Annotated in this window: 55 protein-coding genes, 1 tRNA gene and 1 pseudogene (2 of these 57 only partly in view); 29 read left to right on the top strand and 28 right to left on the bottom strand. The window is 71.4% G+C overall.

Translation table 11 applies throughout. From position 1 onward, the window contains the following. Positions 1 to 287, top strand: partial view of an SCO2400 family protein gene (locus AC07FT_RS02065; protein ID WP_479173217.1) — the final stretch only. The gene continues 460 nt to the left of window position 1, outside the view; 287 of the gene's 747 nt are visible here — the last part of the coding sequence; the start codon falls outside the window, past its left edge; its stop codon occupies positions 285 to 287. Positions 288 to 902: 615 nt separating this feature from the next. On the opposite strand, the gene AC07FT_RS02060 is transcribed toward AC07FT_RS02065, so the two are convergent. Further along, complete coding sequence (locus AC07FT_RS02060; protein WP_479173216.1) at positions 903 to 1,331, bottom strand: MarR family winged helix-turn-helix transcriptional regulator; 429 nt, start codon at positions 1,329 to 1,331, stop codon at positions 903 to 905. A 101-nt stretch (positions 1,332 to 1,432) separates the two neighbouring features. Between AC07FT_RS02060 and AC07FT_RS02055 the strand changes: the two genes are divergently transcribed. After that, entirely contained in the window at positions 1,433 to 2,452 is a 1,020-nt protein-coding gene (locus AC07FT_RS02055) for an NADP-dependent oxidoreductase (RefSeq protein WP_479173214.1), read from the top strand. Between the two features lie 290 nt (positions 2,453 to 2,742). Beyond that, the gene (locus tag AC07FT_RS02050; RefSeq protein WP_479173212.1) at positions 2,743 to 3,291 is read left to right on the top strand and encodes an IPT/TIG domain-containing protein; all 549 of its coding nucleotides are present in this window, start codon (positions 2,743 to 2,745) and stop codon (positions 3,289 to 3,291) included. A gap of 116 nt (positions 3,292 to 3,407) precedes the next feature. Here the strand turns inward: AC07FT_RS02050 and AC07FT_RS02045 are convergent, their stop codons facing one another. Then, positions 3,408 to 4,148, bottom strand: a complete 741-nt coding sequence (locus AC07FT_RS02045) for a hypothetical protein (RefSeq protein WP_479173210.1) — start codon at positions 4,146 to 4,148, stop codon at positions 3,408 to 3,410. 151 nt (positions 4,149 to 4,299) lie between these two features. Between AC07FT_RS02045 and AC07FT_RS02040 the strand changes: the two genes are divergently transcribed. Both AC07FT_RS02040 and AC07FT_RS02035 read left to right on the top strand, forming a co-directional pair. Next, the gene (locus tag AC07FT_RS02040) at positions 4,300 to 5,208 is read left to right on the top strand and encodes a Vgb family protein (RefSeq protein WP_479173208.1); all 909 of its coding nucleotides are present in this window, start codon (positions 4,300 to 4,302) and stop codon (positions 5,206 to 5,208) included. A gap of 69 nt (positions 5,209 to 5,277) precedes the next feature. Beyond that, on the top strand, positions 5,278 to 6,093 hold the full coding sequence (locus tag AC07FT_RS02035) for an EI24 domain-containing protein (protein WP_471194745.1): 816 nt from the start codon (positions 5,278 to 5,280) through the stop codon (positions 6,091 to 6,093). Between the two features lie 86 nt (positions 6,094 to 6,179). Here AC07FT_RS02035 and AC07FT_RS02030 read toward each other — a convergent pair whose 3' ends face one another. Beyond that, a complete protein-coding gene (locus tag AC07FT_RS02030) occupies positions 6,180 to 7,442 on the bottom strand; it encodes a pyroglutamyl-peptidase I (RefSeq protein WP_479173206.1) in 1,263 nt (420 codons plus the stop codon). Between the two features lie 195 nt (positions 7,443 to 7,637). Here AC07FT_RS02030 and AC07FT_RS02025 point away from each other — a divergent pair, with 195 nt between their 5' ends. From AC07FT_RS02025 to AC07FT_RS02010, 4 genes are all read left to right on the top strand, one after another. Then, on the top strand, positions 7,638 to 7,883 hold the full coding sequence (locus AC07FT_RS02025) for a hypothetical protein (RefSeq protein WP_479173204.1): 246 nt from the start codon (positions 7,638 to 7,640) through the stop codon (positions 7,881 to 7,883). A gap of 94 nt (positions 7,884 to 7,977) precedes the next feature. Then, positions 7,978 to 8,433 carry a hypothetical protein gene (locus AC07FT_RS02020; RefSeq protein WP_479173202.1) on the top strand — a complete coding sequence of 152 codons (456 nt, stop codon included), beginning with the start codon at positions 7,978 to 7,980 and terminating at the stop codon, positions 8,431 to 8,433. Positions 8,434 to 8,497: 64 nt separating this feature from the next. Beyond that, positions 8,498 to 9,814, top strand: a complete 1,317-nt coding sequence (locus AC07FT_RS02015) for an alpha/beta hydrolase family protein (RefSeq protein WP_479173201.1) — start codon at positions 8,498 to 8,500, stop codon at positions 9,812 to 9,814. 157 nt (positions 9,815 to 9,971) lie between these two features. Beyond that, entirely contained in the window at positions 9,972 to 10,469 is a 498-nt protein-coding gene (locus tag AC07FT_RS02010) for a DUF6299 family protein (protein WP_479173199.1), read from the top strand. Between the two features lie 72 nt (positions 10,470 to 10,541). Here AC07FT_RS02010 and AC07FT_RS02005 read toward each other — a convergent pair whose 3' ends face one another. After that, positions 10,542 to 11,480, bottom strand: a complete 939-nt coding sequence (locus AC07FT_RS02005) for an SGNH/GDSL hydrolase family protein (RefSeq protein WP_479173197.1) — start codon at positions 11,478 to 11,480, stop codon at positions 10,542 to 10,544. A 326-nt stretch (positions 11,481 to 11,806) separates the two neighbouring features. On the opposite strand from AC07FT_RS02005, the gene AC07FT_RS02000 reads away from it, so the two are divergent. Then, positions 11,807 to 12,301: a DUF3145 domain-containing protein gene (locus AC07FT_RS02000; RefSeq protein WP_432588410.1), complete on the top strand. Its 495-nt coding sequence runs from the start codon at positions 11,807 to 11,809 to the stop codon at positions 12,299 to 12,301. Between the two features lie 100 nt (positions 12,302 to 12,401). Then, entirely contained in the window at positions 12,402 to 13,298 is an 897-nt protein-coding gene (locus AC07FT_RS01995; protein WP_479173195.1) for an NAD(P)-dependent oxidoreductase, read from the top strand. Between the two features lie 79 nt (positions 13,299 to 13,377). Here AC07FT_RS01995 and fabF read toward each other — a convergent pair whose 3' ends face one another. The 5 genes from fabF to AC07FT_RS01970 all read right to left on the bottom strand — a co-directional run bounded on the left by fabF (position 13,378) and on the right by AC07FT_RS01970 (position 18,316). After that, entirely contained in the window at positions 13,378 to 14,640 is a 1,263-nt protein-coding gene (fabF, locus tag AC07FT_RS01990) for a beta-ketoacyl-ACP synthase II (RefSeq protein WP_479173194.1), read from the bottom strand. A 68-nt stretch (positions 14,641 to 14,708) separates the two neighbouring features. Then, positions 14,709 to 14,957 (bottom strand): acyl carrier protein, encoded by a 249-nt coding sequence (locus tag AC07FT_RS01985; RefSeq protein ID WP_020871568.1) that lies wholly within the window; start codon positions 14,955 to 14,957, stop codon positions 14,709 to 14,711. 82 nt (positions 14,958 to 15,039) lie between these two features. After that, on the bottom strand, positions 15,040 to 16,050 hold the full coding sequence (locus AC07FT_RS01980) for a beta-ketoacyl-ACP synthase 3 (protein WP_471194770.1): 1,011 nt from the start codon (positions 16,048 to 16,050) through the stop codon (positions 15,040 to 15,042). Next, the gene (locus AC07FT_RS01975) at positions 16,047 to 17,042 is read right to left on the bottom strand and encodes an ACP S-malonyltransferase (RefSeq protein WP_479173191.1); all 996 of its coding nucleotides are present in this window, start codon (positions 17,040 to 17,042) and stop codon (positions 16,047 to 16,049) included. The genes AC07FT_RS01980 and AC07FT_RS01975 overlap by 4 nt, the downstream gene beginning before the upstream one ends. A gap of 89 nt (positions 17,043 to 17,131) precedes the next feature. Beyond that, positions 17,132 to 18,316, bottom strand: a complete 1,185-nt coding sequence (locus AC07FT_RS01970) for a PucR family transcriptional regulator (protein ID WP_471194774.1) — start codon at positions 18,314 to 18,316, stop codon at positions 17,132 to 17,134. A gap of 98 nt (positions 18,317 to 18,414) precedes the next feature. Here AC07FT_RS01970 and AC07FT_RS01965 point away from each other — a divergent pair, with 98 nt between their 5' ends. After that, the gene (locus AC07FT_RS01965) at positions 18,415 to 19,095 is read left to right on the top strand and encodes a pirin family protein (RefSeq protein ID WP_479173189.1); all 681 of its coding nucleotides are present in this window, start codon (positions 18,415 to 18,417) and stop codon (positions 19,093 to 19,095) included. Positions 19,096 to 19,150: 55 nt separating this feature from the next. Here the strand turns inward: AC07FT_RS01965 and AC07FT_RS01960 are convergent, their stop codons facing one another. Next, entirely contained in the window at positions 19,151 to 19,969 is an 819-nt protein-coding gene (locus AC07FT_RS01960) for a serine hydrolase domain-containing protein (RefSeq protein ID WP_479173187.1), read from the bottom strand. 128 nt (positions 19,970 to 20,097) lie between these two features. On the opposite strand from AC07FT_RS01960, the gene AC07FT_RS01955 reads away from it, so the two are divergent. Beyond that, positions 20,098 to 20,556, top strand: coding sequence for a MerR family transcriptional regulator (locus tag AC07FT_RS01955; RefSeq protein ID WP_479173185.1), 459 nt, complete (start codon positions 20,098 to 20,100; stop codon positions 20,554 to 20,556). Between the two features lie 56 nt (positions 20,557 to 20,612). On the opposite strand, the gene AC07FT_RS01950 is transcribed toward AC07FT_RS01955, so the two are convergent. The 7 genes from AC07FT_RS01950 to AC07FT_RS01920 form a co-directional block, all read right to left on the bottom strand. Next, positions 20,613 to 20,801, bottom strand: a complete 189-nt coding sequence (locus AC07FT_RS01950; protein WP_471194786.1) for a hypothetical protein — start codon at positions 20,799 to 20,801, stop codon at positions 20,613 to 20,615. Further along, positions 20,788 to 21,987, bottom strand: coding sequence for an alpha/beta hydrolase (locus AC07FT_RS01945; protein ID WP_479173183.1), 1,200 nt, complete (start codon positions 21,985 to 21,987; stop codon positions 20,788 to 20,790). The genes AC07FT_RS01950 and AC07FT_RS01945 overlap by 14 nt, the downstream gene beginning before the upstream one ends. 370 nt (positions 21,988 to 22,357) lie before the next feature. Continuing rightward, on the bottom strand, positions 22,358 to 23,041 hold the full coding sequence (locus AC07FT_RS01940) for a response regulator (protein WP_479173181.1): 684 nt from the start codon (positions 23,039 to 23,041) through the stop codon (positions 22,358 to 22,360). Then, a complete protein-coding gene (locus tag AC07FT_RS01935; RefSeq protein WP_479173179.1) occupies positions 23,038 to 24,402 on the bottom strand; it encodes a sensor histidine kinase in 1,365 nt (454 codons plus the stop codon). The genes AC07FT_RS01940 and AC07FT_RS01935 overlap by 4 nt, the downstream gene beginning before the upstream one ends. Positions 24,403 to 24,550: 148 nt before the next feature. Further along, entirely contained in the window at positions 24,551 to 25,474 is a 924-nt protein-coding gene (locus AC07FT_RS01930) for a DUF4429 domain-containing protein (protein WP_479173177.1), read from the bottom strand. Positions 25,475 to 25,548: 74 nt separating this feature from the next. Then, positions 25,549 to 26,754: an alpha/beta hydrolase gene (locus AC07FT_RS01925; protein ID WP_479173175.1), complete on the bottom strand. Its 1,206-nt coding sequence runs from the start codon at positions 26,752 to 26,754 to the stop codon at positions 25,549 to 25,551. Positions 26,755 to 26,848: 94 nt separating this feature from the next. Further along, positions 26,849 to 27,520 carry a TetR family transcriptional regulator gene (locus AC07FT_RS01920; RefSeq protein WP_479173173.1) on the bottom strand — a complete coding sequence of 224 codons (672 nt, stop codon included), beginning with the start codon at positions 27,518 to 27,520 and terminating at the stop codon, positions 26,849 to 26,851. A gap of 150 nt (positions 27,521 to 27,670) precedes the next feature. Here AC07FT_RS01920 and AC07FT_RS01915 point away from each other — a divergent pair, with 150 nt between their 5' ends. Together AC07FT_RS01915 and AC07FT_RS01910 are read left to right on the top strand one after the other, a co-directional pair. Next, positions 27,671 to 29,275, top strand: coding sequence for an MFS transporter (locus AC07FT_RS01915; protein ID WP_471194809.1), 1,605 nt, complete (start codon positions 27,671 to 27,673; stop codon positions 29,273 to 29,275). Positions 29,276 to 29,450: 175 nt separating this feature from the next. Continuing rightward, the gene (locus AC07FT_RS01910; RefSeq protein WP_479173171.1) at positions 29,451 to 29,828 is read left to right on the top strand and encodes a peptidase inhibitor family I36 protein; all 378 of its coding nucleotides are present in this window, start codon (positions 29,451 to 29,453) and stop codon (positions 29,826 to 29,828) included. A gap of 86 nt (positions 29,829 to 29,914) precedes the next feature. On the opposite strand, the gene aceE is transcribed toward AC07FT_RS01910, so the two are convergent. Then, entirely contained in the window at positions 29,915 to 32,644 is a 2,730-nt protein-coding gene (aceE, locus tag AC07FT_RS01905) for a pyruvate dehydrogenase (acetyl-transferring), homodimeric type (protein ID WP_479173170.1), read from the bottom strand. Between the two features lie 468 nt (positions 32,645 to 33,112). On the opposite strand from aceE, the gene AC07FT_RS01900 reads away from it, so the two are divergent. From AC07FT_RS01900 to AC07FT_RS01875, 6 genes are all read left to right on the top strand, one after another. After that, positions 33,113 to 33,553, top strand: a complete 441-nt coding sequence (locus AC07FT_RS01900; RefSeq protein WP_432035350.1) for a DUF3052 domain-containing protein — start codon at positions 33,113 to 33,115, stop codon at positions 33,551 to 33,553. Positions 33,554 to 33,668: 115 nt separating this feature from the next. Next, positions 33,669 to 34,127 carry a peroxiredoxin gene (locus AC07FT_RS01895; protein ID WP_254752214.1) on the top strand — a complete coding sequence of 153 codons (459 nt, stop codon included), beginning with the start codon at positions 33,669 to 33,671 and terminating at the stop codon, positions 34,125 to 34,127. Between the two features lie 163 nt (positions 34,128 to 34,290). Further along, positions 34,291 to 34,866 carry a TerD family protein gene (locus AC07FT_RS01890; protein ID WP_254752212.1) on the top strand — a complete coding sequence of 192 codons (576 nt, stop codon included), beginning with the start codon at positions 34,291 to 34,293 and terminating at the stop codon, positions 34,864 to 34,866. 162 nt (positions 34,867 to 35,028) lie between these two features. Then, complete coding sequence (locus AC07FT_RS01885) at positions 35,029 to 35,604, top strand: TerD family protein (RefSeq protein ID WP_479173167.1); 576 nt, start codon at positions 35,029 to 35,031, stop codon at positions 35,602 to 35,604. 51 nt (positions 35,605 to 35,655) lie between these two features. Further along, entirely contained in the window at positions 35,656 to 36,807 is a 1,152-nt protein-coding gene (locus AC07FT_RS01880) for a DUF475 domain-containing protein (protein ID WP_471194820.1), read from the top strand. 110 nt (positions 36,808 to 36,917) lie between these two features. Further along, positions 36,918 to 37,643 carry a TerD family protein gene (locus AC07FT_RS01875; RefSeq protein WP_471194822.1) on the top strand — a complete coding sequence of 242 codons (726 nt, stop codon included), beginning with the start codon at positions 36,918 to 36,920 and terminating at the stop codon, positions 37,641 to 37,643. 45 nt (positions 37,644 to 37,688) lie between these two features. On the opposite strand, the gene AC07FT_RS01870 is transcribed toward AC07FT_RS01875, so the two are convergent. Next, the gene (locus AC07FT_RS01870; protein ID WP_479173164.1) at positions 37,689 to 38,759 is read right to left on the bottom strand and encodes a TerD family protein; all 1,071 of its coding nucleotides are present in this window, start codon (positions 38,757 to 38,759) and stop codon (positions 37,689 to 37,691) included. 244 nt (positions 38,760 to 39,003) lie between these two features. Here AC07FT_RS01870 and AC07FT_RS01865 point away from each other — a divergent pair, with 244 nt between their 5' ends. From AC07FT_RS01865 to AC07FT_RS01850, 4 genes are all read left to right on the top strand, one after another. Then, positions 39,004 to 40,191 (top strand): HpcH/HpaI aldolase/citrate lyase family protein, encoded by a 1,188-nt coding sequence (locus AC07FT_RS01865; RefSeq protein ID WP_432588424.1) that lies wholly within the window; start codon positions 39,004 to 39,006, stop codon positions 40,189 to 40,191. 21 nt (positions 40,192 to 40,212) lie between these two features. After that, entirely contained in the window at positions 40,213 to 42,867 is a 2,655-nt protein-coding gene (locus AC07FT_RS01860; RefSeq protein WP_479173162.1) for a phosphoribosyltransferase, read from the top strand. Next, complete coding sequence (locus AC07FT_RS01855; protein ID WP_479173160.1) at positions 42,864 to 43,724, top strand: HAD family hydrolase; 861 nt, start codon at positions 42,864 to 42,866, stop codon at positions 43,722 to 43,724. Before AC07FT_RS01860 ends, AC07FT_RS01855 begins: the two co-directional genes overlap by 4 nt. A 259-nt stretch (positions 43,725 to 43,983) precedes the next feature. Continuing rightward, positions 43,984 to 44,598 carry an O-methyltransferase gene (locus tag AC07FT_RS01850; protein ID WP_479173377.1) on the top strand — a complete coding sequence of 205 codons (615 nt, stop codon included), beginning with the start codon at positions 43,984 to 43,986 and terminating at the stop codon, positions 44,596 to 44,598. Between the two features lie 217 nt (positions 44,599 to 44,815). On the opposite strand, the pseudogene AC07FT_RS01845 reads toward AC07FT_RS01850, so the two are convergent. The 3 genes and pseudogenes from AC07FT_RS01845 to AC07FT_RS01835 form a co-directional block, all read right to left on the bottom strand. Next, positions 44,816 to 45,481 (bottom strand): annotated as a pseudogene (locus AC07FT_RS01845) (DUF4383 domain-containing protein); the annotation flags it as partial. Between the two features lie 132 nt (positions 45,482 to 45,613). Continuing rightward, on the bottom strand, positions 45,614 to 45,847 hold the full coding sequence (locus tag AC07FT_RS01840) for an FmdB family zinc ribbon protein (RefSeq protein ID WP_479173158.1): 234 nt from the start codon (positions 45,845 to 45,847) through the stop codon (positions 45,614 to 45,616). 51 nt (positions 45,848 to 45,898) lie between these two features. Then, complete coding sequence (locus AC07FT_RS01835; protein ID WP_479173156.1) at positions 45,899 to 47,158, bottom strand: hypothetical protein; 1,260 nt, start codon at positions 47,156 to 47,158, stop codon at positions 45,899 to 45,901. A 198-nt stretch (positions 47,159 to 47,356) separates the two neighbouring features. Here AC07FT_RS01835 and AC07FT_RS01830 point away from each other — a divergent pair. The 4 genes from AC07FT_RS01830 to AC07FT_RS01815 all read left to right on the top strand — a co-directional run bounded on the left by AC07FT_RS01830 (position 47,357) and on the right by AC07FT_RS01815 (position 50,632). After that, positions 47,357 to 47,431: transfer RNA gene (locus AC07FT_RS01830), tRNA-Val, on the top strand. 92 nt (positions 47,432 to 47,523) lie between these two features. Further along, complete coding sequence (locus tag AC07FT_RS01825; RefSeq protein ID WP_479173154.1) at positions 47,524 to 48,246, top strand: maleylpyruvate isomerase family mycothiol-dependent enzyme; 723 nt, start codon at positions 47,524 to 47,526, stop codon at positions 48,244 to 48,246. 258 nt (positions 48,247 to 48,504) lie between these two features. Continuing rightward, on the top strand, positions 48,505 to 49,647 hold the full coding sequence (locus tag AC07FT_RS01820) for an acyltransferase family protein (protein ID WP_479173153.1): 1,143 nt from the start codon (positions 48,505 to 48,507) through the stop codon (positions 49,645 to 49,647). Positions 49,648 to 49,819: 172 nt separating this feature from the next. Then, positions 49,820 to 50,632 (top strand): VWA domain-containing protein, encoded by an 813-nt coding sequence (locus AC07FT_RS01815; protein ID WP_479173151.1) that lies wholly within the window; start codon positions 49,820 to 49,822, stop codon positions 50,630 to 50,632. Positions 50,633 to 50,657: 25 nt separating this feature from the next. Here AC07FT_RS01815 and AC07FT_RS01810 read toward each other — a convergent pair whose 3' ends face one another. The 6 genes from AC07FT_RS01810 to AC07FT_RS01785 all read right to left on the bottom strand — a co-directional run. Next, entirely contained in the window at positions 50,658 to 51,449 is a 792-nt protein-coding gene (locus AC07FT_RS01810; protein ID WP_479173149.1) for an ABC transporter permease, read from the bottom strand. Then, positions 51,446 to 52,435, bottom strand: a complete 990-nt coding sequence (locus AC07FT_RS01805) for an ATP-binding cassette domain-containing protein (protein WP_479173147.1) — start codon at positions 52,433 to 52,435, stop codon at positions 51,446 to 51,448. The genes AC07FT_RS01810 and AC07FT_RS01805 overlap by 4 nt, the downstream gene beginning before the upstream one ends. Positions 52,436 to 52,520: 85 nt before the next feature. After that, a complete protein-coding gene (locus AC07FT_RS01800) occupies positions 52,521 to 53,357 on the bottom strand; it encodes a DUF4097 family beta strand repeat-containing protein (protein ID WP_479173145.1) in 837 nt (278 codons plus the stop codon). A 95-nt stretch (positions 53,358 to 53,452) separates the two neighbouring features. Then, the gene (locus AC07FT_RS01795; protein ID WP_432010618.1) at positions 53,453 to 53,971 is read right to left on the bottom strand and encodes a toxin-antitoxin system HicB family antitoxin; all 519 of its coding nucleotides are present in this window, start codon (positions 53,969 to 53,971) and stop codon (positions 53,453 to 53,455) included. Positions 53,972 to 54,238: 267 nt separating this feature from the next. After that, positions 54,239 to 54,874, bottom strand: a complete 636-nt coding sequence (locus AC07FT_RS01790) for a histidine phosphatase family protein (protein ID WP_479173143.1) — start codon at positions 54,872 to 54,874, stop codon at positions 54,239 to 54,241. A 201-nt stretch (positions 54,875 to 55,075) separates the two neighbouring features. Continuing rightward, positions 55,076 to 55,759, bottom strand: partial view of an MASE1 domain-containing protein gene (locus AC07FT_RS01785; RefSeq protein ID WP_479173141.1) — the 3' portion only. It continues 282 nt past the right edge of the window; the window shows 684 of its 966 coding nt (coding positions 283-966); the start codon falls outside the window, past its right edge; its stop codon occupies positions 55,076 to 55,078.

Here is a 55,759-nt window from a genome sequence, read left to right as displayed (position 1 = left end):
CGGGCCCGGCCACCGGCAGCGGCCGTCCGGACGACGACGGCGGCGACCGCGAGGACAAGAAGGGCGGGGGCGCGAAGAAGGCGAAGGCCACCCCCTCGCCGGACCCCGAGACCCCGGCCTCCGACGCACCGGAACCCTCCGCCCCGGCCACCGGTGGCCCCGGCCCCTCCCGGCCGTCCACCCCGGCGACGTCGAAGCCGCGTCCGACCGCGCCGGGCCCGTCCGAGCCGGCCCCGACCCCGACTCCGTCCGAGACCTGCGACCGCTTCCTGTGGTGGTGCACCTAGGCCCGGTCCTGCCGGACTTCATGGGCCCGCGACGCCTGGTACCGCACCTCGCCGCGTTGTCGGGGTCGTCCGAGTACGCCACCGTGCGATGCAACGCACCGGACGCCGCGGGCTGATCCACGAAGACCGGCAGGACAGGGCCTGGCGCCTGCCCCGAGCCTTGTCCGGCGGACCCCTGCGGATCAGTGCGGAGCGGTCGCGGCTCGGGCCGACCCCGACGGCGTCGCGCGGCGCCGGACACCGCCGGCCCGCCGTGGTCCGCCGGACGGGCCGACGGGCGCGACCGGCCGGACCGGCCTGACGGGGTCGGCGGACCGACCCGCCGGACTGGTCGGGCCGCGCCGACAGGTCAGGCCGGCTCCGCCCGCGATCCGCGGCGACCGCAAGGCCGCCGAGACCTGCCGGATCGCGTTCCGCTGCTGCGTTCCGGTCCTTCGGCCGGCCGCGACGTTCGACGAAGCCCGCGGGCGGACATCAGCGCCGGAGTGAAGGGCATCCTCGACATCGGACCGACCCCGGAGCTCCAGGAAACTCTGGGGCGGCGACCGGCCCGGACCAGGGCGCCAGGTCCGACGCCCGCATGGGCCCGTCCCTGCCGAACCGGCCCGACAGGGCCTACGGCTCGACGCCGAGCATCCGCCGCAGCAGATCCCGCAGCGCCGTGCGCTCGTCGGCCGAGAGCCCGGCCAGCGGCTCACGGGCGAAGTCGAGCGAGCCGCGCAGCCGCTCGGACGTCTCCTTGCCCGACTCCGTGGCCGCGGCCAGCTTGACCCGGCGGTCGGCCGGGTCGAGACGGCGCTCGACCAGCCCCCGGGACTCCAGCCGGTCCACGATCCCCGTGACGTTCGACGGCTCGCACTTCAGCTGCTGGGCTATCCGCCGCATCGGCGTGGGCCCCCGGGACAGCAGTCCCAGGACACGGGCCTGCGCTCCGGTCAGCGCGTGCTTGGCCGCCGCCTCCTCGTATTCCTCGTGGTAGCGGGCCACGACGGTACCGATGAGCTCGACGACCTCGAGGGTCAGCGGGTCGATGCGGGGTGTCATGGACACCAGGGTACTCATTTACTTGACAACATGAAATATCCAGGCGCATGATTGTTTCACCTACTGAAGTATTCCTACCGCTTTGAGGGAGGCTTCTCCTCATGTCCGTCATCCCCGCCACCGGCCGTGAATGGCATCTCGTCGCCCGCCCGGAGGGCTGGCCGAAGCCGGAGGACTTCGCCCTGCGCGAGGCCCCCGTCGCCGAGCCCGGCCCCGGCCAGGTCCTGATCCGCAATCTCTACATGTCGGTGGACCCGTACATGCGCGGCCGGATGAACGACGTGAAGTCGTACGTGCCGCCGTTCCAGCTCGACCAGCCCATGGAGGGCGGCGCGGTCGGCAAGGTCCTCGCCTCCGACGCGGACGGCATCGCGGCCGGTGACCACGTCCTGCACATGGGCGGCTGGCGCGAGTACGCCGTGGTCGAGGGCAAGAGCGTGGTCAAGGTCGACCCGGAGATCGCCCCGCTCCCCGCCTACCTCGGTGTGCTCGGCATGCCCGGTCTCACCGCGTACGCGGGTCTGCTGGAGGTGGCGTCCTTCGAGGAGGGCGACGCGGTCTTCGTCTCCGGTGCCGCGGGCGCCGTCGGCAGTGAGGTCGGCCAGATCGCCAAGCTCAAGGGCGCCTCCCGGGTGATCGGCAGCGCGGGCACGGATGAGAAGGTCCGGCTGCTGGTCGAGGAGTACGGCTTCGACGCCGCGTTCAACTACAAGAACGGTTCGGTCACCGAGCAGTTGAAGGAGGCCGCGCCCGACGGGATCGACGTCTACTTCGACAACGTCGGCGGGGACCACCTCGAGGCCGCCATCGACCGCCTCAAGCTGCACGGCCGGATCACCGTCTGCGGCATGATCGCCCAGTACAACGAGACCGAGCCGCCCGCCGCCCCGCGCAACCTCGCGCTGATCATCGGCAAGCGGCTGCGGATGCAGGGCATGCTCGTCTACGACCACCAGGACCTCCAGCAGCAGTTCTTCGAGGAGGTCGGCGCCTGGATCCGCGAGGGCAAGCTGCACTACCGCGAGACCGTCGTGAAGGGCGTGGAGAACGCGGTGGACGCGTTCCTCGGCATGCTGCGCGGCGACAACATCGGCAAGATGATCGTCTCCTTCGAGGACTGAGCGGCAGCGGACACGGTGGCCCCGGGGCGTTCCCCGGGGCCACCGGCGTATTCCGGCGCGCTGCGCTTTCCGGGCGAACCGGCGTCAACTTCCTTGTGGCGTAGGCACACGAATGAGGTACTGGAAACAACCAAACGGTGGGCCGCCCATCCCTCCCGGGGAGCGCGGCCCGCGGATTCCTCCGCTCCTTGCGTGCGGACCGGTCGGGCAGTGTCGCCGTCCCGCTGATAATGAGGGCCTCCCCGAGGGACCGCGGTGTCCACTCCCGATCCTCAATGAGGAGACACCTCATGTCCTCACCCGTGTCCCACCAGGACGTCGCGCTCGCGGTCGGCGCGCCGACGATCCTCCTCGTCGTGCCGAGCTCCGGGCCCATCGGCGGCGGCAACCCCGTCGTGCTGATCGGAACCAACCTGGACACCGTCACCTCGGTGACCTTCGGTGGTACCGCCGCCCCGATCGTCGCGCAGACCGCGAGCGTGCTCGTCACCACGGCCCCCGCGCACGCGGCGGGCGCGGTCCCGGTCGTCGCCACCAACCCGTCGGGCTCCAGCGCCCCGGCCGCCTACACCTACCTGGCGCCGCTGCCCCCGGCCGCCATCCTCATCACCCCGGTCAGCGGTCCGTCGGCGGGCGGTACGCCGTTCACCATCATCGGCGCCAACCTCACCGGTGCCTCCGTCACCTTCAACGGCGTGGCCGCGACCGGTGTCACGGTGACCGCGGGCGGCGCGGTGCTGACCGGTGTCACCCCCGCGGGTACGGCGGGCCCCGCCACCGTGGTCGTCACGACCCCCGGCGGAACCGCCACCGTGCCGGGCGGATTCCTGTACGTCTGAGTGTCCCCCGCGTGCCCCCGGAGGTCGCACACCTCCGCGGACACACCGGGCCGTTCGCACCGGCCCGCCGTTCCCCGTCCGGCTCGTCCGGGCGGGGAACGGCCGTGTCCGGCCCCTCACACCGCGGGGCGGCCGGATCCCCGGGGGGTGCGGGGCCGGGGCGCACCGGGCACGGCGCCCGCGCGGCGGGCGGTCTGCACGGCGGCGGACACCTCCAGCGCGTCCCGCAGACGCGCGCCGACGCTCTCCGCGAGCAGCGGTCCGGTGAGGGTGCGGGAGCGGACATGGCGGACGACGGTCTCGGCGATCGTGCGGAAGTGTGCCGCCAGCGCCTCCTGGTCGTCCTCCTCCCCGTCCCCGTGGGCGTCCTCCGGCCACGCGGAGTCGCACAGCGTTCCGGTGAGGTCGTCCAGGACCCGGTCCAGGTCCGCCGACAGCAGGGCGGTGGTGGCCAGTCCGTCGTCCTTCAGATCCTCCGGGTACGGCGCGCGGGCCCAGCCGAGGTGCTCCTCCCACCAGTAGACGAAGCCGAGTTCACAGCCGCTCTCCAGGTCGAGCAGGGTGTCCCAGGGCAGCCAGTCGGGGCCGCCGCGCAGGAAATCCACCGGCGGGGTGTGCCACTTCCCCTTGCTGGCCTCGCTGTCCTCGCCGTAGAGCACGGCGGGCCCGCCCTCGACGAGGGCCAGCCGCCACCAGTTGCCGCCGCCGTCGTCGACGCGTACGCCCCGGTGGCCGACGGTGTTCGCGTCGAGGCCGCCGACGAGGTCGGCGCACACCACCCGTGCGGTTCCGGCCGCCCAGAGCAGCTCGGGGTGCGGCAGATCCTCGGGGCGGCCGGGGCGGTGTCCTGCGCTCATGTGGTCCCGTACTCCGTGCTGTTGGTGCGGTGTGTGTCGCGACTGAGGACGCGGCGCGCGCCGCGCGCGGTTGCGAAAAGACCTTGCACACCGGGGTCGGCCGGATGAAGGGTGTGCAGCGATCCGCACCCGGCTCCCAGGAGGTACCCCCATGCCAGACCGCGACCAGCCGGCGGTCCATGAGTTCACCGTCGGCCGCCCGGGGGCCGGGCCGTACGGCATCACGGCGGGTCCGGACGGCGCCCTGTGGCTCACCCTGGTGCACTCCGGGGAGATCGCCCGGCTGTCCGTCACCGGCGACGGAACGGCGGAGACCACCGTCCGGCCGCTGGACTCGGGGGAGTGCGGTCCGATGGTCATCACCCCCGGGCCGGACGGCGCGCTGTGGTTCACCCGCTCCCGCGACGGCCGGATCGGCCGGATCACCACGGACGGCGAGATCACCTCGTTCGCCCTGCCCACCGCCGACAGCGCCCCGTACGGCATCACGGCGGGGCCCGACGGTGCCCTGTGGTGCACCCTGATGAACCGCGACGCCCTCGCGCGGATCACCACCGAGGGCGAGGTCACCGAGTTCCCGCTGCCGGTCGAGGGGGGTTTCCCGTCGGCCGTCGTGGCGGGTGGCGACGGGGCGCTGTGGTGCACCCTGAACCAGGGCAACGCCATCGGACGCCTCGCCCCCGACGGCGACACCACCCTGTACGAGCTGCCCACACCGGCTGCCGGACCGGTCGGGATGACGCTCGGCGGCGACGGCGCGGTGTGGTTCGTGGAGATCATCGCGGGTCAGATCGGGCGGATCACACCCGATGGCCGGATCCAGGAGTTCCCGCTGCCGGACCGCACCGCCAAACCCCATGCCATCGCCCCCGACCCGGCCGGGGGCTGCTGGTTCACCGCATGGGGCACCGGACGCGTCGGCCATGTCGACGCCACCGGCGAGGTCCGCGAACACCCGCTGCCCACACCCTCCTCGGAGCCCCACGGCATCGCGGTGACCGCGGACGGCACGGTGTGGGCGGCGCTGGAGTCGGGCAGTGTGGCGCGGCTGATCCCGTAGGCGTCCCGGCGGACCGGGGGACGCCACCGCCGTCGTTTTCGCGCCACATCCGCCGAGTAGGCTTCGCCCATGCGTGATCTTGCGACCGGTTTCGGTTACCTGATGAAGGGGCAGCGCTGGGTGGCCCGGCACGGGCGGTGGTGGGGGATAGGGATGCTGCCCGCCCTCATCACCCTCGTCGGCTACGCGGCGGCGCTCGTCGCACTCTTCTTCTGGACCGACGATGTCATCGCGTGGGCCACTCCGTTCGCCGACGACTGGTCCTCACCGTGGCTTGCCGTCTTCCGCGGCTCCCTCGCGATCCTCTTCGCCGCCGCCTGTCTGTTCCTGGCGATCATCACCTTCACGGCGGTGACCCTGCTGGTCGGGCAGCCCTTCTACGAGTCGCTCTCCGAGGCGGTGGACCGCTCCGAGGACGGCCACGCACCCGAGTCGGGACTGCCGCTCTGGCGTGAGCTGTGGATCGGGCTGCGCGAGGCCATCGTCCTGGTGATCCGCGTGACGCTGTGGAGCGTGCTGTTCTTCGCGCTCGGCTTCATCCCGGTGATCGGCCAGACCGCGATCCCCGCGCTCGCGTTCTGTGTGACCGGTTTCTTTCTCGCCGAGGAGCTGACCTCGATCGCGCTGCTGCGCCGCGGGGTGCTGCTGAAGGAGCGGCGGCGGATGCTGCGCGGCCGCCGTCTGCTCACCCTCGGCTTCGGTGTGCCGCTCGCCCTTGCCTTCCTGCTGCCGCTGGTGGCGGTGGTCCTGATGCCGGGCGCGGTCGCGGGTGCGACCCTGCTGGTTCGCGATCTGACGGGCGAGGCCGCGGCGTCGGACGGCGGGGACGCGGGTCACCCGGCGGACATGGTGGCGGGCGACCCGCCACCGCCCCCGGTCGGCTAGGCCCTGTTCCGCCGGTCGTCGCGGGCCCACGAGGACCGGCAGGACAGGGCCTGGGCCCGGGTGGGCGCGGGGCCGGACGACACGCCTCAGCCCGCCGCCACGGTCAGTACGGACCGCACCTGTTCCGTGATGGCGAGACGCTCGCGGACGAACTCCGGGTCGGTCACCTCACCGGTCGCCGGATCGGTGTTCCCGGGGCCGAACCGCAGCACCGGTGTGTGCAGATGGCCACCGGGTGCCTTCAGTCCGACCGCGTCGCGCAGCAGCGTGGCGCGGTAGGCGATCTCGTTGGACAGATAGTCCCCGCCACCTCCCGCACGCGCCGTCGAACCGGGTGTCGGCCCGTCGGGACGGACCACCGGGCCGCCGCCGCCCGCCGGGATCTCGGTGACCTCGGTGTGGTCGTACACCGGGAACGGCCCGGTGTCCGCCGCCACGATCCGTCCGTACGGAAGGGTGGTGGTCGTCCACTGCGGCTGCGGCGCCGGGGCGGGCACCCCGGGGACGAGGGGCACGGTCCCGGTCTCCGACGCGTTGGCGTTGTCGGGATAGCCGCCCCGCCAGGCGCCGTTGGTGCGCTCCACGTCGAACCGGCCGACCCGGCCCTGGCTCACGGTCATGAAGACATCCGCCCGCCGCGGCCCGGACCGGAACGACGGCAGCAGTGTCTTCTCGACGGTCCCGTCCGCGAAGTCCGCCCAGCGCACGGGGAACACCGCGGTCTCGATCCGCGCCGGACCCCGCCCGGTGCTGATCGTGGTCCCGTCCAGCGCGAGCGCCGCGGCCCCCGAGGGATTGGACCGGCGCGGATCCGCGTCCAGCTGGAACGGGTCGAAGCCGGTCACCACGATCCGCCTGACTTCCGGGCCGGCGGGCAGATCGATGGAGTCCTCACCGCGCGACCGGCGTTCCAGCGTGCCGAGCAGCGCGGCCCGCCGCGCGTCGGACAGCGGGAACCCGGGCCGCCACTCGCCCAGCGCCCGGGTCATCCCCAACCGCGCCCAGTACAACGGCCGGTCGTCATCCCGGCTGAGGTCACCACCCGCGGGTCCGCGCCCCTGCGCCCGGTCCACCGCCCGCCGCCACAGCCGTTCCCCCTGGCGCGCCACCACGGTCTCCGCCTCCGCGACGGACCGCACCCCCGCCAGCGCCCGCGCGAACTCCGGCGCCACGGTGTCGAACCCGCTGCGCCGCAGGATCTCCCGTGGCGCCTCCAGCCCCAGCCGCCCCTCCTCCACGGTCGGCCCCCCGACCCGGGCCTCCGCCACCCCCGGCCCGGCGAACACCAACGGCACGGCAGTGAGCAACGCGGCCCCGAAGAGGGCCAGACGGGCACGAGTGGGTCTCATACGGAGTCCTTTCTCCCGGCCCGGCAGTCTAGGACGCACACGCCCCGAAAACAGGAGGGCGTCATGGCCGGGCGATGGCGTGATGGCAGCGGCCCCGCCCGGATGACACGATGACCGTCCAAGGACGGTCAAGCCGCTCTGCCGGTCCATGCCCTGCGCCTGATCACGGACCGCTGTCCGCACGCCCTCGGTGCCGTGCTCGGGGGATTCGCCGCCACCGGCCGGGTGACCCCGGCCGGCGACCTGGACCTGGTGGTCCTCCTGCCCGACTCCGGCGCGCCGACCCCGGCCCGGTCCAGCACAGTTGACCGCCACCCGCCGTGCCGGAGCGATCCGGCGGGTGCGTGGCAGGAGCCCGACGGTGTGATCATCAGGCGCATCGGGCAGGCCGTGGCGGGTCTGTCTGCCAAATGGCTCGAACCGCCGCGCCCGCACCCCTGATCGGTCTAAGCGGCCGTGTCGGAGCCGCCGCCCGTCCACGCGCCCCGGAAGTCTGCACGCAGACATTCGTGTACGAGTGAGGGAAAGGTGACCGATGAGACGAGCGATGCGAGCGGTGGCCGTGGGCGCCTCGGCGTTCTGTGCCGTGGCCTTCGGCGGAGTCAGCGTGGCCCAGGCGCAGTCGGGGCCCTCGGGTGAGGCGCTGCTCGCCTCCGCCCTGGGCGGGACGTTCCAGGAGAACCACTGCGGCACCTCCTTCGGCGGGGTCGAGCTGGAGGCCGCCGTCGCCGGTGCGACCGGGGACACCAACGTCGGCGGCAAGTGCTCCAACGTGAGGGTCCGCAACAACCCGGAGAAGAAGCGCGAGCGGACCGACTCGTCACCTGCGGGAATGTCCGGGATGAACCGTCCGGCCATGCAGCAGGGCCCGGCCACGCAGGGCCGCGCGGCCATGCCGCAGATCTCGGTGCCGCAGATCTCCATGCCGCAGACCTCGGTGCCGCAGGCGTCGGTGCCGCAGGCGTCGACCATGCCCGCGCAAGCCGGCTAGGTCATGTCACAGGCCTGACTTTCGGCAGTGTTCCCGTGCCCCGGTCCTCCGAGAGGGTCGGGGCATGCGAATGTCACGACGTCAACTCCTGGGCGGCCTGGCCGCCACCGGTGCCACGGTCACCCTCACCTCCGTCGCCATCGCCCACGGGGGCGAGGACACCTCCCGGCCCCGTGCCGGGCGGAGCCGGCCGGCCGCGGAGCCCGTACGGCTGCAACTGCCCCGGCCCACCGGGCCGCACCCGGTCGGTGTCACCGAACTGCACCTGGTGGACCGGACCCGGCGCCAGCCGAGCTGGACCGGGGCGGGGAAGCGGTTCCGGGAGCTGATGGCCGGGGTGTGGTACCCGGCCGCCCGGGACGGTGACGCACCGGCCGCGCCCTATATGGCGCCCCGCGCCGCCGCCGTGTTCGGGGCGGGCGCGGCGAAGATACTCGAGCTGGAGCGGGGGGACATCGACTGGGCCGGGTTCACCACCCACGCCCGCACCGGCGCGGACGTGGCGCCCGGCCGTACCCGCAGGCCGGTGGTGCTCCACGCCCCGGGGATGTACAACGAACGCACCCTCGACACCAGCGCCGTCACCGAACTGGCCAGCCACGGCTATGTCGTGGTCACCGTGGACGCCCCCTACGAGTCGCACGCCGTGGAGTTCCCCGATGGCCGGGTGGTCGAGCCGGCGCCCGGTCTCGGTGCCATCGAACCGGTCGCGCGGCGCAACAAGGCCGCCCTGGACGTCCGCGTCGCCGACATCCGCTTCGTCCTCGACCGGGTGGAGGCGCTCGCGCGCGGCCGGACACCCGAGGAGCCGCACTCCCTCCCGCGCGGGCTCGCAGCCGCCCTCGACGCCTCCCGTATCGGCATGTTCGGGCATTCGCTCGGCGGGATGGCCACGGCCGAGGCGATGCGGCTGGACCGCCGGATCCGGGCGGGGGTGAACCTCGACGGGCCGCTCGGCTACGACTGGGCCGACCCCGGGCAGCTGCTGCCGGTCGCCCGCACCGGACTGGACCGGCCCTTTCTCCAGATGGGCGCCTGGCTGACGACGGACGACAGCCGCCGTCCGCACACCCACCGGCACTCCCCGTCCTGGCGGGCCATGTGGCGCAACTCCAGCGGCTGGAAGCGCGACCTGTGGACCGAGGCCGCCGGGCACAACTCGTTCACCGACTACCAGACGGTACTGCCCGGTCTTGCCGAGCGGTTCACCCTGCCGGACGGGCTAACGGCCAACATGATCGGCAGGGTTGACCCCCGGCGGTTCACCGCGAGCCGACGGGCCTATCTCACCGCCTTCTTCGAACAGCATCTGCACGGCCGTCACCAGCGGTTGTTCGACGGTCCTTCGCCCCGCCACCCGGATGTGCGGTTCATCGACTGACCCCGTCGCCGCGTCCGTGGCGGGTCAACCCGCCGCTCCGGAACCACCCGTTGGGCGGCGCTGGACACGCCGCCCGGCGGGTGAGGGTCCCGCCGCACGGTCCGTGCGCCCGGTAGCTCTACAGGAATCCGCTCCCCGCACACGGAGGATTCCGTTCATGCGCAATCGTCATCGCGTCCTCGGCGCCATCGCCGTCCTGCTCATCTCGGCCCCGGCCGCCCACGCCACGTCGGCCGGCGCCCCCGAGAGCCGCGGTGTGCCCCCTCGGGCCGCCGACGCCATCTCCCGTCCGGCCGTGCCCCTGCCCTGGGGCGACAGCCTGTCCATCGACCGCACCGGGTACGTCAACCGGGGCGGCACCGTCACGGTGTACGGCACCTACCGCTGTGCGTACGACACGATGGACTCCCCGCGCGCCAGCATCCTCGTCACGCTGACGCAGGGCGCCGAGCGCGACACCCTCGGCTCCGCACCGGCCATCTGTGACGGCCGGCAGCACCGCTTCTCCGTCGACGGCAGCGGGTACTTCGTCGACGGCGCGGCCTACGCCGAGGCCCGCATGGTGAAGTACGGCGACCGCGGTGACTTCGTGCCGATGCCGCGCACCGTGGCCGACACCGAGCACTCGGTCACGCTCGTCAACCCGATGCGCTGATCCGTGCGGGGCGGGGCGGCCGGGTGACCGGGCCGCCCCGCCCCATCCCCGGATCCGCCGGGCCCGGTGCGGCTACGGTGCCGAGATCCTCCGGTAGGCCATCGCGGCCAGCCGCTGCTGACCGGCCTTGCTCGGGTGGAACCAGTCCCACCTGCTCAACTCGCGTGTGGTGAAGCGGTAGTTGTGCACGGCCGGATCGTAGCGGCACAGCTCGTCCCGGCCGCACACGTCCTTGAGCACCTTGTTGTAGCTCTTCACCCGCTGCGCCACCTGGCGCCGCCGGTCCATCGAGGCCGCGTCCAGGGCGTCGGAGTCCTTGAGCATCGAGGGGCAGATGCCCAGCTTCCAGATCTGCTTCCCCAGGACGTTCTTCCGCCCCTCCGACCACAGCCGCTTCAGATCGGGCACGCTCGCCACGTACACCTGGGTCTTGGGCAGCTCGCGCCGGAGTCTGGTGAGGGCGGAGGTGAAGGTGGTGCGGAACTCCTCGGGCGAGGTCATGTCGGAGACCGAGGACCGGCAGGCGTCATTGGCGCCGATCATCACGGTCACCAGCTGGGGCTTGCGTGCCACCGCCGCCGTGACCTGAGCGGGCAGATCGTCCATCACCGCGCCGGTCTTGGCGAAGTTCCAGCTGCGGGTGGTCGAGCGCAGCCGCTGGGCGAGGCTGTTCACCTCCTTGCCGGTGGACCAGGACACCTCCGGGCAGTCGGAGAGCACCGAGCAGGCGTCGAAACCGCGGGTGATGGAGTCGCCCAGCGAGGCCAGGGAGTCCGGGCTGGTGTTCCAGACGACCCGGGGTTTGGCGTGCGGCGACTTCCCGCCCCGGGACGGGCCCTGCCGGGACGGACCGTCCGAGCTGCTGAAGCAGCCCGAGGCGCTCAACACGGCGGCCGTGGTGAGCAGCGCGACCCCCGCGCGCGCCACGGGCCGCACGGTCGGACGCACGGCAGCACGCCCGGTCATGGACGCGGTGGCCGACCGCTTCCGGCGTGTCGCGCTGGCCCGCATGGCTGTTCCCCCTCCGGCTGATGGGTGATATCTATCCGGGTCCGACGGTACGTCACTCCTCCGACTGGTCCGCGCGGTACTTTTTTCTTGTGACAGATGCGCTTCCGGCCAGTGCCGAGGGGTGCTGTACGGTACGGCCACCTTACGCCGCGTCACATCGTGTCCCTTTTCTAGAGAATTCTGCACGATAAATTTCACTGCAGGTAATGTCGGGACTGGTGTAGAGGTGATCACTAGGGCAGAATGTCGGGTGGTGTCCCGGACACGACCGGTACGGACATGAGGCCGCTGGGGAAGGCGCACCTCGAACCGCACAGGAGGTCCCGGTGACGACACGTGGAGTTCTGTATGTGCACTCCGCACCGCGCGCGCTGTGCCCGCATGTCGAATGGGCCGTCGCGGGCGTCCTCGGCGTGCGCGTCACGCTCGACTGGATCAAGCAGCCCGCCGCCCCGGGCACCTGGCGCGCGGAGTTCTCCTGGCAGGGCGAGGTCGGTACGGCCTCCAAACTGGCGTCCGCGCTGCGCGGCTGGCATCTGCTGCGCTTCGAGGTGACGGCCGAGCCCTGTGCCACCGCCGAGGGCGAGCGCTACAGTTCCACTCCTGACCTGGGCATCTTCCACGCCGTCACCGGTATGCACGGCGACATCCTGATCCCCGAGGACCGGCTGCGGGCCGCCGTCGCCCGCTCCGCGCGCGGTGAGAGCGAACTCGATGGGGAGATCGCCAAACTGCTCGGCAAGCCCTGGGACGATGAGCTCGAGCCCTTCCGTTACGCGGGTGAGGGCGCCCCCGTCCGCTGGCTCCACCAGGTCGTCTGACTTTTTCTGGCCCCCTCGCCCCCGCCGGGACATCCGCCGTCCGCCGGACGCGCCGCCCCCCTCGGCCCCCCGGGCGCCCGCCACGTCCTAGCGTGGCGTCATGACCGAAAAACTCCCGGCACGCTCCGTCGCCGTGCTCGGCACCGGCATCATGGGTGCCGGTATGGCCCGTAACCTCGCCCGGTCCGGACTGGACACCCGTGCGTGGAACCGCACCCGCGCCAAGGCCGAACCGCTCGCCGCCGACGGGGTGCGCGTCACCGGAACCCCCGCCGAGGCCGTCGACGGCGCCGATGTGGTGCTCACCATGCTCCATGACGGCCCCGCGGCCCTGGAGACGATGCGTCAGGCCCGGGACGGGCTGCGCCCCGGCACCGTATGGGCCCAGGCGACCACCGCGGGGCTGGAAGGGCTGGAGGCCCTCGCCGCGTTCGCCCACGAGACGGAGCTCGTCCTCGTCGACTCCCCGGTGCTGGGCACCCGGCAGCCCGCCGAGAACGGACGGCTGCTGGTGCTCGCCGCGGGCCCGGTCCCGGTGCGCGCCGCGGTATGGCCGGTTTTCGACGCCGTCGGCAGCCGTACGGTCTGGGTCGGCGAGAACGGGGCGGACGGCGCGGCCACCCGGCTCAAGCTGGTGCTCAACAGCTGGGTGCTCAATGTCACCCACGGCGCCGCCGAGGCGCTCGCCCTCGCCAAGGGGCTGGGCGTGGATCCACAGGGGTTCTTCGACGCCATCGCCGACGGACCGCTGGACAACGGCTACCTGCGGGTCAAGGCGGGCCAGCTGCTCAGCGGCGACCTCGCACCCAGCTTCGCGACCAGGACCGCGGAGAAGGACGCCCGGCTGATCGTGGCGGCGGGGGAGCGCAGCGGGGTGCGGCTGGACGTGGCCGCCGCGGGCGCCGAACGGTTCCGGCGTGCCATCGCCCAGGGCCACGGCGACGAGGACATGGCCGCCTCGTACTTCGCCAGCTTCGACGACGACGGCCGGGCGTAGCGTGAGGCCCCACCACGCACCGGTGGCCCGCCCCGGCTCAGAAGCCGGGGCGGGCCACCGAAGGTGAGCCGAACGACCGTCAGACGGTGCGGAAGGCCAGTACCACGTTGTGCCCGCCGAAGCCGAACGAGTCGTTCAGCGCGGCGATGGTGCCCGCCGGAAGCGCCCTCGGCTCGGTGCGCACGACATCCGCGTCCGCCTCCGGGTCGAGGTTCTCGATGTTGATCGTCGGCGGGGCGGTCCGGTGGTACAGCGCCAGCACGCTGGCGACCGTCTCCACACCGCCCGCGCCGCCCAGCAGATGGCCCGTCATGGACTTGGTGGCGGACAGCGCCATGTGGTCCACATCGTGGCCGAACACCTTGCGCAGCGCCTTGATCTCGGCGACGTCACCCTGCGGGGTGGAGGTCGCGTGCGCGTTGATGTGCGCGATCTCGGCGGGCTTGAGGTCGCTGGAGTCCAGCAGGTTCTGGAGGGCGTGCGCGATGCCGTTGCCGGACGGCTCCGGCTGGGTGATGTGGTGGGCGTCGGCCGAGATGCCCTGGCCGACGGCCTCCGCGTAGACCCGGGCGCCGCGCCGGGCGGCGTGCTCGGCCGACTCCAGGACCACGACACCGGCGCCCTCACCGAGCACGAAGCCGTTGCGGTCGACGTCGTAGGGGCGGGAGGCGCCCTGCGGGTCGTCGTTGTTCTTGGACATCGCCATCATGTTGCCGAACGCGGCGATGGGCAGCGGGTGGATGGCCGCCTCGGTGCCGCCCGCGACGACCACGTCGGCACGGCCGGTGCGGATCATCTCGATGGCGTAGCCGATGGCCTCGGCGCCCGAGGCACAGGCGCTGACCGGGGTGTGGACACCGGCGCGGGCGCCGACCTCCAGACCCACGTTGGCCGCCGGGCCGTTGGGCATGAGCATCGGCACCGTGTGCGGGGAGACCTTGCGGACACCCTTCTCCCGCAGCACGTCGTACTGGTCGAGCAGGGTGGTGACCCCGCCGATACCGGAGGCGACGACCGCGCCCAGCCGGTCGGGGTCGACCGAACCGTCCTCGCCCGCCTTGGCGGTGAAGCCCGCGTCCGCCCATGCCTCACGGGCCGCGATCAGCGCGAACTGCGCCGAGCGGTCCAGCTTGCGGGCCTGCGGCCGGGGGATGACGGTGGCCGGGTCGACCGCGATACCCGCGGCGATCCGGACCGGGAGCTCGGCCGCCCAGTCCTGCTCCAGGAGTCCTACGCCGGAACGTCCGGCGAGCAGGCCCTCCCAGGTGGACGAGGCGTCGCCACCCAGCGGCGTCGTGGCACCAACACCGGTGACGACCACGGTGCGATTGGTCGAGTTCACAGGAATTCTTACTCCACGTGTAGAGGGTGCTGGACCTGCCACCGCATGGGTGGCGACGAGCCCTCGGCTCAGCCCTGGTGCTTCAGGATGTAGTCGACGGCGTCACCGACGGTCTTGAGGTTCTTGACGTCGTCGTCCGGGATCTTGACGTCGAAGCGCTCTTCGGCGGCGACGACGACCTCGACCATGGAGAGCGAGTCGACGTCCAGGTCGTCCGTGAAGGACTTGTCCAGCAGGACGTCCTCGGTCGGGATACCGGCGATCTCGTTGACGATCTCGGCGAGACCCTCGAGGATCTCTTCCTGGGTGGCGGCCATTGCGGCGCTCCTTCTTCGGTGTGTTGCGGTGGGTGCGCAGCGTCCGAGTCGTACGGGGCTGCGTGGATATGGACTATGGAGCCTAAGGGAGGGTAACGACCGTCGCTGCGTAGACGAGACCGGCCCCGAATCCGATGACGAGCGCGGTGTCGCCGCTCTTCGCCTGCCCCGTCGCCAACAGCCGCTCCATGGCGAGCGGAATGGAGGCGGCCGAGGTGTTGCCGGTGGTCTCCACATCACGGGCGACCGTGACGTGCTCCGGCAGCTTGAGGGTTTTGATCATCGAGTCGATGATCCGCAAATTGGCCTGGTGGGGGATGAACGCGTCGAGCTCGTCGGCGGTGATTCCGGCCTCGTCCAGGGCCTGCTGGGCGACCTTGGCCATCTCGTACACGGCCCAGCGGAAGACCGCCTGGCCCTCCTGGCGCAGCGCGGGGAAACGTACCTCCTCGCTGCTCCGTTCGCGGTAGACGTCCCAGGGCAGCGTCTGGCTGATGGTGTCGGACTTGTCGCCCTCCGAGCCCCAGACGGTCGGGCCGATCGCGGGCTCCTTGGACGGGCCGACCACCACGGCGCCCGCGCCGTCACCGAACAGGAAGGCGGTGGCCCGGTCCTCCAGATCGGTGAGGTCGGACAGCCGCTCGACCCCGATGACCAGCACATGCTCGGCGGTGCCGTCGGTGACCATGCCCTTGGCCAGGGCCAGTCCGTAGCCGAAGCCCGCACAGCCCGCCGAGATGTCGAACGCGGCCGGCTTCTTGGTGCCGAGCAGATGCGCGATCTCGGTGGCGACCGCCGGGGTCTGCTTGAAGTGCGAGACGGTGGAGACGATCACGGCGCCGATCTGCTCGGGCGTCAGCCCGGCGTCGGCGATGGCCTTGCCGCCCGCCTCGACCGACATCTGGGCGACCGTCTCGTCCGGTCCGGCCCAGTGGCGGGTGGAGATGCCCGAACGGCTGCGGATCCACTCGTCCGAGGAGTCGATGTGCTTGAGGATCTCCTCGTTCGGCACCACCCGGGTCGGACGGTAGCCGCCGACACCGAGGATGCGCGCGTACGGTGCGCCCTTGCTGGGCCTGATCTTCGCGGTCATGCGTCTCGGAGCTCCTCTTCGGCCGGTGTGTCGTCGGCGGGGTCGGCATGCTCGGCGATCAGCGCACGGGCCGCGTCGAGGTCGTCCGGCGTCTTGAGCGGGACGTTCGCCACACCCGGCAGCGCGCGCTTGGCGATACCGGTGAGCGTTCCGCCCGGGGCCAGCTCGATCAGCCCGGTGACACCCAGCTCCTGGAACGTCTCCATGCACAGGTCCCAGCGGACCGGGTTGGACACCTGGGCGACCAGCCGTTCGATCACCTCGGCACCGGAGCTCACCACCTTGCCGTCACGGTTGGAGACGTACGCGGTGCGCGGGTCGGCGACCGGGACGCCCGCGACCAGGGCCTCGAGCGTGGCGACCGCCGGGGTCATATGGTCGGTGTGGAACGCACCGGCCACCTTCAGCGGGACGACGCGGCGCACGCCCTCCGGCTTGTCCTCGGCCAGCGCCGCCAGCTGCTCGGCGGTGCCCGCGGCCACGATCTGCCCGGCGCCGTTGACATTGGCCGGAGTCAGTCCGTGCTTGTCGAGGTGTGCGACGACCTCGTCCTGCTCACCACCCAGTATGGCCGCCATACCGGTCTCGGCGCGGCTCGCGGCGTCCGCCATGGCCAGGCCACGGCGGCGGACCAGCACCATGGCCGCCTCGTCGGTGAGCACTCCGGAGACCGCGGCGGCGGTGATCTCACCGACGCTGTGGCCCGCTGCGGCGCCCAGGCGGTGCGCCGAGGCGGCCGGGCCGGCGGGCGCGCCGGTGCCCTCGGAGAACAGGGCGTGGGCGGCGACGAGACCGGCGGCCACCAGCAGCGGCTGGGCCACGGCGGTGTCGCGGATCTCCTCCTCGTCGGCCTTGGTGCCGTAGTGGATCAGGTCCAGGCCGGAGACGGCCGACCACCAGGTCAGTCGTTCGGTGACACCGGGGAGGTCGAGCCAGGGGGTGAGGAAGCCGGGCTTTTGAGCGCCCTGGCCGGGAGCGACGAGTACGAGCACTCTCACACTCTCTCTTGTGGGTGGTCCCGCTCGCCCGTGAGGACAAGGACGAAGAACCGTCAGGGGAATTGTTGGAGTCCAACAAAGGGTCAGGGCAGCAGGTCTCCATCAGCGAGACGTCCGAGGATCAGGGCTATGCGCAGCGTAAACGCCGACCTGACGTCGGAAGGTGACCATCCGGTGACGTCGGTCACACGTCGTAGCCGGTAGCGGACGGTGTTGGGGTGCACGAAGAGCATCCGGGCAGCGCCCTCCAGACTGCTGGCCTGTTCCAGGTACACACTCAGCGTTTCCAGCAGCGCGGAGCCGGCTTCCTCCAGCGGTCTGTAGATCTCCTCCACCAGCTGGTCGCGGGCGGCCGGATCCCCGGCCATCGCCCGCTCCGGCAGGAGATCGTCCGCCAGCACCGGCCGCGGCGCGTCCGGCCACGCGGTGCACGCCTTCAGCCCGGCCGCGGCGGCGCCCGCCGAGCGGGTCGCGGCCAGCAGGTCGGAGACCACCGGACCGGCCACCACCGGCCCCGGGGCGTAGGGGCCGATCAGGGCCTTCGCCGCCTGGAGCGGATTGTCCGAGCCGCCCGCGACCACCACCAGACGGTCGCCGAGCACACCGGTGAGCACCTGGAGCTTGGCGTGCCGGGCGGCCCGCCGGATCGCCTCCACGGTCAGCTCGCTGTCCCCGTCCGGGGCGGTGCCCAGCACCACGCACACGCACTCGGGCGCGTTCCAGCCGAGGGCGGCGGCACGGGACAGCGCCCCCTCGTCCGCCTCGCCGGACAGCACCGCGTTGACCACCAGGGACTCCAGCCGGGCGTCCCAGGCGCCGCGTGCCTCGGCCGCCTGCGCGTACACCTGGGCGGTGGCGAAGGCGATCTCCCGCGCGTACACCAGCAGCGCCTCGCGCAGCACCGACTCATCGCCCGGGGCCGCCACCTCGTCGATGGCGGACTCCATGACCTCGATGGTGGTCCGCACCATCTCCACGGTCTGCCGCAGGGTGATCGCCCGGGTCAGCTCGCGCGGGGCGGTGCCGAAGACATCGGTGCTGATCGCCTGTGGGGCCTCCGGATGCCGGAACCACTCGGTGAAGGCCGCGATGCCCGCCTGTGCCACCAGCCCGATCCAGGAGCGGTTCTCGGGCGGCATCGCCCGGTACCACGACAGCTGCTCGTCCATGTGCGCGATGGCGGCGGCGGCCAGCTTCCCGGACGACTTCTCCAGGCGGCGCAGGGTGGCACTGTGGGGATGAGGGAGGTTCGCGGCTGGTTCAGGCACGAGGACAAGACTGCCTTATCGGGTGGAGTACGCGGGGGGCGGGGAGCTACGGGGTGGTAGGGACGGGGCGGCGGGAGCCGGAAGGGGAGCGCACTACCGTGGACCGGGTGAAGTGGATACAGCGGTCCGGTGCACGGTATCCGGGCGGGGACGGGACCGGCATCGAGACGCGCCACGCCTTTTCCTTCTCCGGGCACTACGACCCGGAGAATGTGAGCTTCGGACTGCTCGTGGCCTGCAACGAGGAGCGGCTCGCGCCCGGCGCGGGCTTCGCCGAGCACCCCCACCGCGATCTGGAGATCGTGACCTGGGTGGTGGCGGGCGAGCTCACCCACGAGGACTCCACCGGCGCCCGGACCGTGGTGCGCCCCGGTGATGTGCAGCGGCTCAGCGCGGGCAGTGGAGTGCGTCACACCGAGCGGAACGCGGGCCCGGAACCGCTGGTCTTCGTACAGATGTGGCTGGTCCCCGGCCCCGGAGCCGCCACCGAGCCCGGGTACGAGGTGGTGCGCGGTATCGCCGACGGCACCCCGTACGCGCTGGAGCGCACCGAGGCGGTGCTGCACCTACGGCGGCTCGGCGACGGTGAGCGCACCGCGCTGCCCGACGCGCCCTGGCTCTACGTCCACACGGTGCGCGGCACGGTGCGGATCGGGGACAGCACGCTGGGCGCGGGGGACGCGGTCCGGGTGCGGGACGCGGACGGGCTGGAGGCGTGTGCGAAGGGCCCGGCGGAGCTGCTGGTGTGGGAGATGCACGCCGAACCGGTGTACGGCTGAGCCCTCGCCCGGTCCGGGGGCCCTTCCGGTCCGGAGGTCCCTTCCGGTCCGGGGGTCAGCGGGTGCGCAGCTCCGCGAGGACCGCGTCGGTCAGGGCGGGCCAGACCTCCACGGCCCAGGGGCCGAAGGGCCGGTCGGTCAGGACCGCACAGGCCGCCCGGGCCTCGGGGTCGACCCACAGGAAGGTGCCGGACTGGCCGAAGTGTCCGAAGGTGCGGGGCGAGGAGGAACCGCCGGTCCAGTGCGGGGACTTGCCGTCGCGTATCTCGAAGCCCAGTCCCCAGTCATTGGGGCGCTGGTGACCGTAGCCGGGCAGCACCCCGGTCAGCCCCGGGTGCACCACGGAGGTCGCCTCGGCCAGCGTCTGGGGCGCCAGCAGCCGCGGGGCCTGGAGCTCGGCGGCGAACCGCACCAGGTCGTCCACGGTGGAGACGCCGTCCTTGGCGGGGGAGCCGGGCAGATCGGTCGAGGTCATACCGAGCGGCTCCAGCACCGCCTGGCGCAGATATTCGCCGAACGGGATGTCCGTCGCCTTGGCGAGGTGGTCGCCCAGCACCTCGAAGCCCGCGTTGGAGTACAGCCGTCGGTTGCCGGGGGCGGCGACCGTGCGGTGCTCGTCGAAGGCCAGTCCGGAGGTGTGAGCGAGCAGATGGCGGACGGTGGAGCCCTCGGGCCCGGCCGGTTCGTCCAGCTCGACCGCGCCCTCCTCGACGGCGACCAGTACGGCGTAGGCGGCGAGCGGCTTGGTCACCGAGGCGAGGGGGAAGCGGCGGTCGGCCGGGCCGTACGAACCGGTCCGGGTGCCGTCCGCCGTGACGACGGCCGCCGCCGCCGTGGGGACCGGCCAGTTCTCGATCATCCGCAGGCTCTCCATGGCCCTGAGCCTAGTCCCCGCCCGATCCGGCCCCGGAATCCGCTTGCTTGGAGTGCACTCTCACTCCATAGCGTTGTCCCGGGAGTGGTACGCGCACACAGCAGCGATGGGCGAGAGGGTGTTTCGGCATGACCGTGATGGAGAGCGCTCCGGTTCCGGCGAAGCCGCGGGTCTGCGCGGAGGAGCATCGGCATCCGCGGCCGACCGGCCAGGACCGCTACACGATCAGCGAGGTGGCGGCGCACACCGGGCTGACCGCGCACACCCTGCGCTGGTACGAGCGGATCGGGCTGATGCCGCATGTGGACCGCACCCACACCGGGCAGCGCCGGTTCACCAACCGCGATCTGGACTGGCTGGAACTGGTGGGCAAGCTGCGGCTGACCGGGATGCCGGTGGCGGACATGGTGCGCTATGCCGAGATGGTCCGCGCCGGTCAGGACACCTTCGGCGAGCGCGAGGAACTGCTGACCGAACACCGGGAGAACGTCCGGGCGCGGATCGCGGAGCTCCGGAGCACGCTGGAGGTCATCGACTACAAGATCGGGATCTACTCCGACGCGCGGCGCCGGGCGGAGGGCGCCTGACGCGGGACCCGGCGGTGCGCCGCCCCGGCCGCGCAGCCACTCCGCTGCCCAGCCGCTCAGCCATGGAGGGCCGTCAGCGCCACCGTCACACCCAGCACCACGAACGCGACCGCGGCGCGTACCAGGACGGCCCGCCCCGTCCCCGCCCCCTCCCGAGGGGCCTCGGGGCGCTCCCGGCCGTCCAGGGCGAAGAGCCCGGCGCAGAGCACCGCGAGCGGGGACGGCCGGGGGTCATATGAGGTCATGGCGGCAGTCCTGGGTGCCTTCGGCGCGGTCGGCGCACCGGATCCCGTCGAACCGTCCCAGGGTGATCCGGGCGAAGTTGCGCAGCGAGTCCGTACCGGGGGCGAAGTAGCCGGTGTGGCCATGGGCGCGGTCGGCGGAGACGACCCGGGCACCGAAGGACCGGTCGGTCGGGTCCTCGCCGTGGCCGACGCCCAGGAACGCATAGCCCGTCACCCGGCGTATCCAGTCGGTGCTGTCCCGCGCCGCCCACACCCGGGCGGGTGTGTGCAGTCCCTCGGCGCTGTCCGCGCGCATCCCCGGGCTGCCCAGGACCACCAGGTCGGAGACCCGGGTGCGGTCCATCGCGGAGGCGGCGAGCCCGCAGAGCACCGAGCCGTAGCTGTGGCAGAAGACGGTGGGCGGCGCCTCGGCGGTGGCCGCGGTGGTCACCGCCAGGCCCGCGAGGAACCGGTCCAGACGCGGCGCCCCCGCCTCGGCCAGCCTGCTGGTCGCGGCGTCCGGGCCGAGCCCGGCGGGGGTGGTGTAACCGACCCAGGCCACCACGGCGGTGGGGGTGTCCGGTGCCTCCCCGGCCATCCGGGCCCGCAGCGACCGCGCCATCCCGACGGGTGTGCCGTAACGGTCGTGGTCGCGGTCGAAGACGTTCAGATCGATATCGGAGCCGGGCACCACGACGGCCGTGCGCCGCGCCGCCGCCAGATCGCCGAACACCTCGGCCACCTGGCCGCGGCCGCGCGGATCGAAGGCGAGGATCTGACGGCCCGGGGAGAGCAGGGTGGTGTAGCGCCGGACGAGCGGGCTGTGCGGGTCGGCGGTGCGCTCCTTGTCACGCGCGGCCCTGATGGCGCGGGCGTTGGCCGCGTAGCGCAGGGCGAGCGGCGCGCCGTCGAGATTCCCCACCACCTGGGGATGGCGGACGGCCAGGGTCCGCCGCTGGGCCTCGCCGAGACCGTCGAAGAAGCGGGCGATCCGGGCCGGGGAGGCGGTGGCCGGGTCCGGCAGCTGCCGCGCGGCGCCCGGCAGCGAGTGGTCGGCGCGCCAGGCGGAGGTGCCGGGCGGTGGCCCGGTGATCGCCTGCTCCTCATGGGCGACGGTCCATCCGGCCGTCGCGGCCACGATGGTGACGGTGAGCGCGGCCGTGATCAGACGGCGGGCGTAGTGCCTGGGTCGGTGCGTCTGGGACATGGCCGCGGGTTCCCTCTTCCGTTCGGTGGCGAGGGAAACGTAGGGAGCCGGTGGGTAGCCGGGCGTCACACCGCGGTGCCAAGTCGGACGTCATACCGGGGTAGGGGGTGGTTCAGCCGAACGGCCCCCGGGCGGAGGGGTGTTCACCACGCCGCGGCGGCCCGGCCGGAGAAGATCTCGGGCCGGTCGCGGTGGTCCCCGGTGCGCACGGGCCGCACCGCGGACGTGGCCGTCCGGCCGGCCGCCACCGAGGCCGGTGCCCCACCGGCTCCCGGCCGGTCACCACCCGGGTGCCCCCGCCCCGCCAGGTCGGCCGAGGGCCGGCCCCGTGCGTGCCCGGCGGACCCCCGGCCGTCCCCGGCGCGTTCCCCTACTGACCGCCGGGCGACACCAGCCCCGACTCATAGGCGAAGATCACTGCCTGGGCCCGGTCCCGGAGTTCCAGCTTGGCCAGCACCCGGCCGATATGGGTCTTCACCGTCTGCTCGGCCAGCACCAGCGTTTCGGCTATCTCCTGGTTGGACAGTCCGCGCGCGATCAGCTCCAGCACCTCCGTCTCCCGCGGCGTCAGCCCGCCGCGGCGCAGCGCGAGGCCGTCCTGGCGGCGGGACGCCGGGCGCTGCCGGGCGAAGTCGGCGATCAGACGGCGGGTGACGGAGGGGGCGAGCAGCGCCTCGCCCGCCGCCACCACCCGCACGGCGGAGATCAGATCGGCGGGCGGGGCGTCCTTGAGCAGAAAGCCGCTGGCCCCGGCGCGCAGCGCCTCGTAGACGTAGTCGTCGACGTCGAAGGTGGTGAGCATCAGCACCTTGGGGCGGTGGATCACCCCGCGCGGCGGGTCGAGCAGCCGGCGGGCCGCCTCCAGCCCGTCCATCTCCGGCATCCGGACGTCCATCAACACCACATCGGGGTGCGTGCGCCTGCTGACCTCCACACCCTGCCGTCCGTCCGGTGCCTCACCGACGATGTCGATATCGCTCTGCGCGGCGAGCAGCGCGGCGAACCCCGCCCGCACCATCGCCTGGTCGTCGACGATGATCACCTTGATGGTCATGAGTCCGTCTCTTCGAGCTCTACGAGGGGCAGCCGGGCGGCGACCCGGAAGCCGCCGCCGGGCAGTGGGCCGGTGTCGAGCATGCCGCCCACCAGCCGGACCCGCTCGACCATGCCGACCAGGCCGTGGCCGGTGCCGGTGGTCTCCAGCGGGGTGGTGGGCACACCGGTCGGCGGCCCGTTGACGATCAGGACGGTGAGCGCGGCGGGATCACCGGCGGCCGAGACCGAGACCTGGGTGGCGGCACCGGGCGCGTGGCGCACCACGTTCGCCAGCGCTTCCTGCACGATCCGGTACGCCGACAGCTCCACCGCCTGGGGCAGCGGACCGAAGTCGAGGACGGCGTCGGCGACGGTCAGCTCGGTCGGTATGCCGGCCCGCACGGTGGCCTCGACCAGCTGCGGCACCTGGCGCAGCCCCGGCTGCGGCGTCCGCTCGCCACGGGTCTCCTCACTGCGCAGCACACCCAGCAGTCGGCGCATCTCGGCGAGGGACTCCCGGGCGGTGGCCGCTATGGAGCCGAACTCCCGCTCCGCGTCGGGCGGGAGACCACCGATCCGGTAGGGCGCGCTGTCCGCCTGCACGGTGATGACGGACATGTGGTGGGCGACCACGTCATGCAGTTCACGGGCGATCCGGGCGCGCTCCTCCAGCAGGGTGCGGTGGGAGCGTTCGGCCTCGCTGATGGTCTCCTGTTCGGCCAGCCGCCGCTGGGCGTCACCACGTTCGCGCAGCGCGCCGCCGATCAGCAGCACCACACCGCTGAGCACGAACAGCAGCACTCCGCTGCTGTCGGCCCCGGTGTCGACGCCCGTGCCGAGTGCGAGTCCGGCGCCGCCGGTGACCAGCCACACCGCCACCAGCGTGGGCCGCGGTTCGCGCAGTGCGAGGGCCAGCATCAGGAAGAGGTAGCCCACGATCCCGGCGGGCAGCCAGGGCCAGATCTGGTGCTCCATACCGGGGTTGAGCACCATCACCGCGCCGAGCACCTCGCTGATGATGGTGATCCACCACGCCTGGAGGGGGCGGGTGACGGCGAGCAGCAGCGGGGTGACCTGGGCGATGGCCAGCAGGATGGCGGATTCGCCGCTCTCCCCGTAGTCGTTGGTCAGCACCTGGGCGGAGACCGGGACCAGTATCGCGGTGAGCACCATCGCCACTCCGTACGGCAGCCTGCGCAGCCAGCGCCGGGGTGACTGGGAGAACAGCGGGGTGGCCGGGTAGCTGGGTGTCACCAGGGCGCGGAACAGACCGCCCACCTGCCGCCGGGCGGCCTTGAACAGGCTCTCGTGCGCGGTGGACGGGGCGTCGGCGGACAGGGCGCCGGAGGCGGCGGCGTCGGCGGAGGAAGTGCTGGACATGGCGGCTTCAGCGTAGGGTTCCGCGGCGTCTCCGACGTCATACCTGGGAGTCGGATACAGGTCATACCTGGGTATGGGTGCGCTGCGATGCCGTGCGATGGCGGTGCCGGGGCGATGGCGCGGTGCCCGGGCGGTGCGTGACCGCCGCCTACAGCTCCGCCAGCAGTTCGGCCTTCTTCGCGCTGAACTCCTCGTCCGTCAGCAGCCCCTGGCTGTGGAGCTCGCCGAGGTGGCGGATGCGCTCGGCGATATCGGCGGGGTCGCGGCGGGTGCCGTTGGCACGGGCCGCGGCGGGGGCGGTCTCGGTGCCCTGGCCCGGGTTCCCGGCCCGTACGGCCTCCAGTACGGCGGCGGCGAACGGCAGCGACTGGTGGACCAGGCCGTAGCCCATCCCGAACACCACGGCCGCGGGGTCGTGGTCGGCCCGGCCGGCGGGGCGGTCCTCGGCGGCGCGCTCGACCAGCCGCAGATGGCCGTTGCCGTTCTTGGCGGCGCCCTCCTTGGGGGCGGCGCCCGCGGAGCCCTTGCTCTCCGGGGAACACCACTCCACACCGCTCAGGTCGTCGATCCGGAAACGCTGGTCCCCGGCCTTCCACTTGGCCGAGGAGGCGCCGGTCCAGAACCAGCGGAAGGAGACCTCCTTGCCGTCGAAGGACGCCTTGCCGTCGTACGCCTTGAACGACATCGGCGGCGCAGGGGCGCTGACCAGGTGGGTTTCGGCGGGGGTGGGGGCGTCGGGGGCGAGCGCACCACGTATCTCGTCCGCGTAGTACTCGGCCAGCGTCTCGCGCTCGGCGGGCAGCACCAGCCGGTACGGGTCGTACGCCTCCTTGAGCTGGCCGTCCGCGACGTCCATCAGGGGGTCGGCGCCGGGTCTGGGCACGGCGCGCAGCACCACGGTGCCTCGTTTGCCGGGAGCGACCTCCACCGCGGACAGCGCCTCGAAAGGGACGCGGCGTTCGCCGAGCGCCTGGAGCAGCTTCGGCGTGCGGATCCCCCGTTCGAAGCGGATGAGCACGGAGTCGGTGTCGAACTCCCAGACGGTCTGAAAACCGGCCAGCACATCACCCATGCGGCTCATCGTATGCGGCGGTGGCCCGCCCGTCCCCCCTTGAGCGCTACGCGCGTCGCGTCTGTGGTCTGCGGTCAGGTCAGCCCGGCGGTGCATTCGTCACCGTCCGCGCAGCTCACGGACTGGACCGCGCCGACGCCCACCCGCGCCAGGTTGTCCAGGCTGGTCGTACCGGGCTCGAAGTACCCGGCGTGACCGTCCGCGCCGTCGGCGGAGAGCCTGCGGGCACCGAAGTCGGAGGAGTACGGATCGGCGCCGTGGCCGAGTCCGCCGACCTCCAGGTGCGGAATGTCCTCGATCCAGTCCCCGGAGTCGCGCATGGCCCAGACCCGGGCGCTGGTGCCCAGGTCGGAGGCGTGGTCGGCGCGCATCCCGGGGCTTCCGGCCACCGCGATATCGGTGACGCTCGGTGGCAGATCACGTGCGGCGACACCGCACACCACCGAGCCGTAGCTGTGGCACATCAGGGAGACCCGGGAGGGCGCTGGCAGCGCGTTGACCAGGCCCCGCAGCCGCAGCGCGCCCTGGGCGGCCAGCTTGCCGGTGGCGGCGTCCATGCCGATGCCCGCCGGGGAGGTGTAGTCGGCCCAGGCGATCACGGCGCTGCGGGTCTCCGGGGCGTCGGTCCGCTCGTTCCGGTAGAGGGCACGGGCCATACCGACGGTGGCGGAGTACGGCTTCCCGGTCTTCTGGAAGGTGAGGATGTTGGTGTCCACGCCCGGCACCACGATCGAGACCCGGCCCGCGTGCGCGAGGTCGCCGAAGACCTCGGCGGCCCGGCCCTGGCCGGCGGGGTCGAACGCGAGGATCTGGCGGCCGGGGCCGAGCAGGTCCTCGTAGCGGTCCATCCTGCGGGTGGCGTCGGTGCGGCCCAGCGGGGTGAGCCTGCTGTCGTGCATCCGCTGCCGCTCCACGGCCATGGCCTGGCGCAGGGCGACCCGGTTGGCGCGGTAGCGCAGGTCCACGGGCGCGCCGTTGAGATTGCCGACGACGAGCGGGAAACGGCGTACGAGCCGGTCGGTCCCGGCCTTGTCCAGCGCGTCGAACCAGCGGCTCAGCCGCCGTGGCGAGGAGTACGGGTCGGGCAGCGGGTGACCCTCCAGGGTGGCGTGGCGCCAGGCGTCGACCGACGCGGCCAGCGGGTCCCGGTCGCCTCTCTGGGCCCGTACGGCCGTCCAGCCGGTGGTGGCGAGCAGGACGAACACCACCGCCAGCGCGAGCAGGGCGCGCCAAGCGGTGGAACCGGGAGAGGGGGAGCTGAGCTCCGGGAAGGAAGTCACCGCGGGACACCCTAGGAGAAGCGCGGTGGTGGTCGCCAAATGCCGTGAGTCATATCACGTTTGGCAACCGCCCAACGTGGGAGCTATGTCCGATTTAATGGTTTTTGTTCCAATGTTCGGCGAGCGCCGGTCCCACATGGTCGAGTTGATGGGCGGCGATGTCCCGCAGCGCCGACGTGCTGAGGTCGTCCCGCTCGCCCCACAGCTTCCCGGTGACCCGGACCACTCCGCCGAACATCGCCACCACCAGACGCGGCCGGGGGTCCTCGTCGATGTCCAGCCCCTCGCGGCGGGCGATCTCCAGGGCCAGCCGCTCCTCCATCTCCATCGTCCGGCGCAGATGGACCGCGAGCAGGGTGGGCGTCGACTCGATCACCCGGTACATCCGCAGATGGAGTTCGGTCGGCACCAGCTCCTCGATGGTCTCGCCCATCCGGTCCCAGGCGTCCAGGACCGCGGTGCGCAGCGCCGTCAGCGGCGCTTCACCGGGCGGCCGGGCGCAGAGCGAGTCGAAGCACAGTGCCTCCGCGGCCCCTTGGGTCGCGAAGGCGACCTCCTCCTTGTTGGCGAAGTAGCGGAAGAAGGTGCGCTGGGAGACGTCGACCGCCTCGACGATCTCGTCGATGGTGGTCTCGTCGTATCCCTGACGGGTGAACAGTTCGAAGGCGGTGCGCACCAGGGCGCCCCGGGTGCGCTGCTTCTTCCGCTCGCGCAGTCCGGTCGGCGCGGCCGCCGCCGCGGTCGCCGCCGCCTCGTCCGTTGTCACCTGTCGGCTCGCTTCCTGCCCGGATCCGGCTGCGATCCGTATCGCGCTCGGGCTACGTTCGGGCTGCTCAGAATACCTGTGGGGAAGTAGACAGCAACCCGCGGATGAATCCATTTGTCAAATGTCAGAGGCTGACATTAGCCTCCGGGCATGACGTCTTCGACCACCGTCGCCGACCAGGCGGCGGAACCTCCGCCCATATCCGACTCCCGCAAGGGGCTGCGGGGTCATCCCTGGCTGACGCTGCTGACCGTCGCCTTCGGCGTGGCGATGGTCGCCCTCGACAGCACCATCGTGGCCATCGCCAACCCGGCCATCGCGCAGGACCTCGGCGCCTCGCTCGCCGACGCCCAGTGGATCACCAACGGCTATCTGCTCGCCCTGGCCGTCGCGCTGATCACGGCGGGCAAGCTGGGTGACCGCTTCGGCCACCGGCAGACCTTCCTCATCGGCGTGGTCGGTTTCGCGCTCTCCTCCACCGCCATCGGCTTCTCCTCGACCGTGCCGCTGGTGGTGTCCTTCCGGGTGCTCCAGGGCCTGTTCGGCGCACTGCTGATGCCCGCTGCGCTCGGTCTGCTGCGCGCCACCTTCCCCGCCGAGAAGCTCAACATGGCCATCGGTATCTGGGGCATGGTCATCGGTGCCTCCACGGCGGGCGGACCGATCGTCGGCGGACTGCTCGTGGAGCACGTCAACTGGCAGTCCGTCTTCTTCATCAATCTGCCGGTCGGTCTGCTCGCCCTGGTGCTGGGGCTGTTGATCCTGGTCGACCACCGCGCGGCGAAGGCCCCGAAGTCCTTCGACATCCCGGGCATCCTGCTGCTCTCCGGCGGGATGTTCTTCCTCATCTGGGCGGTCATCAAGTCCTCGGAATGGAGCTGGGGCGACCCCAAGACCCTGCTCTTCCTGGGACTTGCGGCCATCAGCTTCGTGGCGTTCGCCTTCTGGGAGAACCACACCGCCGAACCGCTGATCCCGCTCGGCATGTTCCGCTCGGTCCCGCTCTCCGCGGGCACCGTGCTGATGGTGCTGATGGCCTTCGGCTTCATGGGCGGACTCTTCTTCGTCACCTTCTACCTCCAGAACGTGCACGGGATGAGCCCGGTCAAGAGCGGTCTCCATCTGCTGCCGCTGACCGCGATGATGATCGTGTCCTCACCGGTGGCGGGCGCCGTCATCACCAAGATCGGGCCGCGGGTCCCGCTGGTGGTCGCCATGTCGCTGACCGCCGTCGCGCTGTTCGGCGCCTCCACGATGGACGTGGACGCCTCCACCCTCGAGATGTCGCTGTGGTTCGGTCTGCTCGGCCTCGGCCTCGCCCCGGTGATGGTCGGCGCCACCGAGGTCATCGTGGGCAATGCGCCGATCGAGCTCTCCGGTGTCGCCGGAGGTCTCCAGCAGGCGTCCATGCAGGTCGGCGGAAGTATCGGTACGGCCGTCCTGGGCGCGGTGATGGCGGCCAAGGTGGACGACGACCTGCCCGCGAAGTGGTCCGGCGCCAAACTGCCGCCGCTGACCGGTGAGCAGATGTCCAAGGCGTCCGAGGCGGTCGAGGTCGGCCGGGCGCCGGTCGCCAAGGGCACTCCGCCGGAGCTCGCGGGCAAGATCACCAGCGTGGCGCATGACACCTTCGTCTCGGGCATGAGCCTGGCGTTCGTGGTCGCCGGAGTGGTCGCGGTGGTCGCCGCGGTGGTCGCTGCCTTCACCAAGCGCGGGACCAACGCGGAGGCGGGTGCCGGGGCGGGACACATCTGACCCGTTCCGGCCCGTAGGGGAGACACCGGACGCCCCCGACGGGAAACCGGTTGCGGGATACGGGTGGGACACCCCCTATCAGGGTGGCTCCCGCCCGACTCCGGGGTGGACAGCGGGAGTCGGCCGACAGGCTGACTCCCGTTTCCGCTGTACTCACACGGGGAGTCCGTTCACCATGCGCCCACCGCGCGCCATCGTCACCACGACCGTCACCGCGGCCCTCGCCGCCCTCGCCCTCACCACGGCGGCGCCGGCCCAGGCCGCGCCGCCGCCACTCGGCGACTGCGACGCCGGACAGCTGTGCCTGTGGCACGGCACCGGCTTCACCGGACCGCGCCAGGTCCATGAACTGACCGGTACCGACATCGAGAGCTGTATCGCCCTGCCGTCCGGCGGCTCCGCCGCCTCGCTGGCCAACCGCACCGGGCGGCCCGTCACCGCGTACCAGAGCGCGGAGTGCGCCGAGACCGCCGAGTTCCGTACCTACCCCACCGGCAGCTGGTCGCCGGAAACCGCTTACCGGGTACGGGCCTTCAAGATCTGGGAGCGCTGAGCGGCACCGGGCATACGACGGGGCCCCGGCCGGATTCACATCCGGCCGGGGCCCGTTCGCGTCAGCAGCGCGTCAGAAGGGGACGGCTACGCGTCGCCGCCCGCCGGGCCGGGGTCGGCCGCGGCCACGTCCAGCAGCTGGTAGCGGTCGATCGCCTGCTTCAGCGCCGAGCGGTCGACCTTGCCTTCCTTGGCCAGCTCCGTGAGCACCCCGAGCACGATCGACTCGGCGTCGATGTGGAAGAAGCGGCGTGCCGCTCCCCGGGTGTCGGCGAAACCGAAGCCGTCGGCGCCCAGCGACTGGTAGGTGCCCGGCACCCAGCGCGCGATCTGGTCCGGAACGGCACGCATCCAGTCGGAGACGGCCACCTTCGGGCCCTCGGTGTCCGCCAGCTTCCGGGTGACGTACGGAACGCGCTGCTCCTCCTCCGGGTGGAGCAGGTTGTGCTCCTCGGCCTCCACCGCGTCACGGCGCAGCTCGTTCCAGGAGGTCGCCGACCAGACGTCCGCCTTGACGTCCCAGTCCTCGGCCAGCATGCGCTGGGCCTCGACCGCCCACGGCACCGCGACACCGGAGGCGAGGATCTGGGCCGCGTGCGCGCCCTTCTCGCCCTGCTTGTAGCGGTACAGGCCCTTGAGGATGCCCTCCCGGTCCACGTCCGAAGGCTCGGCCGGGTGCTGGATCGGCTCGTTGTAGACGGTGAGGTAGTAGAAGACGTCCTCACTGTTCTCGCCGTACATCCGGCGCAGACCGTCCTGCACGATGTGGGCGATCTCGAAGCCGAACGCCGGGTCGTACGCGACGACCGCGGGGTTGGTCGAGGCCAGCAGCTGGGAGTGGCCGTCGGCGTGCTGAAGGCCCTCACCGGTCAGGGTCGTACGACCGGCGGTCGCGCCCAGAACGAATCCACGCGCGAGCTGGTCGGCCATCTGCCAGAACTGGTCGCCCGTGCGCTGGAAGCCGAACATCGAGTAGAAGACATAGACCGGGATCATCGGCTCGCCATGGGTGGCGTAGGCCGAGCCCGCCGCGATCAGCGAGGCCGTACAGCCCGCCTCGGAGATGCCGTCGTGCAGCATCTGCCCGGTCGGCGACTCCTTGTACGCGAGCAGCAGCTCACGGTCGACCGACTCATAGGTCTGGCCCAGCGGGTTGTAGATCTTCGCCGAGGGGAAGAGCGAGTCCATGCCGAAGGTGCGGTACTCGTCCGGCGCGATCGGCACGAAGCGCTTGCCGATCTCCTTGTCCCGCATCAGGTCCTTCAGCAGCCGGACGAACGCCATGGTGGTGGCGATCGACTGCTGGCCGGAGCCCTTCCTCACCGCGGCGTACGTCTTGTCGCCCGGCAGCGCCAGCGGCTTCGCGCGCACGACCCGGGTCGGCGCGTAGCCGCCCAGCGCCTTGCGGCGGTCGTGCATGTACTGGATCTCCTCGGAGTCCCGGCCCGGGTGGTAGTACGGCGGCAGGCCGGACTCCAGCTCCTTGTCCGGGATCGGCAGGTGCAGCCGGTCGCGGAAGCCCTTGAGGTCGTCGACGGTCAGCTTCTTCATCTGGTGGGTCGCGTTGCGGCCCTCGAAGTTCGGACCGAGCGTCCAGCCCTTGACCGTCTGGGCCAGGATCACGGTCGGCTGGCCCTTGTGGGCCTTGGCCGCCGCGTAGGCCGCGTAGATCTTCCGGTGGTCGTGACCGCCACGGCCCAGGTGCAGGATCTGGTCGTCGGTCATGTGCTCGACCATCGAGCGCAGCCGCTGGTCGTCACCGAAGAAGTGCTCGCGGATATAGGCGCCGGTCTCGGTCGCGTAGGTCTGGAACTGACCGTCCGGCGTGGTGTTCAGCTTGTTGATCAGCAGACCGGTGCGGTCCTGGGCGAGCAGCGGGTCCCAGCTGCGGTCCCATACCAGCTTGATCACGTTCCAGCCGGCGCCGCGGAACTGCGACTCCAGCTCCTGGATGATCTTGCCGTTGCCGCGCACCGGGCCGTCGAGCCGCTGGAGGTTGCAGTTGACCACGAAGGTCAGGTTGTCCAGACCCTCACGGGCGGCCAGCGAGAGCTGGCCGAGCGACTCCGGCTCGTCCATCTCGCCGTCGCCGAGGAACGCCCAGACATGGGAGCCGGAGGTGTCGGCGATACCGCGCGACTGCATATAGCGGTTCATCCGGGCCTGGTAGATCGCGCCCAGCGGGCCCAGACCCATGGAGACGGTCGGGAACTCCCAGAAGTCCGGCATCGACCGCGGATGCGGGTAGCTGGACAGGGCGTGACCGGCCTTGGACTTCTCCTGACGGAAACCGTCCAGATGTGCTTCGCTCAGGCGGTCCAGCAGGAAGGCGCGGGCGTAGATACCGGGGGAGGCGTGCCCCTGGAAGAAGATCTGGTCGCCGCTGTCGTTGTCCTTGCCGCGGAAGAAGTGGTTGAAGCCCACGTCGTACAGCGAGGCGGAGGAGGCGAAGGTGGCGATATGGCCACCGACCCCGATACCGGGGCGCTGCGCCCGGGAGACCATCACCGCCGCGTTCCAGCGGGTGGCGTTGAGGATCTTGCGCTCGATCTCCTCGTTGCCCGGGAAGAACGGCTCGTTCTTGGTGGCGATGGTGTTGATGTAGTCCGTGCTGCGCATCTCGGGCACGGCCACCCGCTTCTCGCGGGCGCGCTCGATCAGGCGAAGCATCAGGTAGCGGGCACGTTCCCGGCCACGCTCATCGACGGCTGCGTCGAGCGAGTCGAGCCATTCCTGGGTTTCCTCGGGATCGAAGTCCGGGACCTGGCTGGGAAGGCCGCCAATGATGATCGGGTTGCGATCGGATCCGGAAGCCACGCTATTCCTTCGCTTTTCGGTCGTGCTGTGCACGGACATGGATTCGTGCTCTAGGGGTCGCGCCGGTCTCCATCGTGTACCTCGGGTACGGGATACGTCATCTCTACTGGTTGGTAACCGCCACCAGGCGAGATGGGCGCTGCGGGCCGGTCGGGTGTGACGGCCAAATCGCAACCTTACGCCCACGACGGAGGGGATCTGCGTACGACCGTTCGGCTCCGGGCGGCGTAAGGTGGCGATACACATACGTAAGCCGGACATAATGGGGCAATCTGCATGGCTTCCCGCTGGTTCGCGCCGCTCTTCCCTGATGGGAGTTGCGGCGAGACGTCAACGTTTGGGCGGGATCGCTGGCCGGGTACTTGCGCGATCCGCCCGGCCCGTGTGGACTACGCCCCATGAACCCTCGCGTACGCGCGCGGGGTCACCCGATCCGAAGAGTGAATGAAAGATGACAGGAGGCAATCCGTGAGCGCGACCGCGGACCACGCGGAGGAGCAGACCAACCTGGCCGCGAGGCTGGGTTTCCAGCCCGAGCAGGTGGTCCAGGAGATCGGCTACGACGACGATGTCGACCAGGAGCTCCGCGAGGCCATCGAGGAGACCACCGGCCAGGAGCTCGTCGACGAGGAGTACGACGACGTGGCCGACGCCGTGGTGCTGTGGTTCCGAGAGGACGACGGCGATCTGACGGACGCGCTGGTGGACGCCCTCCAGATGATCGACGACGGCGCCCCGGTGTGGCTCTTCACGCCCAAGACCGGCCGCGACGGCTATGTCGAGCCGAGTGACATCAACGAGGCCGCGACCACCGCGGGCCTCTCCCAGACGAAGAGCTTCAGCGCGGGCAAGGACTGGACCGGCAGCCGCCTGGTCACCCCGAAGGCCGCCCGCGCCAGCAAGCGCTGAGACCCGGGAAACCACACGTCCGAGCCCCCCTCCGTTCGCTTTCGGAGGGGGGCTCGGCGCGTAGGGTGGACGCCACGCACGTGATCACATGAGCGAGAGAGCGAAGGGACATCCCATGGCGATAGAGGTCGGTTCCAAGGCCCCCGACTTCGAGCTGAAGAGCCAGCACGGAGAGACGGTCAGGCTCTCCGACTTCCGCGGCGAGAAGAACGTCGTGCTCCTCTTCTACCCGTTCGCCTTCACCGGCGTGTGCACCGGCGAGCTGTGCGCCCTCCGCGATGAGCTGCCGACCTTCGTCAACGACGATGTGCAGCTCCTCGCGGTCTCCAATGACGCGCCCTTCAGCCTGCGCGTCTTCGCCGAGCAGGAGGGTCTGGAGTATCCGCTGCTGTCGGACTTCTGGCCGCACGGCGAGGCCAGCCGCGCCTACGGCGTCTTCGACGAGGAGAAGGGCTGCGCGGTGCGCGGCACATTCGTGATCGACAAGGAGGGCGTGGTGCGCTGGACCGTGGTCAACGGTCTGCCCGACGCCCGGGACCTGAACGACTACGTGAAGGCCCTGGAAGCCCTCTGAGCCGCGGGCGCGTCCGCGCGCCGCGAAACCCTGTGGCCGCCGGGAACCGCTCACTAGGATCGACGCGTTGATCCTTACGGGTTCCGCAAGGCTCACCGAAGGTATCCGCATCCACCATGAGGGGGCACGCAGTGCTCCTGACGAACCTTTTTTGGGAGGACTCGTGGGAGTCAGCCTCAGCAAGGGCGGCAACGTCTCGCTGACCAAGGAAGCCCCGAACCTGACCGCGGTCATCGTCGGTCTGGGCTGGGACGCCCGCACCACCACGGGCACCGACTTCGACCTCGACGCCAGCGCCCTGCTGACGAACCCCGAGGGCAAGGTCGCCAACGACCAGAACTTCGTGTTCTTCAACAACCTCAAGAGCCCCGACGGCTCCGTCGAGCACACCGGTGACAACATCACCGGTGAGGGCGAGGGCGACGACGAGCAGATCAAGGTGAACCTGGCCGGTGTCCCGGCCGACGTCGCCAAGATCGTGTTCCCGGTGTCCATCTACGACGCCGAGTCCCGCCAGCAGAGCTTCGGCCAGGTGCGCAACGCGTTCATCCGCGTCGTGAACCAGGCCGACAACCAGGAGCTGGCCCGCTACGACCTGTCCGAGGACGCCTCGACCGAGACCGCCATGGTCTTCGGCGAGCTGTACCGGAACGGGGCGGAGTGGAAGTTCCGCGCCATCGGCCAGGGGTACGCCTCGGGGCTGCGCGGTATCGCGCAGGACTTCGGCGTCAACGTCTGACCGTCGCCACGGCCCTCCGTGGGCCGCGTGTGCGCACCACCGGTGGGCACACACGCGGCCCACGGCGGTACCACCGCGTTCCGGCGCCGCATCCCTGTACCTGGCAGGAGTGCGGCGCCGGACGCGCTCAGCGCACGCAACACCCGGGGAGGAACCAGGATCATGGGCGTCACGCTCGCCAAGGGAGGCAATGTCTCCCTCTCGAAGGCCGCGCCGGACCTCACACAGGTGCTCGTCGGTCTGGGATGGGATGCGCGCTCCACCACCGGAGCGCCGTTCGACCTCGATGCCAGCGCGCTGCTGTGCCAGAACGGGCGGGTGCTCGGCGATGAGTACTTCGTCTTCTACAACAACCTCAAGAGCCCCGAGGGCTCCGTCGAACACACCGGTGACAACCTCACCGGTGAGGGCGAGGGTGACGACGAGTCCCTGCTGCTCGATCTCTCCGCGGTGCCGCCGCAGGTCGACAAGATCGTCTTCCCCGTGTCCATCCATGACGCCGATGCCAGGCGTCAGACGTTCGGGCAGGTCAGCAATGCCTTCATCCGAGTGGTGAACCAGGCCGACGGCCAGGAGCTGGCCCGCTATGACCTGTCCGAGGACGCCTCCGGCGAGACCGCGATGATCTTCGGTGAGGTCTATCGCTACGGGGGCGAGTGGAAGTTCAGGGCCGTGGGTCAGGGGTACGCGTCGGGACTGCGCGGCATCGCTCTAGACTTCGGGGTCAACGTTTCGTAAAGCCGCGTACAGCGCGCGGGGGAGACCTTACGAAGAAGGATCGGGTTGCCTGTGCTCCTCAAAACCTTTGGTTGGTCGTTCGCCGTAACGGCGGGTGGTCTGGCCTTGGCCGGCGTCCTCTGGGGGTGGAAGGGGCTCGCGATCGTCGGGATGCTCTCTATCCTGGAGATTTCGGTCTCTTTCGACAACGCGGTCATCAATGCGGGCATTCTTCGCAAGATGAATGCCTTCTGGCAGAAGCTCTTCCTGACCGTCGGCATTCTGATCGCCGTCTTCGGTATGCGGCTCGTCTTCCCGGTGTTGATCGTCGCCGTCACCGCGAAGCTCGGGCCCATCGAGGCCATCGACCTTGCGATCAACGACAAGGAAAAGTACGAACACCTGGTGACGGCGGCCCATCCGTCGATCGCCGCCTTCGGCGGGATGTTCCTGCTGATGATCTTCCTCGACTTCGTCTTCGAGGACCGGGACATCAAGTGGCTGTCCTGGCTGGAGCGGCCGCTGGCCAAGCTGGGCAAGCTGGACACGTTCTCGATCGTGGTCGCGCTGGCCGTCCTGCTGGTCACCGCGACCACCGTGGCCACCGATGTCGCCCACGGGGGCGGTGACAAGAGCGCCACGGTGCTGCTCGCCGGTGTCGCCGGTGTGCTCACCTATCTGATCGTCGGCGGTATCTCCGGCTACTTCGAGGACAAGCTCGAGGAGGACGAGGAGGACGACGAGGAGGAGAACGAGGGCGACGAGAAGGCCGTGGCCGCCGGGAACGGCGGGCAGCGCGGTGGACCCACCGTGGTGGGCCTGGCCGGCAAGGCCGCGTTCTTCATGTTCCTCTACCTCGAGGTCATCGACGCGTCCTTCTCCTTCGACGGGGTCATCGGCGCCTTCGCCATCACCAACGACATCTTCGAGATGGCGCTGGGTCTGGGTATCGGCGCGATGTACATCCGGTCCCTGACCGTCTACCTGGTCCGCAAGGGCACCCTGGACGAGTACGTCTACCTGGAGCACGGCGCGCACTACGCCATCGGCGCGCTGGCCCTCATCCTGCTGGCCACCATCAAGTTCGAGATCAACGAGGTCATCACCGGCTCGGTGGGTGTGTTGCTGATCGGTGCCTCGTACTGGTCCTCGGTGGTCCGCAACCGCCGGGAGACCGAGGGCGAGGGAAGCGGGGAACAGACGGAAGTCTCCTCCGGAGTGTGACCGGGGGGCGTTTGAGGAACGCTCTGAGCGGGGCGGCCGAGAGTTTCAGCTCCCGGCCGCCCCGCGGCAGTTCACGCAGGCGGGAGCCATGAAGGGTGGGGGTGTGCACGATGGCGTTCTGGAGCAACTGGGGGCGGGCCGCGTGGCGCGAGTTCGACAGCGGTGACGCGTCCGGAGTGGTCGAGCTGACCAAACGGCACTCCATGATCTCCCTGACCAAACAGGGCGCCGCCAGCGGCAACCTCCGGATCAACCTCTCCTGGCAGATGCGGACCTCGGACTTCAACGAGTCCGGCCGCGGCTCGCTGCGCCATCCGCTGCGGATGTTCAAGCCGCAGGTGGTCCAGGCCCAGGGCCCCGCGATGGTCAACGTGGACCTCGACCTGGCGGTGATGTACGAGCTGAAGAGCGGCACCAAGGGTGTGGTCCAGCCGCTCGGCAACTTCTTCGGCAATCTCAACGAGCCGCCGTACGTCAAGCTCAGCGGGGACGACCGGTTCGGCTCGGGCTCCGGCGAGACGATCTACATCAACATGGACCACAAGGACGACATCAAGCGGCTGCTGGTGTTCGTCTACATCTACGACGGCACCCCCGCCTTCGACCGCACCCACGGCATGGTGACGCTCTACCCGAGCAATGGCCCCCGGGTGGAGATCGCCCTCCATGAGCGGGCCCCGCAGGCCCGCTCCTGCGCCGTGGTCATGATCGAGAACGTCAAGGGCGAGATGCTGGTGCGCCGCGAGGTGAAGTACGTCTACGGCTTCCAGGCGGAGCTGGACCGGCTGTACGGCTGGGGGCTCCAGTGGGGCCGGGGCTACAAGGCCAAGGTCTAGGTCCGAGGGACCGGGATCCGGCCCTGCGGCCCCGCGCCCGCCGCGCTAGCGGTTCTGGAACTGCGGCCCCTGCGGCGGCAGCGTGAAGTTGGGGTCCGGCACCGGCGCGGGCAGTGGCGGCGGGGGCGGTACCGCCCCGGTGGGCTGCATCTGCTGCGGATAGCCGTACGCGGGTGGCTGCGGGTAGCCGTACGACGGCTGGGCGTAGGGCTGCTGTCCCGGGGCCGGATAGCCCGGGGGCGGCGGAGGCGGTGACGAGGGCTGGGGCGGCACATGGCCGTAGCCGTCGCCCTGCGCCGCTGCCGGGGGCATCCGCTGTGGGTCCCACGGGTCCGGCGTCGGCCCCTGGGGGCGCGGCTGGGGCTGCGGCGGCGGAAAGCCGTACCCGGTCCCGGGCGCGGGCACCTGTGGCGGCAGCGCCTGGGTCTCGGCCTGCGACGGGGTGGGCGAGGACGGCGGCGGGGTCGGCGCGGAGGACGGCGGTGGCGGGGTGGTGGACGCCGACGGGGGCTCGGTGGCGCTCTCCGGCCCGTCCGGCTTCTCCCGCGCGGACGCCGCGCCCCCGCCCTCACCGTCGTCCACCGAGATGCCGTACTCGGTGGCCAGGCCCACCAGACCGGACTCATAGCCCTGGCCCAGTGCGCGGAACTTCCAGGTGTCCTTCCGCCGGTACAGCTCCCCGCAGATCAGCGCGGTCTCCGCGCCCGTCTCCGGCTGCACCTCGAAGACGGCGATCGGATCCGCGTCCGCCGCGGCCGTGGCGTCGTACAGCAGCAGGCTCAGATCCCGCACCCGCCCGAACGGGCCGCCGTCCGCGGACGCGGCCAGCACCACCCGGTGCACCCCGGACTCCAGACCGCCCAGCTCGGCCTCGATGGTGTCGGTCAGCCCGTCCTGCACCCGCTTCTTCGGCAGGTGGCGGACCAGGCCCGAGGGGTGGCGCGGCTGGTTGTAGAAGACGAAGTCCTCGTCCGAACGCACGCGGTCGTCCCCGGCCAGCAGGAGTGCCGAGGCGTCGACATCGGGTACATCGGTGCCGGGGGTCCAGCGCAGCACCGCCCGTATCACCGTGGTCTCGAGCGGGATGTTCGATCCCTTCAGCATCGCGTGCGTCATGACCGCAATCCTGCCCTCCCGGACTGCCCCGGGACAACGCAGGGTACGGGGGCGGGGGCGGTGCGCGTCCGGTGCGCGGGGGCGCGGAACCGGCCGGGGACCGGAACGGACATGAATCCGACCCCGATGAGTTACGCGATTTTCACGGTCTTGGGGAACTTTTGACCCTTCCCCGCACGTACGATTATCGGCCAGTCGGGGGTCGCCACGGCCCGCACCGGGTACTGGTAGCACGGGGAGATACATGAGGCATTTTGGACACCTGCCGGATGAGGTACGGTCGGGCCTCTTTCACCGGGAGCCCGGTGAATTCACCGTGGCCTCGCCCGCCAGAACCCTGGCGGTCGCCCTCGGTGCCACCCTGTACTCGCCCGCCACCCGGCCCCGCCTCGCCGATGACATCGTCAAACAGGCAGGTCGCGGTGTGGTGTCCATGGTGCTCTGCCTGGAGGACTCCATCCATGACGCCGAGGTCACCGGCGCCGAGGAGAACCTCGTGCAGCAGCTCGGCGCACTCGCCGCACGCGGTGCGGAATCCGCCCTGCCGCTGCTGTTCATCCGCGTCCGCACCCCGGAGCAGATCGTCGACCTGGTCCGGAGGCTGGGGCCGACCGTCCGGCTGCTGTCCGGATTCGTACTGCCGAAGTTCACCGAGGAACGCGGCGCCGCCTTCCTCGAAGCACTGATCTCCGCCGAGACCGCCGAGGCCACGGCCGCTCTCGGCGGACGGCGGCTCTTCGCGATGCCGGTCCTGGAATCCCCCGAGCTGATGCACCGGGAGACCCGCACCGAAACCCTCAGCGGTATCGGCCGGATCGTCGACAAGTACCGGGACCGGGTGCTGGCACTGCGGCTCGGCGTCACCGATCTGTGCTCCACGTACGCGCTGCGCCGGGCTCCCGATATGACCGCCTACGACGTCCAGATGATCGCCTCCGTGATCGGGGACGTGGTGAACATGCTGGGCCGGGCCGACGGCACCGGCTTCACCGTCACCGGACCGGTGTGGGAGTACTTCAAACAGCATGAGCGGATGTTCAAACCGCAGCTGCGCCTGAGCCCCTTCAGCGGCCGCGCGGAGGCGCTGCGCACCGCGCTCATCGAGCACGACATGGACGGTCTGCTGCGCGAGATCGAACTGGACCGGGCGAACGGCCTGATGGGCAAGACCTGTATCCACCCCACCCATGTCGCCCCGGTGCACGCGCTCTCCGTCGTCAGCCACGAGGAGTTCAGCGACGCGGCGGACATCCTGGAGCCCGAGCGGTACGGGGGCGGGGTGCTGCGCTCCTCGTACACCAACAAGATGAACGAGGTGAAGCCGCACCGCGCCTGGGCCGAGCGCACCATGCTGCGCGCCGAGGTGTTCGGCGTCGCCCGCGAGCACGTGAGCTTCGTGGAGCTGCTGTCGGCGAGCGTGCGGACGGCCTGAGACCTTCTGAGCATGAGCGGAATGAGCGAGAGAGACGAGGCGTACGGCGTGGTGTGGTCGGGACAGTGGGTCGCGGACCGGCTGGGGGTTCGGCTCGACGGTGGTGCGGAGCTGACCGGGTTGCTGGGACTCGCGCTGCGGCGCAACCCCAAGCGCGCCCATCTGCTGGTGTCGAACGTGCTCGGCAAGCATGTCCCGCAGCGGCCGGCCGCGGTCCACGGCGCGGGCGTGGCACTCGGCCACCGGGTCCGGGAGCTGCTGGGCGACGAGGCCGCGGCGCGCTCGGTGGTGCTCGGGTACGCCGAGACGGCCACCGGCCTCGGCCACAGCGTCGCGGACGGTCTCGCCCTCGCGCCGTACCTGCACTCCACCCGCCGCCCGGTCGACGGTGTCGCGACGGTCGGCGGTTTCGAGGAGGAGCACAGCCACGCCACCTCCCATCTGCTGCTGCCGGAGGACCCCGGGCTGCTGGGCGGCGACGGTCCGCTCGTCCTGGTCGACGACGAGTTCTCCACCGGCCGTACCGTGCTCAACACCATCGCCGCCCTGCACCGGCGTTTCCCCCGCGAGCACTACGTGGTGGTCGCCCTGGTCGATATGCGCTCGGCCGAGGACCGCGCCCGGCTGGACGCGTTCACGGCCGAACTCGGCGCCCGGGTGGACCTGATCGCCGCGGCGACGGGCACGGTCCACCTCCCCGAGGGCGTTCTGGAGCGCGGCCGGCAACTGGTGGCCGCGCACGAGCCCGCCGACGGGTCCGCCGATGAGCCCAGCTCCGCCGATGAGCCTGAACTCGCCGGGGAGTTCACCCCGCCCGCCGTCCCGCGGGTCGAACTGGCCTGGCCCGAGGGGCTGCCCGACGGCGGCCGCCACGGCTTCACCCCCGCCCACCGCATCCGGCTGGAGACGGCGCTGCCGGAGATGGCGGCGCGGCTGGCCACCGAGCTGCCGGTGCCGGCGGACGGCGCCCGGGCCCGCGTTCTCGTCCTCGGCTTCGAGGAGTTGATGTACGCGCCGCTGCGGCTGGCCGAGGCGCTGGACGACGCGCTCGAGGGGGCCGAGGTGCGCTACTCGACGACCACGCGGTCGCCCGTGCTCCCCGTCGACGACCCCGGCTACGCCATCCGCACCCGGATCGCGTTCCCCGCCCATGACGATCCGGCCGACGGCCCCGGCCCGCGCTTCGCGTACAACGTGGCGCCCGGCGGTGACCCCGCGCGCCGCTTCGACGCGGTCGTCGCCGTGGTCGACTCGGCCGCCGACACCCCCGCGCTGCACGCCCCCGGCGGACTGCTCGCCCGGCTGGCGCCGCACACCGACCGGGTGCTGCTCGCCGTCGTCCCGTCGTACGTCCCCGCCGCCTCCGCCGCCGGGCCCCCCTCGCCACCCCCCGTCACCCGCACCGAACGACAGGCCCCCCGTATGCCGCAAGCCCCGCCCGAGCCCCTGCGCGGACCCGATTTCTCCTCCTACGCCCCCGAGGACGTCGGCTGGCTGCTCCAGGACTTCTCGCACGTCACGCTGGAGGCCCCCACCGAGGAGCGCGAGGAGGCGATCCAGAGCGGCGGCGCGCACTACGCCGAGTCGCTGCCGCAGGAGTACCAGCCCAGCGAGGCGTACCAGGCGCTGTTCCGCAGCGCGCTGACCGCTTCCGCGGCCCGGATCGCGCGTGCGGTCGGCGCCGTCACCGAGACCGTGCTCGCCGAGCGCTCGCCGCGCCCGGTGCTGGTCTCGCTGGCCCGCGCCGGAACGCCCGTCGGTGTGCTGATGCGCCACTGGGCGCGCCACGCGCACGGGCTCGACCTGCCGCACTACGCCGTCTCCATCGTGCGCGGACGCGGTATCGACACCGCCGCGCTGCGCTGGCTGGCGGACCATCACGACCCGTCCGACATCGTGTTCGTCGACGGCTGGACCGGTAAGGGAGCGATCACCCGCGAGCTCGCGGACGCGGTGGCCCCCTACCCGGACATCGACCCGCGGATCGCCGTCCTCGCCGACCCCGGCCGCTGTGTCGAGACCTACGGCACCCGGGACGACTTCCTCATCCCCTCCGCCTGTCTCAACTCCACCGTCTCCGGGCTGATCTCGCGCACCGTGCTCCGCGCCGACCTGGTCGGACCGGATGACTTCCACGGTGCGAAGTTCTACCGCGAACTGGCCGGATCCGATGTGTCCGGACTCTTCCTGGACACCGTCCGCGGCCACTTCGAGGCGGTGACGGAACAGGTCGCGGCCGACGTCAAGCGGCTGGCCGCCGAGGACCGCACCCCGACCTGGGAGGGCTGGGCCGCCGTCGAGCGGATCAGCGAGGAATACGGCATCCACGACGTCAACCTGGTCAAACCGGGCGTCGGCGAGACCACTCGGGTGCTGCTGCGCCGCGTTCCGTGGAAGATCCTCGCCAAGCGGGGTGCGGGCGCGGACCTGGACCACGTACGGCTGCTGGCCGAGCAGCGCGGTGTTCCGGTGGAGGAGGCCGACGACCTGCCGTACACCTGCGTCGGGCTGATCCACCCGCGCTACACCCGCGGAGCCACCGGAGCGGACGGAAAAGCGGTCCAGGTCACAGCCGATGGCGGCGAGGTCGGCCAGACTGTCTCCGACAGCCCTATGGCTGAAAATAATTCATCAGACGAGAACATGGTCGAGAGCAGAACGGCGGACGCAGGATGAGTGTTGTGGTGGCGAGTGACCTCGACCGCACCCTGATCTACTCGGCGGCGGCGCTCGGCCTGGACGTACCGGACCCCGAGGCCCCGCGGCTGTTGTGCGTCGAGGTGTACGAGGGCCGTCCGCTGTCGTACATGACGGAGACCGCGGCCGGGCTGCTCGCCGAACTGGCGCGCACCTCCGTCTTCGTACCGACGACCACCCGCACCCCCGAGCAGTACCGCCGGATCCGGCTCCCCGGCCCGCCGTCCCGCTTCGCGATCTGTGCCAACGGCGGCCATCTGCTGGTCGACGGCGAAGCCGACCCCGAGTGGCACAGCGGTGTGCGCGCCCGCCTGGACGGCGAATGCGCCCCGCTCGCCGAGGTCACCGCCCACCTCGGCGCCACCGCCGACCCCGCGTGGCTGCTCAAGGAGCGGGTGGCGGACGATCTGTTCGCCTATCTCGTGGTCGAACGGGACCGGCTGCCCGCCGAGTACGTCACGGAGCTGACGGAGTGGGCGGAGGCGCGCGGCTGGACCGTCTCGCTCCAGGGCCGCAAGCTCTACGCGGTGCCGAAGCCGCTCACCAAGAGCGCGGCGGTGGCCGAGATCAAGCGCCGTACCGGGGCGGACGAGGTGCTTGCCGCCGGTGACTCGCTGCTCGACACCGATCTGCTGCTGGCCGCCGACCGCGGCTGGCGGCCGGGCCACGGAGAACTGGCCGACGCCGACTGGACCGCGCCGGAGGTGACCGCGCTCGAGGAGCGCGGTGTCGCGGCGGGCGAGGCCATCATCCGCGCCCTGTCCGAGCGTGCGTCGGTCACCTGGGCACGGGCGCGCAGCGAGGTCATCCGCGCGGTCTCCCGCGGCCGGGGCTGACCAGCCGCGGTCGCGTCCTGCGTCGAGGTCCAACCGGCCCTGGTCCGCCGCCTGTCCGGCGTCGGCCGGGGCCGGGCCCGGGTGCGGACCGAAGGGGCGCCGCCGCGATCCCGAACACACTCGAATCCCCCGTCGGCTCGGGTTACAGTCGCCGTGACCTGGCCGTCCCGCGCCCATGCGGGCAGTCGAGCGCAGAGATGAAGGGGGATCCGTGGCCGAGAGCAAGAGCACTCCGATCACACCCGAGCTGTACGAGTACATGCTGCGGCACAATCCGCAGCTCGACCCCGTCCAGCGGGAGCTGGTCGAGGTCACGCACACCCGGCTCCCCCAGTACGCCGGGATGCAGTCGGCCGAGGAGCAGGGCCCGCTGCTGGCCTTCCTGGTCCGGCTGACCGGTGCCCGCCACATCGTCGAGGTCGGCACCTTCACCGGCTTCTCCGCGCTGGCGATGGCGCAGGCGCTGCCCGAGGGCGGCAGGCTGATCGCGTGTGACGTCTCCGAGGAGTGGACCGCGTACGGGCGGGAGGCGTGGGCGAAGGCGGGCGTGGCCGACCGCATCGACCTGCGGATCGCGCCCGCGCTGGAGACGCTGAGGGCGATGCCCGCCGAACCGCATATCGACCTCGCCTACCTGGACGCGGACAAGGCCAGCTACATCGACTACTGGGAGGAGCTGGTGCCGCGGCTGAACCCCGGCGGGGTGATCGTCGCGGACAACGTCTTCTTCAACGGGGACGTCACCGATCCGGCGGCGACCGGCAGCGGCGCCGCGATCAAGGTGTTCAACGAGCACGTGGCCGCGGACGACCGGATGGAATCGATCATGCTGACGGTCGCGGACGGACTCACGCTGGCCCGTCGCCGCGGCTGAACCGGCCGCGGAGCCGGCGCCGGGGGCGGCGGTGGTCCCCGGCGGAAGGATCTCCGGACCGGTCGTCGGGCCGGTCCATGGCGCCCCACTTGCCGGGCGGTTGATCGCCGCGGGACCCGCTCTCGCGGGATGCGCGCTCAGGTGATCCGCCGTCGTCCCCGGCCGCCTGCCTCCGCTCGCCTCCGGACTCGGCGGGCTGGTCCAGCTTGCCCCATTTACCGGGCGGCTGACCGGCCCGTTCGTCCCGTTCCTCGCCTTTCGCCGTCCCTCCCGCGCCGCGCTCGACGGCACGGTGCCGGGTGGTGGTGCCGGACGCGCGCGCCCGGTCCTCGCGTTCGGCCAGATCGGGGTGGCGGGCCCGCCAGTACGGGTTGTCGTGCGGCAGCTTGCTGCTGACCCGCCCATACATGCCGAACCACATCAGCATCAGCCCCACCACAAAGCTGAACAGCACGTTCTGGAGGCGGAAGGCCAGGGGGTTGAACTCCCGCTCCAGCAGGGCGAGATTGACGAATCCGCTCAGCAGGAAGAGGACGCCGAGCACGATGTTGAGCGTCGAGGCGAAGTTGCCGCCGATGACCATGCCCACGAAGAGCAGCACACCGATGGCGATGGACAGCACGCTCAGCGCGCCGTTGGTGTTGAGCCCGGCGACGGTGTTGTCACCGGTGGCGAAGAAACCGATCTTGTCGATCAGACCGAGGATGCCGAAGGCGACCAGGACGAGCCCGGTGAGCCCGGCGCCGACGCGGTAGACCTTGCTGAGCCCGTGATCGACGGGCAGGTGCTCGTCGAGTGTGGTGTGCCCACCGATCCGCTCGGGGAAGTGCCGCGCGATTCCCGCGGGGTGCGCTCCGATGGGGGAGGGGCGGCCCGTAGCCATCTGCGGCCTCCTTCGCTTCGCCGGACCCCGGCGGCGCCGTCCGGACCGTACGCCGGGGCCGTACCCGCGGGCCGTACCGCACCCGTGCGGGTACGCAGGTACTTCCCAGGATCCGCCCCCGGCCGGATCCCCTCAACCGCAGCAGCCACCTCCGCAGCAGCCGCCCCCGCCGCCGCCCTGGGGCCGCGGCGGCGCGGCGGCCGCGCCGGAGGCACCGGCGGTGCCGGTGACGGCCACGGTGGACAGCAGCTTCACGGTGTCGTCATGTCCCGCGGGGCAGGACGCGGGTGCGCCGGACTCGGCCATCGGCCGGTTCAGCTCGAAGGTGGTGCCGCAGGAGCGGCAGCGGTACTCATAGCGAGGCATGGCAGGAGCATAGCCAGCGAAGGCCAGGTCAGGGCGGTGAACCGGGAGTGCTCAATGGCCGCCGCGCTCGTCACGGATCTCCTGCACAACCCGGCCGACGGTCTGCCGCACCGCCGCGGTCTCGGAGAGAAAGTGCCACCAGTCCGGGTGCCGACCCTCCAGCCCCGCGACGGCGCGCTCCAGCCGCCCCACCGCGTCGTCCAGCGGGCGCGCATGGCGCGGGTCCGGGGTGCTGCGCCCGGCCATGGCCAGCCGCTGGGCGTCACGGATGGCGAAACGGGTGCGCTCGACCTCCTTCTGGTGGTCGAAGGACACTTCGTCCAGCCGTCGCAGCCGGTCACCGGCGGCGGAGACCGCGTCGTCGGTGGTGTTCAGCAGGGCCCGTACGGTCGTGAGCAGCGCGGTGGCGTCCGGCCAGCGCTGCTCCTCGCGGGCCGTCTGCGCCTCCTTGAGCTTCGCCTCGGCCCGGGCGACGTCCCGCTCGGCCTGCGCGGGGACGGGCTGGAGGTCCTGCCAGCAGGCGGCGCTGTAGCGACGGCGCAGCTCACTGAGGACGGGCTCGACCCCGGCGGCCCGGGTGGTGATCGCCTGGGCACGGGTCCGCAGCGACACCAGCCGCCGGTCGATCTCGGCGGCCCGCTCCGGCAGCCGCTCGGCCTCGCCCCGGACGGCCTCGGCCTTGCGCAGCACATCGTCCGCGCGCCGGATGGTGTCCTGCACACCGTGCTGCCCGGCCCCCTGGTTGAGCTTGGTCAGCTCGGGGGACAGGGCGGCCAGCCGCGCCGCGAGATCGTCCGCCCGCAGCCCGGAGGCCCGCACCGCGTCCAGCGCGTTGGTGGCGGCGAGCAGCGCCTGCCGCGCCCGCTCCACGGCGGGCGCCAGCCGCGCCAGCTGCGTCTCGGCCTGCTGCAACTGCGGGCCGAGCCCCTGCGCGAACCGGTCGAGCTCGGCCTTGGTGCGCAGCAGCTCGTCCCTGGCCCGGGTCAGATCCATCCGCGCACGGCCGGCGGTGGCCCCGTCGAGGTCGTCCCGGTCGAGGTCATGGGCGTCGACCGCGGTGATGTAGTCATGGCTGACCTGGTCGATCCGCTGTCCGAGCGCGGCGAAGTCGGCAGCGGTGCGGCGGGCGGCGGGGGAGTCGTCCACCGCCGTGATCGTCTCTATCGAGATCCGCAGATCGCGCTGGGCGGTGTCCAGCTCGTAGAACGCGGCCGCGGCCGCGTCCCTGGCGGCCTGTGCCTCGGCCCGCTGACTCTCCCCACGCCCCCCGAACCAACGCCGCCCGCCCCCGCCACCAGGTGTCGCCGCCACTTCCCTCTCCCAATGGATCGCCCGTGGGATCGCCATGGATCGCCCGTGGGCCCGGATGTCATTCTCCCACCCGTCACTGACGTGCACAGGGGGCCGGGCGGTTCGCGTCGGACGGGCGGGTCGCGGTACGCCCGTACCGCCCCGGAAACGGGGATTGCGGGGCCGCCCAGCGGACACGGTAGGCTGACCTCTCCTCCGGGGCGCATAGCTCAGCGGTAGAGCGCTGCCCTTACAAGGCAGATGTCGGCGGTTCGAACCCGTCTGCGCCCACCAGCACGAAGGCCCCCAGCCGATCATGGCTGGGGGCCTTCGGCATCCGCGGATGACATCGGCTTCGTCCTGCGCGGACGGTCTACGCTGCGACAGTGGTCAACTTCTCCATGGCTCCTGACGCACTGGTGTCCCGCGTCTCGCGAGCCCACACCCGGGTGCTGGAACTGCTCGACGGGCTCGATGACCGGCTGAAGAACGCGGACTCCGCTCTGCCGGGGTGGACCCGCGGTCATGTCCTCAAACACCTCGCGGACAACGCCCATGCCTTCGCACGGCAGGCGCGGAGTGCGCTGAGCGGCGAGCTGATCGAGCTGTACGACGGGGGGCAGAGCGGCCGTGACCTGTCCATCGAACGGGGCGCGGCCCTGCCTTCGGTACGGCTGCGCGATGAACTGGAGCTGGCCCAGCGGGATCTGGAGGACGTGTGGCGCGGGCTGACGCCCGCGGACTGGAGTCGCCCGGTACGGTTCCGCCACGCCACCGTGCTGGACACCGCGCTGGCGCGGTGGCGGGAGGCGGAGATCCACGCCGTCGACCTCGCGGTCGGCTACCGGCCCCGCGACTGGCCACTGGACTTCGCCCTGCACGCACTGGAGTTCCTGGCACCCCGCGCCCCCGCCGGGACGCGGCTGGTCCTGCGCGCCACCGATCACGCGTTCACGGAGACCTGGGGTACGGGAAGCGCGGTGGAGGTCACCGGGGCGGTACGTGACCTCGCGGCCTGGATGGCGGGCCGTGACCTCGACGCCGAACTCCGCTCGAGCGTCGGTGCGTTGCCCGAACCGGGCCCGTGGCCGCCCGATCCGGCGGACTGAGGACCTGGGTTTTCCGGCCGGGGCAACAAGGGCCCAGAACCACGGGCTCCGCGTACGCCGGGGCCGTCACGTCGGCGCGCCATAGGCCATTCGGGTGAAGTGTCCTCTCCCTCGCTATGCCGTGGCGCGCGGCGGTGGGTCAATCGTGGCTATCCGCGTGATGGGCCGCCCAGCTCCGCACGGCCACGGTCGGACAGCCATGCCGATTCCGGGTGACCGGCGGCGTCGGGCCCGGTGCCCATCGGTGGGAGGTCTCATATGCGCCATATGCTCCAACCGCCGTCCCGCCGTGGTGCCGTGGGCAGCGCCCGCGAAGACGGCACGGGCTCGCCCGCCCAGCACCTGCCCTCGCTGACCGGTCTGCGCTTCGTCGCCGCCGGAGGCGTCGTCTACACCCACAGCTTCCTGCTGATGAACCCTCATGCCGAGGAAGAACTGCGGCCCGAAGTGTGGGTGGGCGCGAGTGCGGTGTCGCTCTTCTTCATACTGAGCGGCTACGTGCTCACCCATTCCGCCCGCGCGACCGACACCACCCGGGCGTTCCTGCGCCGACGCGTCGCCAAGATCTTCCCCAATCACGTCGTCACCTGGTGTGTGGTCGTGACCGCCCTGGTCATCACCAGTACGGCGGCGACCACGAGTGCGACCGGGATCGCGGCGCACCTGTCCAACCTGGTCCTGGTCAACACCTGGATTCCCGGTGAGCGTTTCGTACTGGCGGGGAATCCACCCTCCTGGTCCCTGGCCGCGGAGATGTTCTTCTATCTCCTCTTCCCCTTGCTCCTGCCCCTGATCAACCGGCTGTCGCGCCGCGGTCTGCTCCTCGGCGCCGGTACGGCCATCGCCCTCACCTGGACCTGGCCGGTGATCTGCGCGCTCATCGTGGGTCCCGACGGCACGGCGTTCTTCAGCTTCTGGTCCGTGTATCTGCTGCCCCTCGCGCGGCTGCCGGAATTCGCCCTCGGCATGATGACGGCTCGTATCGCCATCACCGGCATCCGGCTGCCCCGGATCGGCGCCTTCGCGGCGGGGCTGAGTGTCATCGGCGTCATCGTCTTCGGCAGCAGCTACCTGCCACAGACCTGCACCTACGCGGCCGCGACCGTGGTCCCGATCGTCCTGCTCGTCCACGCGACGGTGGAGCTGGACCGACAGGGCAGGCCGTCGCTGCTGCGCACCTCACCCGCGGTTTTCCTCGGCGAGATCTCGTACGCCATGTATCTCGTCCACGGCATGATCCTGGCGCTGGTGGTCATGCCCCTCAGAGACCGGGAATGGCATCCCGTCGCGATATTCCCCCTGGCGCTTCCGCTGGTCGTGCTGGCCGCGTGGTCGCTGTACCGGGGTGTGGAGAGCCCCTGTATGCGGCGCTTCTCCAGACCTCGCGCCCGCACGGCGTGACGCGGCGGGGGCGGCTGCGCATCGCCGTTCCTCGCGCTCACCGGTCCCACGGGCAGCAGGGTCGAGCCCGCCATCGCTGCGGTGGCGATCGCGGCGATGGCCCGGGGCGTTCGCGACGTGGTTCCGGTGGGAGGGGGACACGCCGCGCCCGGCGGGTGCACACTCTCTGCGTATGGCCATCGACTATCGCAAGCGCCCGCGAATCGACTACCGCAAGCGACCTGGGCCCGAGCCCGCCGGGACGGAGCCGGACGTCCGGGCCGCCGGGGTGAGTCCGGAGAAGGTCGCCGCGCGGGCGCCCGGGCTGGTCGGTCTGTACGAGTCGGCCGCGGTGTCACTGGCGAAGAACCGGGTCGACGGGCAACGGGCCGCCGTGTACCTGGTGCTGGACCGGTCGGGGAGCATGCGGCCGTACTACCGGGACGGGTCGGTGCAGCACCTGGCGGAGCAGACGCTCGCGCTCGCGGCGAACCTCGATGACGACGGGGTGGTGCCGGTGGTGTTCTTCTCCACCGGTGTCGACGGCACCGCCGAGATCAGCCTCGACGCCTACCAGGACCGGATCACTCCGCTGCACGACACGATGGGGCATATGGGCCGGACCAACTACCACGTGGCCATGCAGGCGGTGATCGACCACTACGAGGCGTCGGGGGCGCGGGACCCGGCGTTCGTCGTCTTCCAGACCGACGGCTCGCCGACGTCCAAGACGGCCGCGGAGCATGTGCTGTGCACGGCCGCGCGGTTGCCGATCTTCTGGCAGTTCATCGGCTTCGGCCATGACGAGTTCCGCTTCCTGCGCAGACTCGACGAGTTGCCGGTGCCGGACCGGCGCGTGGTGGACAACGCGGGGTTCTTCGCCGCCGGGGCGTCACCGAGGTCGCTGACCGACGAGGGGCTGTACGACAAGCTGCTGGCGGAGTTCCCGCAGTGGCTGACCGCCGCCCGGGCCGCCGGTGTGGTGAGGGCGCCCTCACCGAGGTGAGGACGCCCCTTCCGCAGGACACCGCCTAGCGGCGGATGCCGCGGTTGAAGGTGGTGCGCGCCCAGAGGTAGCCGACGAGGGTGAGACCGAGGCACCAGGCCAGCGCGATGTAGCCGCTGCTGCCGATCTCCGTGCCCATCAGCAGCCCGCGCAGGGTCTCGATGAGCGGGGTGAAGGGCTGGTACTCGGCGAACCAGCGCAGTCCGGTGGGCATGGACTCCGGCGGCACGATGGCGCTGCCGATGAAGGGGAGGAACTGGAGTGGCATCGGGATGTTGCTCGCGGTCTCCGGGCTCTTGGCGACGAGGCCGATCCCGGCGGAGAGCCAGGTGAGGGCGAGCGTGAGCAGGATCAGCAGACCGGCGGCCCCGAGCCACTCCAGGGGTGTGGCGTTCGGGCGGAAGCCGACGAGGAGCGCGATGGCCACCACGAACACCAGGCTGATCGTGGTCTGGATGACACTGCCGAGCACATGACCGGTGAGGAACGACGCCCGGGAGATGGCCATCGTGCGAAAGCGGTTGACGATGCCCTCGGTCACGTCGACGCAGACACTGATGGCCGTGACCAGGGCCCCGGAGGTCGCGGCCATGAGGATGATGCCGGGCGCCACGTAGTCGATGTAGTCGTCGCCGCCGGTGGGCATCCCCTCGATACCGGTGCCCAGCGCCGAGCCGAAGGCGTAGTTGAAGAGCAGCAGCATCATCACGGGCATCACCACGACCGTGACCGTCAGGGACGGATAGCGCAGCGCGTGCTTGAGATTGCGCCGCAGCATCGTCATGGAGTCGCTGATCGCGTAGGACGGTGAGGTCATCGGGCGCTCCCGGGAACGGCACCGGCCGCGTCGCCCGGACGGGGGCGACCGGTCAGGGTGAGGAAGACATCGTCGAGGTCGGGGGTGTGCATGGTCAGCGACTCGGCCACGATGCCGGCGCCCTCCAGTACGTCGAGGACCGCGCGCAGGGTGGGGATGCTGCCGTCGCTGGGGATCCGGAGGGTGAGCGACTCGGGGTCGCGGGTGACGGCGCCGAAGAGCGCGGCCGCCGCGTCGAGCCGGTCCGGATCGGCGAACCGCACCCGGAGGTGACCGCCGGGGATGCGCCGCTTCAGCTCCTCCGCGGTGCCCTCGGCGACCAGTGTGCCGTGGTCCAGGAGGGCGATGCGGTCGGCGAGTTGGTCCGCCTCCTCCAGGTACTGCGTGGTGAGGAAGATGGTGACGCCGTCGCGGGTCACCAGGTCGCGGATGATCTCCCACATGGTGCGGCGGCTGCGCGGGTCGAGACCGGTGGTCGGCTCGTCGAGGAAGACCACCCGTGGATCGCCGACCAGGGTCATCGCGAGGTCCAGCTTCCGCCGCATCCCGCCCGAGTAGGTGACGACGGGCTTGGCGGCCGCCTCGGTCAGGTCGAAGCGGCGCAGCAGTCCGGCGGAGCGGCGGCGGCCCTCGCGGCGGTCGAGATGGTGCAGATCCGCCATGAGCATCAGGTTCTCCTCGGCGGTCAGCAGGTTGTCCACCGCCGAGAACTGCCCGGTGACCCCGATCGCGGCGCGTACGGCGCCGGCGTCGCGGACCAGGTCATGGCCCGCGATCCGCGCCTCACCCGCGTCGGCGGCGATGAGGGTGGACAGGATCTGCACCGTCGTGGTCTTGCCCGCGCCGTTCGGGCCGAGCAGGGCGAAGACGGTGCCTTCGGGGATGTGCAGGTCGATGCCGTCGAGCACCACCGTGTCCCCGTAGGACTTGGTGAGTCCGGCCGCGGCGATGGCCGGTGGGGAAGCGGCCGGGGCGGACGCGGTCACGCCGGACACGGTCGTGGAAGGTCCAGCAGGCATGGCGGGCATGTCTGTTCCGCTCTCTTCTCGGGACGGGTCGGGACGGGTGGGATCAGGCGCGACGCACGTCGATGTTTCCCCAGCGGGTCCGGGCCCGGACCTCGACGGTGTCATCGGTCTTCTCCGGTGGGGCGGAGCCGGTGAGGGTGTTGCGCACCTGTCCGCGCTCGCAGCTGACGTCGAGCCAGGCGGCGGTGCCCTCGCGTACGCCGATCTCGATGGACCCGTAGGAGGTCTGCAACTGGACCGCGCCGGAGGCGACTTCGGCCACCCGCAGGGTTCCGTGGGCGGTGGTGGCGGTGACCGAGCTCTCGGCGCGGGCGATGTCGATGTCGCCGTGGGCGCCGCGCGCCCGCAGCTCACCGGTCGCGACGCCGACGGTCGTGTTGCCGTGGGAGTTCTTCAGGACGGCGGGGCCGTCGACGAGGCCGACGCGCAGGCTCCCGGAGCTGGTGGTGATCTCGGCCGTACCCTCGACCCGGTCCACGGTGATCGAGCTGTGGGACGCGGTCAGCTTCAGCGGTCCGGTCGTGTCGAGGCGGACATCACCACCCGAGGTCTTCATCTGGGCCTCGCCGAGCCGGCCCTCGCCGCGGACATGGGTCCAGGAGCCGGTCAGATCGACGCGCGAGCCCGCGGGCAGCTCGACCGACACATCGACGGCGCCGGTGGGCCCGATGAGACGGCGCTCCTTCGTCCTGATGGTCAGAACACCGCCGGTGTACATGACGTCGGTCTGTTCGGCGGCCCGTACGTCCTTGTCCCGCGACGGGCTGCCGGGCCGTACCTCGACGACGGTGTCGGGGCGGTCGCTCGCGGTGAATCGGATGGAACCGGCGCCCACGTGGGCGTTCACGGAAATCGGTTCGGGGGTGTCGAAAGAAGGCATGGCTGTCCCGTCCTCCTGAGGCTTCAGACCGTCCCCGCTGGTGGGACGTGATGTGGGTGAGGTGGTGCGGACGAGGTGGTGCGGAGGAGGGGCGGCTAGCGCACCCATCCCGTGAAGCTCTGCCCGACGGTGTGGGCCCTCTCCGGCGCACGCGGCCGCGTGCCGCCGTCGACCGCGGCCGACACGGCACGCACCAGCCATGCGTTGACCGACAGACCCTCGCGGTTCGCGGCCTCCTCGGCGCGCGCCTTGAGGTGGGCGGGCAGTCGCAGATTGACGCGGGCGGTGCCGCCCTCGTCGGCGTCGGCCGGGGCCGGGGGCATCAGGGGTTCGGCGGGCGCGGTCGGCTCCGCGGGGGCGCCCTCGTCGGTGGGCGGTGGTGTCACCACGAACTCGGGGTCGAGGCCGCGGAGCCGTACGTCGACCGAGCCCGGCGCCAGCTCGCTGGTGACCTCGCCCATGGCGGCGGACAGTGCGTTGAGCAGGGTGAGCCGGGCGGCCGACTCCAGCGGTGCGGTGAGCCGTTCGGCCAGGGCGCGGGCTTCGTCCCCGCCGGCGTCCGCGGCGACCGCGAGCTCGTGCCGGAGGTTGTCGACGTAGGGCGTGAGGTCCATAGCGCCATCATGGCACATGAGTGGCACTACGTCGATACTAATTGGCTCAACGTGGCACCGAATGGTGCCACGATGGCGCCTCGGGTGGTCATGGCGGTGTCCGGGACCCCGTGATGACGGCGGTCCCGTTGTCAGTGCCCGGTCCTACGGTGGGTCCTGTCCTTATTCACGCTTGCTGGGCTGCATGCGACTCGGACACGGCGGGGGCCGGACCTGACAGCGCGGGTCCGGCCTTCGCCGTGCCCCCGGCCGGGCCGCCGCGGAAGGTCACGGCATGTCCCGCAGCTCCGGCCCCAGCCCCGTCCAGCGCAGCTCCGAGGACAGATGCGCCATGTCGTTCCAGAACACCACCGACGCCGGGCGGCCCGGCGCCGGATAGCGCAGGACGGTCAGCGCCGCGTTGCCGTGGTTGAGCCCCAGCCAGCGCCAGTCGGGGGCGCCGAGTATCTCCCGCACGAGCCAGCCGATCAGGAAGTTGTGGGTCACCACCAGCTCGTGGCGGTCTTCGGTGCCCTCCACCGGACCGGTGAAGCGCTCCACCGCCTGCCGGGCCAGCAGTGGGCCCTGCTCCCGCTCCGCCGCCGGGAACCGATGGACGAAGTCGAGCAGGTAGTCGGCCGAGTCGGCGGGCAGTTCGGCGCGCTCGGGGGTGTGCGGGACATAGTCCCCGGCCGCTGCGCAGACGTGCGCGGGGACATCGTCGAGCTGTTCGCCGATCAGCCGCGCGGTCTGGGTGGTCCGGGGCAGCGGACCGTGGTGGACCGCCGACAGGGGTACGCCCCGCAGCCGCTTGCCGAGCAGTACGGCCTGGCGGCGGCCCACGGCCGTCAGCTCGCTCTCGTCCTCGGTGGCCTCGCCGTGCCGGGTCAGATACAGATAGCGGGTGGCTGTGGTGGCGGTCATCGTTCCCTGTCGTTCCGTCGGTGCGCGGCTCCCCGGTCGGACCGGGTCGGGGCGCGCTTGCCCAGTCGCGCGCCCCTTCGCGTACGCCCCCACTGGGTGCGCCCGTTCCGGCGCGCCCCTGGACGCGTACGCCCCCGTCGCGCGCCATGTTCCGTACGCCCTGTCAGACGGAGTCGCGCCCGCCCGGGTTCCCGCGCGCCGCTACGGCCGCTCTTCCGGCGGTTCCCCGTCATGCGGCCGGGACGGCCAGGTGCCCAGGGTCTCGTCCGGTGCCAGCCGGACGACCACGTCCGCCAGCTCCGCGCACACCCGCTCGATCTGCCGCCGGGTGTTGTTCCGTTCGGCGATGATCGCCGACAGCAGCAGCGCGGTCAGCGCGGTGGTGCCGTTGAACGCCTGGAGCGTCACCATCTGGGTCAGCAGCGCATCACCGGCGAACGGGCCGATGTCCACGGCCGTCGCATGGATCGCCAGGACGGAGACGATGAACGAACACGGCGCCGCGCCCGCCAGCTGGAAGCGCAGCGCCGCCCAGATCAGGAACGGGAAGACGAGGAAGAGCAGACTGGCGACGCTCTGGGTGGCCACGAGCGTGACGGCCGCGGTGCCCGCCAGCAGGACCACCGCCTCCAGCCAGCGGGAGGGGCGGACCCCGCGCGGCGGGCGCGCCCCGCGCAGCGCCAGCAGCAGCGGTGTGATCACCAGTACCCCCATCGCGTCGCCCGTCCACCACACCGACCAGGTCGGCCAGAAGCCGTCCGTCCCGAGCGCGTCCGCCAGGACGAGCACGGTCGTGCCGACGGTGGCGCTGATCAGCATCCCGAGCAGCGCGCCGAGGAAGACCAGGGCCAGCGCGTCCCGGAGCCGGTCCAGGGAGATGCGGAA

Source organism: Streptomyces sp. NPDC045899, from assembly GCF_056431485.1.
The sequence above is the reverse complement of the archived record's forward strand: the minus strand, read 5'-3'. Positions and strand labels throughout refer to the sequence as shown.

Coding starts and splice junctions, on each gene's coding strand:
- AC07FT_RS02060 (WP_479173216.1), bottom strand. CDS start 1,331: ATGACACCCCGCATCGACCCGCTGACCCTCGAGGTCGTCGAGCTCATC.
- AC07FT_RS02055 (WP_479173214.1), top strand. CDS start 1,433: ATGTCCGTCATCCCCGCCACCGGCCGTGAATGGCATCTCGTCGCCCGC.
- AC07FT_RS02050 (WP_479173212.1), top strand. CDS start 2,743: ATGTCCTCACCCGTGTCCCACCAGGACGTCGCGCTCGCGGTCGGCGCG.
- AC07FT_RS02045 (WP_479173210.1), bottom strand. CDS start 4,148: ATGAGCGCAGGACACCGCCCCGGCCGCCCCGAGGATCTGCCGCACCCC.
- AC07FT_RS02040 (WP_479173208.1), top strand. CDS start 4,300: ATGCCAGACCGCGACCAGCCGGCGGTCCATGAGTTCACCGTCGGCCGC.
- AC07FT_RS02035 (WP_471194745.1), top strand. CDS start 5,278: ATGCGTGATCTTGCGACCGGTTTCGGTTACCTGATGAAGGGGCAGCGC.
- AC07FT_RS02030 (WP_479173206.1), bottom strand. CDS start 7,442: ATGAGACCCACTCGTGCCCGTCTGGCCCTCTTCGGGGCCGCGTTGCTC.
- AC07FT_RS02020 (WP_479173202.1), top strand. CDS start 7,978: ATGAGACGAGCGATGCGAGCGGTGGCCGTGGGCGCCTCGGCGTTCTGT.
- AC07FT_RS02015 (WP_479173201.1), top strand. CDS start 8,498: ATGCGAATGTCACGACGTCAACTCCTGGGCGGCCTGGCCGCCACCGGT.
- AC07FT_RS02010 (WP_479173199.1), top strand. CDS start 9,972: ATGCGCAATCGTCATCGCGTCCTCGGCGCCATCGCCGTCCTGCTCATC.
- AC07FT_RS02005 (WP_479173197.1), bottom strand. CDS start 11,480: ATGCGGGCCAGCGCGACACGCCGGAAGCGGTCGGCCACCGCGTCCATG.
- AC07FT_RS01995 (WP_479173195.1), top strand. CDS start 12,402: ATGACCGAAAAACTCCCGGCACGCTCCGTCGCCGTGCTCGGCACCGGC.
- AC07FT_RS01985 (WP_020871568.1), bottom strand. CDS start 14,957: ATGGCCGCCACCCAGGAAGAGATCCTCGAGGGTCTCGCCGAGATCGTC.
- AC07FT_RS01980 (WP_471194770.1), bottom strand. CDS start 16,050: ATGACCGCGAAGATCAGGCCCAGCAAGGGCGCACCGTACGCGCGCATC.
- AC07FT_RS01960 (WP_479173187.1), bottom strand. CDS start 19,969: ATGGAGAGCCTGCGGATGATCGAGAACTGGCCGGTCCCCACGGCGGCG.
- AC07FT_RS01955 (WP_479173185.1), top strand. CDS start 20,098: ATGACCGTGATGGAGAGCGCTCCGGTTCCGGCGAAGCCGCGGGTCTGC.
- AC07FT_RS01950 (WP_471194786.1), bottom strand. CDS start 20,801: ATGACCTCATATGACCCCCGGCCGTCCCCGCTCGCGGTGCTCTGCGCC.
- AC07FT_RS01945 (WP_479173183.1), bottom strand. CDS start 21,987: ATGTCCCAGACGCACCGACCCAGGCACTACGCCCGCCGTCTGATCACG.
- AC07FT_RS01940 (WP_479173181.1), bottom strand. CDS start 23,041: ATGACCATCAAGGTGATCATCGTCGACGACCAGGCGATGGTGCGGGCG.
- AC07FT_RS01935 (WP_479173179.1), bottom strand. CDS start 24,402: ATGTCCAGCACTTCCTCCGCCGACGCCGCCGCCTCCGGCGCCCTGTCC.
- AC07FT_RS01930 (WP_479173177.1), bottom strand. CDS start 25,474: ATGGGTGATGTGCTGGCCGGTTTTCAGACCGTCTGGGAGTTCGACACC.
- AC07FT_RS01915 (WP_471194809.1), top strand. CDS start 27,671: ATGACGTCTTCGACCACCGTCGCCGACCAGGCGGCGGAACCTCCGCCC.
- AC07FT_RS01910 (WP_479173171.1), top strand. CDS start 29,451: ATGCGCCCACCGCGCGCCATCGTCACCACGACCGTCACCGCGGCCCTC.
- AC07FT_RS01895 (WP_254752214.1), top strand. CDS start 33,669: ATGGCGATAGAGGTCGGTTCCAAGGCCCCCGACTTCGAGCTGAAGAGC.
- AC07FT_RS01885 (WP_479173167.1), top strand. CDS start 35,029: ATGGGCGTCACGCTCGCCAAGGGAGGCAATGTCTCCCTCTCGAAGGCC.
- AC07FT_RS01875 (WP_471194822.1), top strand. CDS start 36,918: ATGGCGTTCTGGAGCAACTGGGGGCGGGCCGCGTGGCGCGAGTTCGAC.
- AC07FT_RS01870 (WP_479173164.1), bottom strand. CDS start 38,759: ATGACGCACGCGATGCTGAAGGGATCGAACATCCCGCTCGAGACCACG.
- AC07FT_RS01865 (WP_432588424.1), top strand. CDS start 39,004: ATGAGGCATTTTGGACACCTGCCGGATGAGGTACGGTCGGGCCTCTTT.
- AC07FT_RS01860 (WP_479173162.1), top strand. CDS start 40,213: ATGAGCGAGAGAGACGAGGCGTACGGCGTGGTGTGGTCGGGACAGTGG.
- AC07FT_RS01855 (WP_479173160.1), top strand. CDS start 42,864: ATGAGTGTTGTGGTGGCGAGTGACCTCGACCGCACCCTGATCTACTCG.
- AC07FT_RS01850 (WP_479173377.1), top strand. CDS start 43,984: ATGCTGCGGCACAATCCGCAGCTCGACCCCGTCCAGCGGGAGCTGGTC.
- AC07FT_RS01840 (WP_479173158.1), bottom strand. CDS start 45,847: ATGCCTCGCTATGAGTACCGCTGCCGCTCCTGCGGCACCACCTTCGAG.
- AC07FT_RS01820 (WP_479173153.1), top strand. CDS start 48,505: ATGCGCCATATGCTCCAACCGCCGTCCCGCCGTGGTGCCGTGGGCAGC.
- AC07FT_RS01815 (WP_479173151.1), top strand. CDS start 49,820: ATGGCCATCGACTATCGCAAGCGCCCGCGAATCGACTACCGCAAGCGA.
- AC07FT_RS01810 (WP_479173149.1), bottom strand. CDS start 51,449: ATGACCTCACCGTCCTACGCGATCAGCGACTCCATGACGATGCTGCGG.
- AC07FT_RS01800 (WP_479173145.1), bottom strand. CDS start 53,357: ATGCCTTCTTTCGACACCCCCGAACCGATTTCCGTGAACGCCCACGTG.
- AC07FT_RS01795 (WP_432010618.1), bottom strand. CDS start 53,971: ATGGACCTCACGCCCTACGTCGACAACCTCCGGCACGAGCTCGCGGTC.
- AC07FT_RS01790 (WP_479173143.1), bottom strand. CDS start 54,874: ATGACCGCCACCACAGCCACCCGCTATCTGTATCTGACCCGGCACGGC.